The following is a 57,671-nucleotide window of genomic DNA, read 5'->3' as shown; positions in this document are numbered from 1 at the left end:
GAAAAGACTGGAGCAGCTAACCCATTCACTTGAACAAGTACTCCAACGCATGCCGACAATGGAAGAGATAGCTGAAAAGGCTGGACTGGGAGTGAAGGAAGTGGAAACCATCTTAAATGATTCATTATTTGCGAATGTCCTATCCATCGAAGAAAAACCAAAAGATGGAAGAAGTGAATTAAAAGAAGGAATCGGCTATGCTGTGCCTGATGAAACAACGGTTTTACCTGAGGTCAATGTTCTTTCAAATGAATTAAAAAAAGAACTAGCAGAAGGTATTAGCAGTTTAAATGAAAATGAACAAATGGTGATCAGTTTGTTTTATCAAGATGAGTTGTCTTTAACGGAAATTGGCCAGGTACTCGGCCTGACTACTTCCCGTATCTCACAGATTCATAAAAAGTCTATCGTCAAATTAAGAAGTACGCTCAAAAAAATCCAGGCTGTCAACTAACAAACCATTCTTCTTACATCTAGATGCCTGAGTCGAAGTTTAACACTTATGCTTTAAAAACAGGATAAGGAGAAGAAGTGATGGAACAGTTAAGAGAATGCTTTCAAGTCGTTTTAGAGAAGGATGGCTTATCTGCTGAATTGGATTGTCTTGATAGAGAGATGTACAGGCAATTAAAGGTGGATGAAGAAATTTTAACCACCTTTATGAAAGAGAAGCAAATTCACTATGGACTTAACCAAACTTATTTTCAAAAACTTATAGCTAAAGAGGATCTTTCTTTTCCTATTACGATTGCAAAAGGTAAGCCAGCAATAAATGGAATAGACGGTGAAATTGTCTATCATTCTAACTTTACTACGGAAATAGATCGCGATTCCAACGCGAATTTCCGCGATATTATGCGGATTCCTGCCGCTAAGGCTGGACAGAAGCTTGCTACATTAAGACCACCTACAAATGAGGAAGACGGAATTAACATTTCCAACAAGAAAATAAGAGCCAAGCCAGGTAAGACGGCTCTATTAAATCCAGGTAAAAACGTAATATTTCATCAGGAAGACCAATCTTTCTATGCAGAAGCGGAAGGGCAACTGAGCATAATGGGTAATACGTTACATGTATATCCAGTCTATGAAGTGCATGAGACACTTTCTATGAAATACGGCAACCTTGACTTTGTTGGCACCATTATTATTCATGGAGATGTTCCCTCTGGGTTTTCGGTTAAGGCTACAGCAGACATCAAAATTTATGGTCTAGTGGAAGCAGCCACCATCATTGCAGGTGGGACAGTTTATATTGCAGAAGGACTTGCAGGTCAAAAGGAAGGTTCCGTAGTAGCAGGAGAAACAGTCAGAGTTGGGTATATTAATCAGGGTAGCGTGGTGGCGGAAAAGGATATTTTTGTAGAAAACTCCATCCTCCACAGTACTTGTGCAGCAGGTGAAAAGGTCTATTGCCAAAAAGGTAATATTATTGGTGGCAGTGTATCTGCGGGTAAATCTGTGGAAGCGATGGATGTTGGCAACAGACTACATATAAAGACAGAGGTTTCCCTTGGTATCAACAAGCTAGCTTTGGAAAAGGAGCAAGTATTAGTTACAAAAAAGAAGGAATTAGAAGATGAGATAGCGAAACTCTCTATACTGGGTAAAAGGATGGAAAACATCTCTCTTACAACGAGCGAGACAAAATTACGCATTACAAAACTTAGACAGCGCAATCTGTATGAAAAAGCTTGTAATGAACTTGCCATTGTTACGAAAAAACTTAAAATGGTTAATGTCACACTAGGAAACGAACAAACGGCCTCCATTACTATTAGGCAAAATCTTTATCGTAACGTCAGGGTAGCTTTTGGGAAATATAAAAAAGCAATCAAGTCAGATTCGCATTATGTAAGATTAGAGATGAACAAGAACGAAATCGCAACACATCCATTATTCAGCTAATTCAGGGATTGTTCCCAAAAAGGGAAGTGTGGTTATGAGTTGGCGTTCTATAGAAATGCAGGTAGCCTTGCCAAGAACACAGGATGCAGGTAAAATGCAAGAACAACAAATGAAACAGAACCAGCATTTTCAAGAGTCCTTAGCTGGAGTGCAGTTAAAACAACAACTGGAAAAGCGAAAACAGGTGAATAGGTCGGAAAACACGGAGAAAATAAAAAAGGAAGAAAAACATACTAACAGCTCTGAACAGAATGAGAAAAAGCAGGAACAGCAGGTACAGCAATCTATAAACAAAAATGATCACCCTTTTTTAGGAAAGAGGATAGATTTCAACGGATAGTAGGGAGAATTATAATTATATGGAATCTTTTTTACTGATTATTAGTTTTTTATTACACATCGTGACACTCACCATTATATTCCAGCTATTTAGGCAAAGATCCCAGCCAAAGTCTGATACACAAACAGAAGAGTTAGTCACATTATTGGAAACATACCTTCAAGAAGTAAAAGAGGAAAATGATCGATTACAGGAAGCAATAAGTAGCGAAGAGGATAAGGTAACTTCTGTACCTAAGGGAGTTGCTTATGAATCCGTTCGTTCTCAAGCAAACTATGATTACAGTGAACAAGAGAATTCATCGTATACTCCACCAGCGCCAATTGAGGAAGATCAAGTGGAAGCATCCTTGCAAAGTAGGATACTCCAATTGCACCATAGGGGAAAAAGCAATACCGAAATTGCAAAGCAATTGGACTGCGGCAAGACAGAAGTTGAGCTTATTGTAAAATTGTATGCAAAAAATGGTGAATAATACTTGCTTAGAGGCGAACGGTATGATATATTAACTTTTGGTGTAAATACTATGTTCATATATTAATGAACGAGGTACGAAAACACGCACGTTCCGTGATTTGTATAGTGGGTGCTGTATAACAGTCTCTATATAAAAATGACCTGAACGGAGGAATAAAACCTTAGGAGGAAGATATTATGTCAGCAATTTCTATGAAGCAACTACTTGAAGCTGGTGTACATTTCGGACATCAGACTCGCCGTTGGAATCCAAAGATGAAAAAATACATCTTTACAGAGCGTAACGGCATCTACATCATTGACCTGCAAAAAACTGTTAAAAAGGTTGATGAAGCGTACAATTACGTGAAGGAAATCGCGTCAAATGGCGGGACAGTACTTTTCGTTGGTACAAAAAAACAAGCACAGGACTCTGTCCGTGACGAAGCAACTCGTTCTGGTATGTTTTATGTAAACCAGCGCTGGTTGGGTGGAACGCTTACTAACTTCCAAACAATCCGTAAACGTATCAACCGTCTTAAAGACATTGAGCGCATGGAAGAAGATGGTACTTTTGAAGTACTACCTAAAAAAGAAGTAGTAAACCTTTTAAAAGAAAAAGAACGTCTAGTAAAATTCCTTGGTGGAATTAAAGAAATGACTAAATTGCCAGATGCATTGTTCGTTATCGACCCACGTAAAGAGCGCATCGCTATCGCAGAAGCTCACAAGTTAAACATTCCGATTATCGGAATCGTTGATACTAACTGTGATCCAGACGAAATCGATTATGTAATTCCTGCAAACGATGATGCTATTCGTGCAGTAAAACTTTTGACATCTAAAATGGCAGATGCTATTTTGGAAGTGAAACAAGGCGAAGAAACAGAAGAAGTGCAGGTTGAAGAAGAAGCAGTGACTGCTGCTGAATCAAATCAAGAGTAAATTCAAGTAAAAGGTGAGGGTGATAAGAGGATAAGAGCCTTTTATCACCCTTTTTTAAAGCAAAAAACCTAGAAAATGACTTAAACCAAGGAGGAATTATAATGGCAATTACTGCAAAAATGGTTAAAGAACTACGCGAAAAAACAGGTGCAGGAATGATGGATTGTAAAAAAGCACTTCAAGAGACTGAAGGCGATATTGATAAAGCGGTTGACTATCTTCGTGAGAAAGGTATTTCTAAAGCTGCTAAAAAAGCAGATCGTATTGCTGCAGAAGGATCTACTTACATCGAAGTTGTAGACAATAGTGCTGTACTACTTGAAGTAAACTGTGAAACAGATTTCGTTACAAAAAATGATCAATTCAAAAACTTGTTAGCAGAGCTTGGTAAACATATTGTTAACCAGAAGCCAGAAACTGTTGAAGAAGCACTTCAACAAGAACTTCATGGAAATGGCGATACAGTAGAAACATATATCAACTCTACTGTTGCTACAATTGGAGAAAAAATCTCTCTACGTCGTTTTACAGTTCTAACCAAAACAGATAATGATGCATTTGGTTCATACCTACACATGGGGGGACGTATTGGTGTACTTGCTTTACTTGAAGGTACAACAGACGAAGATCTTGCAAAAGATGTTGCTATGCACGTAGCTGCAGTTAACCCTCGCTATGTATCTCGTGATGCAGTATCTGAAGAAGAAGTAAATCATGAGCGCGAAGTATTAAAAACACAAGCGTTAAACGAAGGAAAACCTGCTAATATCGTTGAAAAAATGGTAGAAGGTCGTCTTGGTAAATTCTTTGAAGAAATTTGTCTTCTAGAACAAAGCTTTGTTAAAGATCCAGACCAAAAAGTGAAAAAAATTGTAGCTGATAAAGGCGCTACTGTTCAAACTTTCATCCGTTATGAAGTTGGAGAAGGAATGGAAAAACGCGAAGAAAACTTTGCTGATGAAGTAATGAGCCAAATTAAAAAATAATAAACCACATAGGGAGCACTCGTTGTTCCCTATTTCTCCAAATTACTTTACTCTTCTTTTGCTTCTGTTGTTTATATGTGCAACAAAAAAGCAAACAAAGACCTATTAGTGGTAGAAACCCTATAAAATCTTATTTATTCATGGAGGTTATTATGACAACAGCTCGTTACCGAAGAATTGTACTAAAGTTAAGCGGAGAAGCTTTAAGTGGAGAACAGGGTTATGGCCTTGAACCAAAGATAATAAAATCCGTCGCCGAGCAAGTTAAAGAAATTTCAGCACTAGATGTAGAAATAGCGATCGTTGTTGGCGGTGGAAACATCTGGCGAGGAAAAGTCGGCAGTGAAATGGGAATGGATCGAGCAACAGCAGATTACATGGGAATGCTTGCTACCATCATGAACTCATTAGCATTACAAGACGGCTTGGAAAACATTGGTATTCCAACAAGAGTACAGACTTCCATTGAAATGCGTCAAGTTGCAGAGCCGTACATAAGAAGAAAAGCTATTCGCCATTTAGAGAAAAAGCGAGTTGTAATCTTTGCGGCCGGTACTGGTAACCCGTATTTCTCTACAGACACAACAGCCGCGTTACGAGCTGCAGAAATCGAAGCAGAAGTAATTCTAATGGCCAAAAATAATGTTGACGGTGTCTACACGGATGATCCAAAAATAAATAAAAATGCTAAGAAGTATGAGCAACTATCCTATATGGAAATGTTAAATGAAGGTTTAGGTGTAATGGATTCAACAGCTTCAACTCTTTGTATGGATAATGATATTCCACTAATTGTCTTCTCAATCACAGAAGAAGGCAACATAAAACGCGTTGTCCAAGGTGAAAACATTGGTACAACAATAAGGGGGAAATAAAAATGTCAGAGTCAATTATGAAAGATATGAAGGATAAAATGTCACAGGCAGTACAGGCTTTTTCAAAAAGTTTGGCAACTGTCCGTGCAGGTAGAGCTAATCCAGGTATTTTGGATAACGTTTATGTCGATTACTATGGTGCTTCCACTCCATTAAATCAACTCGCTTCAGTTAATGCACCAGAAGCTAGGTTACTTGTTATTACACCATATGATAAATCAGCGATTCAAGAAGTAGAAAGAGCAATCCAAAAAGCAGATTTAGGATTATCCCCATCTAATGATGGAAATGTTATTCGTATTAATATTCCTGCTTTGACGGAAGAACGACGTAAAGACTTAATAAAAGTTGTTGGAAAATATGCGGAAGAGTCTCGCGTTCAAATTCGCAATATCCGCAGAGATGCTAATGATCAGCTGAAAAAGTCAGATGATCTGACAGAAGATGATGTGCGAGCTGCGCAGGACGATGTACAAAAAGAAACAGACCAGCACATTGCTCGTATTGATCAACTTGCAAAGGATAAAGAGAAAGAAATTACGGAAGTTTAACTCATACCCTTTTCTGTTCAATAAGTTGTAATAGCCCTCTTCTTATAAGGGGGCTTTTCTTTTCTTCCAACGGTTATGCTGGATCACATCTAGAAGTATCCCCCCCGTATCATATCTATCAAAATCATGATATAGTGAAGGGGAGGGAGGTTTACTGATAGGTAAATGAATACCAGTAAACGAATAGAAAAGAAATATAAATAAAACTAAAAAGATGTATGAGATGAATTAGAATGAAGGAATCAATAAAAAAATTACATAACGTATTCCTTTATTCCGATATAATTCTCTTGGCTTTTAATGATATAATGATAATTCATACCACCTATACTGAATAGAATGTATTGATTCACGCATACACATATATTAGGTGCGTGAGGGTATGGATAATCAATTGCATTCGGAGGACATAAGATGTCAATGAAACTTCCTTTTTTTAAAACGAAACAAATAGATGATCATAAAGAACATAAGGATATAGAAAATATTCCAAACCATGTTGCCATCATTATGGACGGGAATGGCAGGTGGGCCAAAAAACGGTCACTCCCACGGATAGCGGGACATAAGGAAGGCGTAAATGCAGTAATGAAAGTTGTACGTGCTGCGAGTAACTATAACGTTAAAGTTCTCACATTATATGCGTTTTCAACAGAAAACTGGAAAAGACCGAAATCAGAAATAGATTTTTTAATGAAACTACCAAAGGAATTCTTACATATTTACCTTCCAGAATTAATGGAGAAAAATGTACGAATTGAAACAATTGGAGATTTCGATGCACTCCCAGCCCATACAAAGAAAGCAGTACAGTATGCAAAGGATAAAACAAAGAATAATGATGGATTATTATTAAATTTTGCATTAAACTATGGTAGTAGGTATGAAATCATGCAGGCTATTAAGCAAATTATGACAGATATCGATTGCTCGAAAATCACGCTTGACTCGTTGGATGAAAAAGCCTTCTCCAGTTATTTGTATACAGAAGGATTAAGCGACCCGGATTTATTAATCCGTACAAGTGGAGAGCAAAGGTTGAGTAACTTTTTGCTTTGGCAATTGGCCTATACAGAATTTTGGTTTACTGACGTGCTTTGGCCTGACTTTAGCGAGGATGTTTTCGTTGAAGCACTGCATGAATATCAGCAGCGTAAGCGCCGCTACGGAGGAATTTAGGTGATTATAGCGTTATGAAACAAAGAATACTGACAGCAATTGTCGCACTTATTATCTTTGTCCCATTTGTAATCTTTGGTGGATTACCATTCGAATTACTTGTATATATTATGGCTACAATAGGCTTAATAGAGCTTATGCGAATGAGGGAAATTGGGAAGTATTCTGTATCTTCAGCGTTGGGAATTCTATTACTTTGGATGCTTATGCTTCCTTCCGCTGGATTTGATTTTCTTTCAATACCCGAAGCGTTTTTCCATAAATCTGATGTGATTATGTTAGTTGTATTGCTTTTATTATCCTACACAGTGCTTGTAAAGAATAGATTTTCTTTCGACCATGCAGGATTTATTTTACTTTCGACGATTTATGTAGGAATGGGGTTTTCGTTCCTAATTGAAACAAGAAATTATATAGATGATGGGCTTGCTACGATTGTCTATGTATTCCTTGTTATTTGGGCAACAGATACAGGAGCCTATTTTTTCGGACGAGCATTTGGAAAGAAAAAACTTTGGCCAAAGATCAGTCCCAATAAGACAGTCGAAGGGGCTATTGGTGGTGTAATACTCGCATGTATTGTGGCTATCATATTCCATGTGTTTAGTCCAATTCAACATCATTCTATGTTAGTAGTTGTACTGGTGACAGTACTAGCCTCTATTTTTGGCCAAATTGGAGACCTTGTAGAATCTGCATTTAAGCGGCATTATGGAGTAAAAGACTCTGGTGACATTCTACCTGGTCATGGTGGTATTTTGGATCGTTTTGACAGTATGTTATTTGTTTTACCTGTTTTGCATTTTATAGGCTTTGTATAATTTTAGAAATATTTATGACTCGGCCATCGTATACTAAAAAAGTCATCCAATGCTAAATAATGGCAATCTCCTGAACATCATCTTTAGATGTCGGGTTAAAGGAAGGTGTTTTTATTGAACACAGTTATCGCATTTATCTTCATGTTTGGATTACTCGTATTTATACATGAATGGGGCCACCTCATTTTTGCAAAACGTGCTGGCATGTTGGCACGTGAATTTGCTATTGGTTTTGGTCCAAAGATCTTTGCCTTCACCCGCAATGAGACAGTATATACAATACGTCTATTGCCGGTTGGTGGTTATGTACGTGTAGCAGGAGAAGATCCGGAGATAATTGATTTAAAACCAGGCTACCATGTTGGTCTTGAATTTAACGAGCAAGGAAAAGTAAACCGGATTATCGTGGATAATAAGTCTAAGCATCCCAATGCGAGGATTGTCGAGATAGAATATGCAGACTTGGATCACCGTTTGGTTATTGAAGGGTACGAGCCAGATGAGCATGAAGAGAAACTACACTTCGAAGTAGACCGTAAAGCATTCTTTGTTATGGATGAGAAAGAGACACAAATTGCACCATACGACCGTCAATTTGCTTCTAAGAGTATTGGAAAACGGGCAATGCAATTGTTTGCTGGCCCTATGATGAACTTTATTTTAGCAATGGTAATTTTCTTCATTCTTGGTCTAATCCAAGGGGCACCTGTTGATGAAGCTAAAATGGGTAAAATTCTCGAAGATAGCCCAGCTGAAACAGCAGGACTACAAGAGAATGATGAAGTGGTCCAAATAGGAGATACGTCGGTATCCTCTTGGGACGAGTTTACGACAATTGTTAGAGAAAATCCGGGACAGGAACTGGATATTGTTATAGAACGTAATGGTGAACAGCTACCGCTAACTGTAACGCCAAATGCAGTAGAAGTTGAGGGAGTAGATGGTCAAGAAACGATTGGCCAATTAGGTGTAAACCTGGCATATGAAAAATCAGTACTCGGTACACTAAAATATGGTTTCACCCAAACCTATGACACAACAAAATTAATCTTAACGAATCTAGCTATGCTCGTCACCGGGCAGGTATCCATTGACATGCTATCTGGGCCAGTAGGAATTTATGACGCAACAGACCAGGTAGTTCAAACTGGGTTTATGAATTTCCTTCTATGGACAGCAATCTTAAGTATTAATCTTGGTATTGTTAACCTCGTTCCACTTCCAGCACTTGATGGTGGTAGACTATTATTTGTAGGAATTGAAGCGATCCGTGGCAAACCAATTGCTCCCGAAAAAGAGGGTATCTTTCACTTCGTCGGTTTCGCATTACTCATGCTACTAATGATCGTCGTAACATGGAACGATATCCAACGACTATTTTTATAAATGTAAATTTACTATTATAATCGTAGGTGACTCCCTGCAGTGTTTCGTGCAATGAAGCTCACCAACTGCTCACGGAAAGTATGCTATTCTACTTTCGAAGGTTATATGATTACTAAGTGGAGTTTACGTTGAACGTAGTAAAATACATTCTAATTTTTTTATGAAGCAAATACTAATGTAACAAAAGGAGAGAACCTTTGTCTTTAAATTGACAAAGGTTCTCGCTGATTTTACCACGTTTTTTTGGTAAAATATGTTCAGGAGTAAAAATGAAGCACAGCTGTAACAGGGGGATATACGATGGACTTAACAAAAAGAGAAAAATTGCGTTTACTCTTAAAACAGCTGCAAATAGCTGGAGAAGATGTAGAAGCCTTTTTTAATGAAAGTTATCTAGAAAAACTTGAAATATATAAAAAAACGAAAAAATGGCATTTTCATATTTTTGTTGAACGTGTTCTGCCGTTGCAGGTTTATCAACTCTTGGTTGGTAAATTAAACGATACTTTTGAACATGTTGCTACAACAGAATTAACCATTCTAACGGGAGACAACAACTGTGATGAAGAGACGATTACAGGATACTGGAAACAGTTTGTTGGCAGCAAAATAGACATATCTCCTGCTTATAAGGATCTAATCCATGAGCAAATACCACAAGTTAACAATAATAAGATTATGTTAACTGTGAGAAATGAAGCAGAAGGTTCTGCGCTAAAAAAACGCCTTGACCAAGATTTTAAAGAGTTTTGCTTAAAGGCTGGTATACGTTATTTTCCCATTGAAACGGAAGTCAAAGCCGAAGAAGCTGCATTGAAGAAATTTAAAGAGCAGAAAGCCTTAGAGGATCAGAAGCTTGTTCTTAAGACTGTCCAGGAAAAAGAAAAAAGAGATACCCAGAAAATACAGCAGGACAACCGTCCACTAACTTTAGGTTATAAGATACAGGATGAACCTCTTCAAATGCAGGAAATCCAGGATGAAGAACGACGTGTAACCATCCAGGGCTATATTTTTGATGTTGATATACGCAAGCTTCGCTCTGGTAGAAGTCTACTCATTATTAAAGCAACAGATTACACTGATTCCTTACAAATTAAAATGTTCTCAAAAGGTGATGAGGATGCTGATAAATTTGATACAGTAAAAAAAGGAATGTGGGTCAAGGCGCGTGGTAGCATTCAAACGGATATGTACACCAACGAGCTTGCTATGATGGCAAATGACATTCAAGAGATAAAAGTAGCGACTCGTATGGATGAGGCACCCGAAGATAGTAGAAGGGTAGAACTGCACGCACATAGCACGATGAGTCAAATGGATGCTGTTGTTTCACCAGGTAACTTAATTGCCCAAGCTGCAAAGTGGGGACATAAAGCAGTGGCCATTACCGATCATGCTGGTGTTCAAGGCTTCCCTGATGCACATGCTGCTGGTCAGAAACATGGTATAAAAGTTTTGTATGGTGTTGAAGCAAATCTCGTAGATGACGGGGTTCCAATCGCCTATAATGAACAAGATATTGACCTTGCAAGTGCTAATTATATTGTATTTGACGTGGAGACGACAGGTTTGTCTGCAGTATATGACTCCATCATCGAACTCGCTGCAGTAAAGGTGCACAATGGGGAAATTATCGACAGATTTGAATCCTTTGCAAATCCTCACCATCCCTTGTCTCAAACAACCACAGACTTGACTGGGATTACGGATGACATGGTAAAGGATGCCCCAGAAATATCCACTGTTCTTCAAGATTTCCATAAGTGGATGGGAAATGATATATTGGTTGCTCATAATGCAAGCTTTGATATGGGCTTTTTAAATCAAGGCTTTCAAAAAATAGATTATCCAAAAGCTCAGAATGCTGTAATGGACACTTTAGAACTTGCAAGATTTTTATTTCCAGAACTAAAAAACCATCGTCTGAATACCTTGTGTAAGCATTTAGATATTGAATTGACCCAACACCATAGAGCAATTTACGATGCTGAAGCCACAGGCTATTTGTTATGGAAGTTAGTGCAAAGACTTTTGGAAAAAGAAATTGCAAATCATCTTCATCTGAATAACCATATGGGAGAAGGAAATGCTTACCAGCGCTCGCGACCTTTTCACTGCACCATAATGGCAAAAAACGAAGTAGGTTTAAAGAATATCTACAAACTCGTCTCCCATGCTCATATTGACTATTTTTACCGGGTTCCTCGTATACCGAGATCTCTTTTGAAAAAATATCGAGAGGGATTACTCCTAGGATCTGCATGTGATAAAGGGGAAGTTTTTGAAACGATGATGCAGAAATCTGCTGAAGAAGCGGAGAGTGTGGCAGAATTTTATGATTACATTGAAGTACAGCCACCTGCAAACTATGCACACTTAATAGAAAAAGATCTTGTTCAAAATGAAGCCCAGATTCTAGATATAATTAAGAAACTTGTTGAGATGGGAGATCGTTTGGGTAAAACAGTAGTGGCTACAGGGAATGTCCATTATTTGGATGATCATGATAAAGTCTATCGACAAATTTTGATAGCTGCTCAAGCAGGAAATCCGCTAAACCGACAAACACTCCCTGAAACACCTTTCCGAACTACAACTGAAATGATGAAGGCATTTCACTTTCTTGGGGAGGAAAAGGCAAACGAAATAGTCGTTGACAACACAAATAAAATAGCAGATGAGATAGAAGAAATCTCGCCAGTTAAAGATGGTCTCTTCACTCCTACAATCGAGGGTGCTGACCAAGAGATGCGGGACCTTTGCTATAATAGGGCAAAGAAAATATATGGCGAGCCAGTACCCCAAATTGTTACGGATCGACTTGAGAAAGAGTTGGAAAGTATTATTGGGCATGGTTTTGCGGTTATTTACCTCATTTCCCACAAGCTTGTGAAAAAGTCTCTCGATGACGGCTATCTTGTTGGTTCTCGTGGTTCAGTAGGCTCCTCTTTTGTTGCGACAATGACGGAAATTACGGAAGTAAATCCACTCCCACCTCATTATGTATGTTTAGAATGCCATCATAATGAGTTCATTACAGATGGGTCTGTGGGGAGCGGGTTTGATCTTGCAGACAAAAATTGTCCGCATTGTAATATACCTCTTACGAAAGATGGACAGGATATACCGTTTGAAACGTTCTTAGGTTTCAAAGGGGATAAGGTTCCTGATATTGACTTGAATTTCTCAGGTGCATATCAGCCTCAAGCGCACAACTATACAAAAGAATTATTCGGTGTTGATAATGTTTACCGAGCAGGTACTATTGGCACCATAGCCGAAAAAACTGCCTATGGGTATGTAAAAGGATATGCTTCGGATAAACAACTTGTTTATAAGAATGCTGAGGTAGATAGGCTAGTACAGGGAACAACTGGTGTTAAACGGACGACTGGTCAGCATCCTGGTGGCATTATTGTTGTGCCAGATGATAAAGAAATCTTTGACTTTACACCGATACAATTCCCTGCAGATGATCGTAAAAGTGAGTGGAGAACAACACATTTTGATTTCCATTCTATTCATGATAATTTGCTTAAGCTTGATATTTTAGGGCATGATGATCCGACGGTAATACGGATGCTCCAGGATTTAAGTGGAATTGACCCGAAAACAATTCCGACAGATGATCCTGATGTCATGAAAATATTCTCAGGTACGGAATCGTTAGGTGTTACTCCGGAACAAATCTATTGTAAAACAGGTACGTTAGGAGTTCCTGAATTTGGGACAAAATTTGTTAGACAGATGCTTGAGGATACAAAACCGAGCACATTTGCTGAACTTGTTATTATTTCTGGTCTTTCACACGGCACAGACGTTTGGTTGGGGAATGCGCAAGAACTGATTAATGATGGAATATGTGAGCTCCCAGATGTAATTGGTTGTCGTGACGATATCATGGTTTATTTAATGCATAAAGGCTTGGAAGCTTCTTTGGCATTTAAAATTATGGAATTTGTCCGAAAAGGAAAAGGGCTTCAAGATGAATGGATTACAGAAATGAAAAAGCATGGTGTGCCAGATTGGTATATTGACTCATGTAAAAAAATTAAATACATGTTCCCTAAGGCTCACGCAGCAGCCTACGTGTTAATGGCTGTCCGAATTGCTTACTTTAAAGTACATCACCCAATCTTCTTTTATGCAGCTTACTTTACTGTAAGAGCTGACGACTTTGAATTAGATACAATGATCAAAGGACCTGCTGCGATCAAACAGCGTATTGATTCTATTACTGCAAAAGGAAATGATGCACCGCCAAAAGAAAAAAGTCTCCTAACCGTGTTGGAGATATCATTGGAAATGTGTGAACGCGGTTTTCATTTGAATAAAGTTGACCTGTATAAGTCCAGTGCAACAGAGTTTATTGTCGATGGCGATTCCTTATTACCGCCATTTAACGCGGTAGATGGTTTAGGTACAAACGCTGCTCTTAATATAGTAAAAGCTAGGGAAGAAGGGGAATTCCTTTCAAAAGAAGATTTACGTGAAAGAAGTAAAATTTCTAAAACAGTACTAGAATACTTGGATAACCATGGTTGTCTTGAGGGTATGGCAGAAAAAAATCAATTATCATTGTTTTAATAACTAAAAAATGGGGAAATTACAGATAGGTAATCTGTGTGTTTTCCACAAAAAGGAAGTAGGCCTGCCTATTTCTTTTTTGTGGTTGTTAGATATTGTGGTATAATCGGTACAGAATATTCAATGAATTTACACATTACTTATACTATACAAGACTTGAAGGAGATGCAGTTGTATGAGTTATATTTTCAATGATAAAAATGAGGTAGAAAGTTTTATTATAGAAAAAAGAAAAGAACTTGAAGCCCTACTACTTAGTGAAGCATCAATTGATATAGAAAAATTAGAGGAGATAAAGATTGTTGGGGGCATTCATTTAGTGGATAATGCCTATAATCTGATTCTCATGATTGTGAATAATAAGGAGCAAGATGTGATAAATTTCGCCAAAAAAGAGGGGGTTGCCTGGGCAAAAACCTCTCTTACACTCTCGTTTAAACTTGAATGGGTTAAAGCTATACGAAAAGCTTTTTGGAGCTTCTTGTATGAATATGAGCAAGCCCATAATATGAGGAGAATTACGGAGAATTCATATGAAATGGTCATTAAAATTAATAAGTTGATTGACGAGTTCTTTCAAGGCTTCTTTATCTCTTATTCTGATTACAAGGATGAATTACTCGAAAAGGAACGGAAACTCGTCGAAAACTTATCCGTACCAATTATCCCAATCTCTAATAACATAAGCATATTACCTTTAATTGGCACCATTGATACTTATCGAGCAGGAATTATTGAAGAAAAAGTTCTAGTAGAAATTGGCAAGAACCATGTAGGGAAATTGCTTTTAGACCTTTCAGGAATTGCAGAAATGGACAAAGAAGCGATTCATCATTTTCTAAAACTACTTGATGGTGTATCCATGATGGGATGCCAAACAATTATTACTGGCTTGCGACCTGATATAGTTAGAGAAATTGTAGCGTTTGATGTTTCTTTTGGAAATAAAGTAAGAACAACAGGGAATTTACAACAGGCCCTTGAGCTATTTTCCGATAAAGATAATGACGAAAGAATTTTCGTTTAAGAGGAAGCAAATTCGGTTATATTGCTAACGTACCCACTATCTTGCAATAGGTTTCCCTTTATGATATACTATTTTTTGGTAAGTATTGATACGAACGGTTAAAAGAGTGGGTAAACGCCCACTCTTTCTTCATACTTCTTTTCAACTTCGCGTAAACTTCCCCTTGCCACAGAATTCGGCAGGGGTTTTCTATTGATTTACAGTATGATCAAATGAAAAGTAGTATGATGGTTCATACTATCAGAAAGACAGCTATTAGCTGACAGGCAGCAAAACAACTGAATAAAGGAGGATGAATGTTGAGTTCTCAAGTAATCAAAACAACAGAGGAATTATTGCGGCCGATTTTGGAACCTAAAAACCTGGAACTTGTTGATGTTGAATACGTTAAAGAAGGAAAGAATTGGTTTCTACGTGTGTATATTGATAAACCAGGCGGTGTAGATATCACGGAATGTGGTGAGGTTTCCGAAGAATTAAGTGAGAAATTGGATAATACGGATCCAATAAAGGAAGCGTATTTTCTAGAAGTATCTTCCCCTGGGGTGGAGCGGCCATTAAAGACACAAGAAGACTTTAAAAATAATGTTAACAACAATATCTTTGTGAAACTTTACGAGCCGATTGAAGGCGAGAAGGAATATGAAGGTATTCTAAAAAGGTTTGATAACGATCTCTTAACAATAGAGTACAAGGTGAAAACAAGAAAAAAACAAGTAGAACTACCATACGATAAAATAGCAAAAGCACGTCTTGCTGTAATGTTTTAGAAGGGGGAAAAGAACGTGAGCAATCAGTTGTTTGACGCGATTGATTATTTGGCAAAAGATAAAGGGATCGATAAGGATATTCTTCTAGAGGCATTGGAGGCAGCCTTGATCTCAGCATATAAAAAGAATTTCAAATCTGCGACGAATGTCCGTGTGGAACTAAATGAAGCAACAGGTAAAATGGGTGTATTCTCGAGGAAAATAGTTGTCGAGGAAGTAGAAGACAATCAAGAAGAGATTTCACTTGAAGAAGCAAAAAAGATTGACCCTAATTACGTACTCGAAGACGTAGTGGAAGTTGAGGTAACACCAAAAGACTTTGGTCGAATCGCAGCACAAGCAGCAAAACAAGTCGTAACACAACGTGTTAGAGAAGCTGAACGCGGAGTTATTTTTTCCGAATATGCTGACCGTGAAGAAGATGTTATGACAGGGATCATTCAACGTAAAGATCCACGCTTTGTGTATGTAAATCTTGGTAAAATAGAGGCGAAATTAGCTGAAGCAGAGCAAATGCCAACAGAAGAATACTATGTTCATGACCGTTTGAAAGTATTTGTAACCAAAGTAGAAAATACGAGCAAGGGACCGCAAATATATATTTCAAGATCTCACCCAGGCCTTCTAAAGCGTTTGTTTGAAATGGAAGTGCCAGAAATATATGAAGGCATCGTAGAAATTAAGTCCGTAGCCCGCGAAGCAGGTGATCGCTCTAAAATCTCTGTTCATGCACCAGACCCAGAAATTGACCCAGTAGGATCGTGTGTTGGGCAAAAGGGACAGCGTGTTCAAGCGATTGTTAATGAGCTCAAAGGCGAAAAAATTGACGTGGTAGAGTGGTCAGAAGATCCGGTAGTATACGTATCCAATGCGCTAAGCCCTTCAAAAGTAGTAGATGTGCTTGTTAATGAGGAAGAAAAAGCTACCACAGTAATTGTACCGGACTACCAGTTATCCTTAGCTATTGGAAAACGTGGTCAAAATGCTCGTCTAGCTGCTAAGCTTACTGGCTGGAAGATTGATATTAAGAGTGAATCGGAAGCGAAAGAAGAGGGCTTATTAATAGAGCAGGAAGAGGTTCTACCAGACACTGAGGAAGACTTGTTCGAGTAGGAGGCTGTCCAATGGTGCAAAAAAGAAAAGTACCTGAGCGAAAATGTGTTGTAACCAATGAAATGAAACCGAAGAAACAGCTTATCCGCGTTGTTCGAAATAAGGATGGCGAGGTATTTGTGGATGAAACAGGAAAGAAGAATGGGCGCGGAGCTTATTTAACTAGAGATCTTGAAATCATCCGTCAAGCTGAAAAAACCAGTGTTTTAAATCGCCAGTTGAATACAGAAGTAGACTCCTCAATTTACGAGGACTTAATAAAACTGGTTGAAGGTAAAAAACATGACTAATAATAACAATAATTCTTACTTAAATATGATTGGGCTTGCCTACCGTGCTAGAAAGATTTCACTGGGAGAAGAGGCAATTGTGAAGGATATTCGGCAAAATAGAGCAAAGCTTATTCTGTTGGCTAGCGATATAGGACCGCAAACGAAGAAAAAGCTCACAGATAAGTGCAAATCATATAATGTACCATATGAAATAGTGGATGATAGAGAGACACTATCACAAGCTATTGGAAAATCCCAAAGAGTAGCTGTTGCTATTTTAGATGCAGGATTTGCTACTAAAATCCAGTCGTTACTCGGGTAATTAAATTCGGGGGTGAACGTATGAGTAAAATGCGTGTATATGAATATGCAAAAAAAATAAATAAACCTAGTAAAGATGTAATCAATTATTTAGAAGAAATTAAGGTAGAAGTGTCTAACCACATGTCTACTATTTCAGCTGATACCGTTAGTAAGCTGGATGAAAAGTTTAACTCCAAACCTAAGACTTCTGATAAACCAAATCAGACATCTGCCAATGCTGGAGCTCAAAACACGAATTCGAATACATCAGGAGCAAAAATGAATCATAATCAAGGGAATAAAGGGAAAAATAAACCGAATTCCAATCAACAGCGAAACACAGGAAATTCAAATTCGTATAACAAAAAGCAAAAAGGGAATAAAAGAGGGAATCAGCAAGCCCCTAAACAACCTGTGGTCAAAGAAACACCAAAACATATTACTTATAGTGAAACACTTACTGTGAGTGACCTTGCTGCTAAACTAAACAAAGATGCTTCAGAGATTATTAAGAAATTAATGTTCCTAGGTGTTATGGCAACAAAAAACCAGGATTTAGATGACGATGCAATTGAATTAATTTGTGCCGAGTTTGATGTGCAAGTTGAAAAAGAAATCATCTTAGAAGATACTGACTTTGATAAATACCTGGAAGAAGATTCTGAAGCAGATCTTGTAGAACGTCCTGCTGTTGTTACGATCATGGGACACGTAGACCACGGGAAAACTACTTTACTTGACGCGATCCGTCATACAAAAGTTACAGCTGGTGAAGCAGGTGGAATTACACAGCACATCGGCGCGTACCAAGTAGAAAATGATGGGAAGAAAATCACATTCCTTGATACACCTGGTCACGCTGCCTTTACAAGTATGCGTTCAAGAGGGGCTCAAGTTACGGATATTGCTATTTTAGTGGTGGCTGCCGACGACGGCGTAATGCCACAAACTGTGGAAGCAATCAATCACGCAAAAGCTGCTGAAGTACCAATCATCATTGCAGTTAACAAAATGGACAAAGAAGGCGCTAATCCGGATCGTGTTATGCAAGAATTAACCGAATATGAACTAATCCCGGAAGATTGGGGTGGCAGCACGATCTTTGTAAACCTTTCTGCAATAAAAAATGAAGGTATCGACGACTTGTTAGAAATGATTGTTCTTGTTTCCGAAATAGAAGAATTAAAAGCTAATCCTAAAGCAAATGCATTTGGTACTGTTATTGATGCACAGCTTGATAAAGGTCGTGGCTCTGTTGCTACATTACTCGTACAAAATGGTATGCTACATGTAGGGGATTCCCTCGTAGTTGGAAATACTCATGGACGTGTTCGTGCAATGGTAAATGATCTTGGACAACGAGTAAATGAAGCAGGGCCATCAACTCCTGTGGAAATTACAGGTTTAAATGAAGTACCACAAGCTGGAGATCAGTTCCTTGTATTTACCGATGAGAAAAAAGCACGACAAATTGGTGAGGCTCGTCAACAAAAACAAATCCAGGAAAACAGAAGTGAACAAACCAAAGTTAGTCTGGATGACTTGTTTGAACAAATCAAGCAAGGGGAAATGAAAGAAATTAATATTATTATTAAGGCAGATGTACAAGGTTCTGCTGGTGCATTAGCTTCTTCCTTACAAAAAATTGAGGTTGAAGGCGTAAATATTAAGATCATTCATACCGGTGTTGGTGCAATCACAGAATCTGACATTATTTTAGCTTCAGCCTCAAATGCTATTGTTATTGGGTTTAACGTAAGACCTGATGCGAATGCTAAAAAGGCTGCAGAATCCGAAAAAGTGGATGTACGTCTACATCGTGTGATTTATAAAGCTATTGAAGAGGTAGAAGCTGCTATGAAGGGAATGCTCGATCCAGAATATGAAGAAAAAGTAACGGGTCAAGCAGAAGTTCGTGAAACCTTTAAAGTATCAAAAATTGGTACGATTGCTGGTAGCTACGTAACAGAAGGCAAAATTACAAGAGATGCCGGTATTAGGTTAATTCGCGATGGTGTTGTTCATTTCGAAGGAGAAATTGACGCATTAAAACGTTTTAAAGACGATGTGAAAGAAGTAGCACAAAACTACGAATGTGGTATTACAATAAAGAACTTCAATGATATTAAAGAAGGCGATATTATTGAAGCATATGTAATGGAAGAAATAGAACGCAAATGATCGTTTATGCTGAAGTAGAGTGTATGTTGTACGACGGGCATTCGCTTAAGCAAAAAAGGTCTGTGCTAAAAAGGTTGCTCGCAAAGCTCCAGAACACCTTTAATGTAGCTGTAACAGAGCTTGATTACCACGATCTATGGCAACGAACAAAGCTTGGCATTGTAACCATTTCTAATGATTACGTTCATTCGGAAAAGGTCATGCAAGAAGTGATGAAAGTTATTGATGCGTTCGTTGAACTTGAAAGAACACAAACAACGGTTGAACGGATGTAAGGTCCATTGTAAGATGTTTCGTTGATCGGGATTGTAAAATATGTATGATAAGACGAGTGAATGTAGTTTTCTAATTGAAGCACGAAGCTTTTCTTAAAGAGGTGAATAAGTTGGCAGAATTAAGAGCAAACCGCATTGCTGAACAAATGAAAAAAGAGCTTGGAGAAATCTTAACCCGAAAAATAAAAGATCCTAGAGTTGGATTTGTTACGGTTACAGACGTTGAAGTCACAGGAGATTTACAACAAGCAAAAGTGTTTATCTCTGTATTAGGTGATGAACATCAAAAACAAGACACACTATTGGGACTTGCTAAAGCGAAAGGATTTATTCGTTCCGAAATAGGACAGCGAATTCGCCTTCGCAAAACACCTGAGCTCTTGTTTGAATTTGATGAAGCACTTGAATATGGAAATAGAATTGAAACAATACTACGTGATTTAAACAAATAAGCTTGGTGGATAATCTGACTCCTTTTTTGCGAGTCAGATTTTTTCCATGTGCGTAGAAAACTTAAAATCAAGCTTTAAAATTTAATGCAATCAAGATTTAATGCCTAAAATAGAGCAATGAAACCTTTCTGTATGTTGAATGTATATATTGGAGGTGAGAAAATGAATGGAATTTTACCATTGTGGAAACCAACGGGAATGACTTCTCATGATTGTGTATTTAAGCTTCGGAAATTATTACAAACCAAAAAAGTAGGCCACACTGGTACGTTAGACCCTGAGGTAGAAGGTGTTTTACCAATATGTGTTGGGCAGGCAACGAAAATCGTCCCCTTTCTAACTGATACAAGAAAGACGTATGTTGCAGAGCTCAAACTTGGTGTCTCTACAGAAACTGAAGATGCGCATGGCAGTGTAATAGAAGAGAAACCTGTTACTGTATTTCCAACTGAAGAACAGATTGATGAAGTGCTAAAAGCGTTTACTGGTATCATCACCCAAGTTCCACCAATGTACTCTGCAGTAAAAGTTAAAGGAAAAAAACTGTATGAATATGCAAGGGAAAATCAAGTGGTGGAAAGACCAACACGCCAGGTTGAAATTTTCTCCATTTCAAAGATCTCTTCATGTGAGGAGAGGGAAAGTATTTCCTTTGAAGTTGTATGCTCAAAAGGAACCTATATTCGTACGCTTAGTGTGGATATTGGAAAGAAATTAGGTTATCCAGCTCATATGGCCCATCTTACAAGGACACAGGTTGCTTCTTTCCCTAAGGAAGAAACCGTGACATTTGAACAAATTGAAGAAAAGCTAAAGTTCTCGCATCCAGAATCCCTATTATTTCCTGCCCAGAGAGGGTTAGAGCATCTGGACTGTTTTCATGTTGATGAACAAACAGCGGTCAAAGTACGAAACGGGCAAAAACTCTCAAAACCTGATAAAATAATGAAAGAGCCATTTGTAATGATGTTTAACCAAGAATTATTGGCAATATATCAAACCCATCCGGATAAACCAATGGAAATAAAACCCGTTCGTGTTTTTAACGGATAAAGTGCAGGTGAGGAATATGAGAACATTTGAATTAACATATCCACATTCTATGGTGTTTAACGAACTACCTGAAACGGTTACGGCCATCGGCTTTTTTGATGGAATACATAAAGGGCATCAGAAAGTCATTCAAACAGCTGTAAGAGAAGCAAAGGAAAGAGGGATGGAAAGCGCAGTAATTACCTTTCATCCACATCCCTCTGTTGTTTTAAAAAAAGATGTACAGCACGTGAAATATCTTACTCCAATTCGAGAAAAACAGGAAATTCTGCAAAAACTTGAGGTAGATCGACTTTACATTATTCAGTTTAATCAAGAGCTTGCATCCTTGTCTCCTCAAGAATTCGTGGATCATTTCCTAAAAGGACTTCATATCAAGCATATGGTAGCAGGCTTTGACTTTTCTTATGGACACAAAGGAAAAGGAAACATGCAAACCATACAAGAGCATGCGGCCGGAACGTTTACCGTAACGCAAATTGATAAAGTGGTAATAGATGGAGAAAAGATTAGCTCAACTAAAATTCGCAATCTATTAAAGTCTGGGAATATGGACGAGGCCGCAAAACTACTTGGAAGACCGTTATCTGTAACAGGACTTGTAGTTAAAGGGGAGCAACGTGGCAGAACCATTGGCTATCCAACAGCAAATATTGCAGTGAGCGATGAAACGCTATTACCCAAGGTCGGTGTCTATGCAGTAAAAGTTCTCTATAAAAATGAAGTTTATGAGGGAATGGCTAGTTTAGGTTTCAAACCAACCTTTACGGACCAATTGGAAGAACCTATTCTGGAAGTAAACATTTTTGATTATAACAATGATTTATATGAAGAAGAGTTGAGAGTACAATGGTATACCTTTATTCGGGAAGAAAAAAAATTTTCCGGGGTAGAAGAATTAGTGAGCGAAATTGCGGAGGATGAAAAGAAGGTCAGAAATTACTTCAATTCATAAGCGACCTTACTTCTAACTATCTTTTACTTGCATTTTTTTAAAAAAACATGTAGTATTAACAACGTAAAACCATCGCTTGGCAATTCGTAACTCCGACGACTGCTAGGGGAATGGGGATTCAATATAATTACAGGAGGTGCGCCATATGGCAATCACACAGGAACGTAAGAATGAAATTATTAATGAATACAAGGTTCATGAAAGTGACACTGGTTCTCCAGAAGTACAAATCGCTGTACTAACGGAAGAAATCACAACTCTAAATGAACATCTTCGTGTTCACAAAAAAGATCACCACTCACGTAGAGGTCTTTTGAAAATGGTTGGTAAACGTCGTAATTTACTTAACTACTTACGTAATAAAGATGTTACCCGCTATCGTGAATTAATTAAACAACTTGGCTTACGCCGATAATTATTCAAAAAGCAGGAGAAATCCTGCTTTTTTTATAAGTAAAAATTTTTCATTTAACCCTTAGATACTGGTGGTAAATGAGTGGTTTTTGCATGAAGGAATAAAGCAACTACTATATTATGACAAGATTTTTCTACATAAAATTTACATTCCGGCTTATAAACTATAATATAATAATTGGAGTGTTTTTTATAACGGCTAGCATTTAGTTTGCAATAAGCGCCGTGATGAATATTAATTAAGCTGCAAAAGCTCATATGGAGCTCGATTTTATTGAAAGGAGTACTACAAATGCCAGAAGAGAAGCAAATATTTTCTACAGAAATTGCAGGTAAAAAATTCACCGTTGAAATCGGAGAATTAGCAAAGCAAGCGAACGGTGCTGCCATGATGCATTATGGCGATACATCTGTTCTGTCTGTTGCGACAGCTTCAAAGGAACCGAAAGATCTGCCATTTTTCCCATTAACCGTAAACTACGAAGAACGTCTTTATGCAGTTGGGAAAATACCAGGAGGGTTTATAAAAAGAGAGGGCCGTCCGAGTGAAAAAGCAATCCTTTCCTCACGTCTTATTGACCGTCCGATTCGACCTTTATTTCCTGACGGTTTCCGAAACGAAGTTCAGGTTATTAGTACAGTTATGAGTGTTGACCAGGACTGTCCTTCAGAAATTGCTGCTATGATCGGTTCTTCCATTGCGTTAAGCATTTCTGATATTCCGTTTGCAGAGCCGATTGCCGGCGTAAACGTTGGTCGCGTTGATGGCGAATTTATTATCAATCCAACCATCGAACAAGAAGAAAAAAGTGATATTGAACTAACGGTCGCTGGAACAAAAGATGCAATCAACATGGTGGAAGCAGGAGCAGATGAAGTACCTGAAGAAGTTATGCTTGAAGCTATCATGTTTGGCCATAAAGAAATTATTCGTCTAGTTGAATTCCAAGAAGAGATCGTAAAAGCGGTAGGACAAGAAAAGTCTGAAGTAAAGCTTTTTGAATTAGATGAAGAACTTTCTAAGAAGATTGAAGCAGAAGCTTCGGAAAATCTTATAGCAGCTATTCAGGTAAAAGAAAAGCATGCTAGAGAAGACGCTATTAGTAAGGTGAAAGAGGATGTTCTTGCGTCCTATGAAGATGAAGAAGATGCTAATATTTTGAAGCAGGTTAAATCTGTGCTGGATAAAATGGTTAAAGCGGAAGTCCGCAGATTAATCACGAAGGAAAAAGTACGCCCAGATGGCCGAAAGATAGATGAAATCCGACCATTGTCTTCAAGGATTAATGTATTACCAAGAACACATGGCTCAGGGTTATTTACACGTGGGCAAACACAAGCACTAAGTGTATGTACATTGGGAGCGCTTGGTGATGTGCAAATCTTGGACGGGCTTGATTTAGAAGAGTCTAAACGCTTTATGCATCATTACAATTTCCCTCAATATAGTGTGGGAGAAACAGGTCCTATAAGAGGGCCAGGCCGAAGAGAGATTGGTCATGGCGCATTAGGAGAACGTGCTTTAGAAAAGGTTATCCCATCTGATAAGGACTTCCCATATACCATCCGCCTTGTTTCAGAAGTATTGGAATCAAACGGTTCTACTTCACAGGCAAGTATTTGTGCAAGCACACTTGCAATGATGGCAGCTGGTGTACCAATTAAGGCACCTGTAGCCGGAATCGCAATGGGGCTAGTTAAATCTGGTGAGGATTATTCGATCCTAACAGATATTCAAGGTATGGAAGATGCACTTGGGGATATGGACTTTAAAGTAGCCGGTACTTCTAAAGGCGTAACGGCCTTACAAATGGATATTAAAATTGATGGTCTATCAAGAGAGATTCTTGAAGAAGCACTTAACCAGGCTAAAAAAGGAAGAATGCAAATTCTTGATTCTATGCTTGCTACGATTAAGGAGCCTAAAGAAGAATTATCTGAGTATGCACCGAAAATCCTTACGATGTCCATCAATCCAGATAAGATCCGTGATGTTATTGGGCCAAGCGGTAAGCAAATAAATCAGATCATTGATGAAACTGGTGTGAAAATCGATATAGAACAAGACGGAAGTGTGTTTATTTCATCAACAGATGCCAAGATGAATGAAAGAGCTAAAAAGATCATCGAAGACCTTGTAAGAGAAGTAGAGGTTGGGCAAATGTACCTTGGAACAGTTAAACGTATTGAAAAGTTCGGTGCGTTTGTTGAATTGTTTAAAGGAAAAGATGGACTAGTCCATATTTCTGAATTGGCTGAAGAACGTACCAATAAAGTGGAAGACGTTGTATCAATTGGGGATGAGATCATGGTCAAGGTCAAGGAAGTTGATAACCAAGGCAGAGTAAATCTTTCCCGAAAAGCAGTATTAAAAGAGGAAAAAGAAAGACAGGAAAAAGCCAATTCTTAATTGAATAGTGCCTGTTTTAGATGGCTGTTCTGACAGCTGTTTTAAAGTAACAAAGAGGAGCAATTGCCATTGCTTCTCTTTTTTTGTTAGAAAAGAAAAAATTGACTGCTCCATACTAGTCTACATAGTTTAAGCATACCTTGTCCCGTTTCAACATAAGTTTGAAATAGGAGGGGGTAAGTATGTTTCAGTTACGACAAATCATACATGTAATTGTTTTTATAATTATAGTTACGATTTCATTCAATACTACTTATAATCCATTCTCAATGGAAAGTAGTACAACCTTTATGCAAACTGCAAAACCAAATGATGCTTTATACAAGGAAATAGAAAAGCAGGCAAACGCATATGAGGAAGAACCTGTTGATCCATATATTGATGAGGTATGGAAGAAAACACCGGGGCGTAATGGCCTCGAGGTAAATGTTACTAAATCGTATGAACGAATGAGGGAAAAGGGTGAATTTGATGACGATTTACTCGTTTATAAGCAGATAGCACCAAATGTTTCTTTAAAGGATTTACCATCATCTCCTATATACCGTGGTAACCCGGAAAAAGAGATGGTTTCTTTATTAATCAATGTCTCTTGGGGAACAGAATATGTCCCCAAAATATTAGCCATAATGAAAGATAAGAACATCAAAGCTACCTTCTTTATTGAGGGGAAATGGGCAAAGGAAAATGTTGACTTAGTGAAGATGATAAAGAACCAGAACCATTTAATTGGAAATCATGCCTATAATCATCCTAATATGGCAAATTTGACTACACAACAAATGGTTGAACAGATAAGTCAGACAAATGATATCTTAAAAGCAATAACTGGAATTACACCTGCTTGGTTCGCTCCACCTAGTGGTAGTTATAATCAATATGTTGTGGATGCTGCACATAGCCAGAAGATGGAAACGGTGCTTTGGACGGTAGACACGATTGATTGGAAGAATCCAACAGTATCTGTTATGATTAACCGAGTGAATAGTAAGCTGCATCCGGGAGCAACTATTCTAATGCACCCTACTGCTGCAACGGCTACGGGCCTTGATGAATTGATAGATTCTGTAAAGGATAAAGGATATAAACTAGGTACAATGGAACAATTAGTCAGCCCGGAAAGATAATCAATTTGGCGCTCATCTTACATATCTAGCATAGGAGGAAGTACATTGATTGAAAAACACAAAAGTAAGAACGGCTTGCGGGTTGTACTCGAAAAAGTACCTGCTGTAAGGTCTGTTACGATAGGTATTTGGGTATTAACTGGTTCTAGAAACGAAACAGAGAAAAATAACGGTGTTTCTCACTTTTTGGAGCACATGTTTTTCAAAGGAACAAAAACCCGCTCAGCTCAAGATATAGCCGAAGCATTTGATTCGATAGGTGGGCAGGTCAATGCCTTTACCTCAAAAGAATACACATGCTATTATGCCAAGGTTATTGATACACATAAAGACTTTGCGTTGGAAATTTTAGCTGATATGTTCTTTAACTCTGCATTTGATGAAGAAGAAATGGAAAGAGAAAAGAAAGTGGTTTATGAAGAAATAAAAATGTATGAAGATACACCTGATGATATAGTGCATGATTTGCTTGCAACAGCTTCTTATGGAACGCATCCGCTAGGCTATCCTATTTTAGGTACAGAGGAACACTTGCGTTCATTTAAGCCCCAATCTTTAAGAGACTATATGCGGGAAGCTTATAATCCAGAGAACGTTGTGGTTTCTGTCGCAGGTAATGTAGATAGTGCATTTATTGATAAGGTAGATGGATATTTTGGTTCCTATGAATCAAATCACCAGCCTAGTTCTTTAATTAAACCACAATTCCTTACCAATAAGCTTGAGCGTCATAAAGATACGGAACAAGCGCATCTTTGCCTTGGCTATGACGGACTTCAAACAGGCCATGAGCAAATTTACAGCCTTATTATTATGAATAATGTTCTGGGTGGTAGTATGAGCTCTCGACTGTTTCAAGATATTAGAGAAAAGCAAGGACTTGCCTATTCGGTATTTTCGTATCATTCTTCTTTCTTGGATAATGGTATGCTTACTATCTATGCTGGAACTGGTAAAGATCAATTACCGCAGTTAAGGAAAACAATTGATAGCACAGTGGAAAAGCTAATTCAAGACGGTATTACCGATAAAGAACTAAAAAACAATAAAGAGCAATTAAAAGGAAATCTTTTACTGAGTTTAGAAAGCACAAATAGCCGAATGAGTAGAAACGGTAAAAACGAGTTGCTTCTAGGACGCCACAGAACGATGGACCACATGATACAAGAAATCGACGCTGTGGATCATGAATCGATTAGAAATGTAATAGACATCGTTTTTGAAAAACCGTCTTCAAGTGCTCTCATTGCTCCATCAGGAGAACCTATGTAATCCATAGGTTCTTTTTTTTATGTCGGTAACTATAATAATAAGGATAAGCTTTTTCCTAACGTGTTTTTTAATTAAGCCGTAATTTCTAGCATGCTACATAAACGTATTAAGGCTGTAGTATAGCTTTGTGTAAGAACAATAACGATAAGTTGAGAGGATGACAAGGATGCGCTATAAGGATATGAGTGGAAAAGAAATTGTGGATGTGAATGAGGGCTCACGATTGGGAGTACTTGGACAAACAGATCTCGAGATAAATGAGCATACTGGTCAAATTGAATCCTTTATCATACCAAACTATAAATGGTTTGGTTTGAAAAAGGAGGGGGAGGAAACGAAAATTAAGTGGGATGCAATAAAAAAGATTGGGGAAGACATGATTATTATTGACACAAATAGGCTCGGTTAAGGTATTAAATAAGCATTAAAATTTATCCCGGTGCAACCGTCCGTAAGACTCCCACTTCAAAACATGAGGTGAAACAGTGAGTTTTTAGTGGGAGTAAACGGACGCTAACACCCCGATTCGTTCAACTAACAATCAGTGGGGGAAGAATGAAAACCCCCACTGATTGAAGTTTCACTTTATTAAAAAGGCTGGCCCGAAGAGGAGGGTATCAGCCTTTTTCCTGTTTTTTAAAAATAACCAATCACTAACATTCTCCCGTTTCATAAGCTATATAGAAATAATTTAAGGAACTCGATGTTTGGAGGGTGTTCATTATAATGAGTCATACAATTGCAGTAATAGGAGGCGACGCCCGTTATCTGGAGTTGATTCGTCAATTACAGGCTATTCCAGGTGCGAACATAAATCTTGTCGGCTTTGATAAATTGGAACAAGGATTTACCGGATTAAAACAGTTGGAGTTTAGTGAGCTAAAACCAGAAGAGCTTGATGTCCTCATTTTACCAATTACAGGGACAGATAATACAGGAAACGTAGAAACAGTTTTTTCTCATGAGACGATTCACATATCGCCAGAATGGTTCGGGCAATTAAAAGATACGGCTATCATTTTTACTGGTATTTCAAGTGATTATTTGAAAAAAGTAACCACAGAAGAAGATATTTCATTAATCCCTTTATTAAACAGAGACGATGTTGCGATTTACAACTCCATACCAACAGCAGAAGGATCCATTATGATGGCGATAGAACATACTGACTATACCATCCATGGTTCTCGTGTCATGGTTGCTGGATTTGGTCGAGTGGGTAAAACGATTGCTAACAAGTTTGCTGCGTTGGGTGCGAAGGTTTCTGTAGCAACCAAAAGTAGCGCAGAACTTGCTAGGATTTCAGAAATGGCACTAACAGCTATTCACCTTGATAAAATGGCAGACTATGCTAATGAATACGATGTAGTTATCAATACGATTCCAGCAGCTGTTATAGATCGAAAAACCATTCAACGTCTGCCGACACATGCAATAATTATCGACTTAGCATCCAAACCAGGTGGAACAGATTTTGATTATGCAAAGCAACGAGGCATTAAAGCAATTTTGGCAAGAAGTTTACCAGGTATTGTGGCACCAAAAACATCGGGTAGGATATTAGCGGACGTCATAAAGCAATTTCTTCAAAAAAACATGCAAGAATAGGAAATTAGTAGAAAAGGGGTATTATTTATGAGTTTAGAAGGAAAACGTATTGGCTTTGGAGTTACGGGTTCTCATTGCACATATGACCAAGTTTTTCCACAGTTGGAAAAGTTAATGGAACAAAAGGCAGAAGTTGTGCCGATTGTAACGTATACGGTGCGAAACACTAGTACAAAGTTTGGAAAAGCAGAAGATCATATTGAAAAAATTGAATCCATAACAGGAAAACGAGTTATTTCCACTATGCAGGAGGCAGAACCACTTGGCCCAACTGCTCCACTTGATTGTATGGTGATTGCCCCGCTAACGGGAAATTCTTTAAGTAAGATGGCAAATGCTCTAACGGATTCACCCGTGTTAATGGCCGCTAAAGCGACAATGCGTAATAGAAGTCCTGTGGTCCTTGGAATCTCTACTAATGACGCACTTGGTCTAAACGGAGTTAACCTTATGCGGCTTATGGCCAGCAAATACATTTACTTTATACCATATGGACAGGATGACCCATACCAAAAACCTAACTCACTAGTTGCCAAAATGGATCTTTTAAGTGGAACAGTAGAGGCTGCCTTGGAACATAGACAACTACAGCCTGTTATTGTTCCGCATATCGATTAGATTGTGGTAGAATAAAAAGCTAGAAGAGAAATATTTTTTATGAGTGAAGGGAGAAATGGGGATGTCGCATAAAGCAGCATACAACGTGGCCGTCGTAGGAGCAACAGGTGCAGTAGGTCAAAAAATTATAAAACTACTAGAAGATAAGAAATTTCCAATAGATCAAGTAAAGCTTTTATCCTCAAGCAGATCCGCAGGTAAAAAAATATCATTTAATGGTGAAGAAGTCACAGTGGAAGAAGCATTACCTGAGAGCTTCGCAGGTGTAGACATAGCGTTATTTTCTGCAGGTGGTTCTATATCAAAGAAACTAGCTCCAGAAGCGGTTAAACATGGTGCGGTTGTGGTTGATAATACGAGCGCATACAGAATGGATAAAGATGTGCCACTTGTTGTGCCAGAAGTAAATAAAGAAGACCTATTAAATCATAAAGGGATTATTGCTAATCCAAACTGCTCTACTATTCAAATGGTGGCAGCATTAAAACCGTTACAAGAAGCATTTGGCCTCAGTCGTGTAATTGTATCTACGTACCAGGCCGTATCTGGTGCTGGGATGACTGCCAATAAGGAATTGGAAAATCAGACAGCAAGCCATTTAAACAAGGAAGAAATGCACGCTGAGATCTTACCAGTAAAAGGGGATAAAAAACATTATCCAATCGCGTTTAACGCCTTGCCTCAAATTGATGTTTTTCAAGAAAATGGCTATACTTTTGAAGAAATGAAAATGATAAATGAAACGAAAAAGATCATGCATGCACCCGAATTATCGGTAGCAGCAACGTGCGTTCGTTTACCGATTTTTACTTCGCATGCCGAGAGTGTCTATGTAGAATTAAATAGTGATGACTTAACTGCAGCAGATATTCAAAAAGTATTAAACGAAGCAGAGGGTGTTATTCTAGAAGATAACCCAGAGACACAAACATATCCAACCCCATTAAGTGCAGCGAATAGAGAAGAAGTCTTTGTCGGACGTGTTAGAAAGGATCCGGACTTAGCGAATGGATTCCACATGTGGATCGTATCCGACAACCTTATGAAGGGTGCTGCCTGGAATACTGTGCAAATTGCGGAAACATTAGTTGAAAATAAATGGCTATAGTACTTGAGGTGTTACAATGCAAATAGTTGTTCAGAAATTCGGTGGAACATCTGTCCAATCCGAAGAAAATAGAAAACATGTAGTAAAACATATAAAAAATGCATTAATGCAGGAATATAAACTTGTGGTGGTTGTTTCAGCTCTAGGTAGAAAGCCAGACCCTTATGCAACAGATACATTGTTGGGTCTGGTCAATTATCCTGCTGGGAAAAGTTCTGCTAGAGAAATTGATATGCTCCTTTCATGTGGAGAGGTCATTTCCTCGGTCGTATTATCTAATGAACTGAAAAAACAACATATTTCATCTACAGCCCTAACGGGTGCGCAGGCAGGTTTTATTACAAATGATGATTTTAACCAGGCAAGAATTAAAGCAGTACATCCAGAAAGAATTATTAAGGAACTGGAAAAGCATGATGTAGTAGTTGTGGCTGGATTTCAGGGCAAGACTGAAGATGGTGAAATAACGACAATTGGTCGTGGTGGCAGTGACACAACAGCCGCCGCGCTGGGAGCAGCACTTGCAGCAGAGCGTATTGAAATCTTCACAGATGTGAATGGTATCATGACCGCAGATCCGAGAGTGGTGGAAACTGCTCGACCGCTAGATGTGGTAACCTACACGGAAATCTGTAACTTGGCATATCAGGGGGCGAAGGTTGTTCACCCACGGGCAGTTGAGATAGCAATGCAATCCAAAATACCGATGCGTGTTAGATCAACATATTCACAGGAAGAAGGAACGCTTGTTACCTCTTCAAGGGTGCAGGAAGCAGGCATGGATGTTACAGAACGGCTTATCACGGGTATTGCACACATATCCTCGATAACGCAGATAAGAGTGCAAGCTAAGGAAGAAGCGTACCGCTTGCAGTCAGAAGTATTTAAAGCTATGGCGGAATCCGGAATCTCTGTAGATTTTATTAATATTTCTCCAACAGGAGTAGCCTATACAGTTCCCGATAGACATACTGAGAAGGCTGTGCATATTCTTAAAACACTTGGTTTTTACCCGGAAATTACGGAAAACTGTGCTAAGGTTTCTGCAGTCGGTGCAGGTATGACAGGGGTGCCTGGTGTTGCTTCCATGATTGTGCAGGCACTCACTGACGCCGGAGTACAGATCCTGCAATCCGCAGACAGTCACACAACGATTTGGGTACTTGTTAACAATAAGGACTTAAAAGCTGCAGTAAATGCGCTGCATGAGGTATTTGAGCTTAGTGGTTTACAGAAACAATCCTAGATAAGACAAGAAAGAGAAAGGTGATAGAAATGAAATTTGGTCGTGTGTTAACAGCAATGGTGACCCCTTTTGATCATACTGGAGAGATTGATTATGATCAGACTGACATACTAATTGAATACTTACTTGAGAACGGCACTGACGGTTTAGTTATTGCTGGAACGACGGGAGAATCACCAACTTTATCAGTGGATGAAAAAGTAAATCTTTTTAAGCATGTAGTTAAAGTTGTAAATAAGCGAGTCCCGGTAATTGCTGGTACAGGTAGTAACAGTACTGCAGCCTCTATTCAATTAACCGAAGAAGCAGAAAAATGTGGTGTAGACGCTGTTATGCTTGTAGCTCCTTACTACAATAAGCCGAATCAAAGAGGCATGTATGAGCATTTTAAAACGATAGCAAATGCCACAACACTCCCGGTGATGCTCTATAATATTCCTGGTCGATCTGTTGTAAAACTGACTTCTGATACGATTATTGAACTAAGTAAAATCCCTAATATTGTTTCAGTTAAAGAATCAACAGGTGACCTTGATCAAGCAGCCGAAATTATTGAGAACACAAGTGACGATTTTAGTCTATATAGCGGAGATGACAGCATGACACTACCAATGCTTTCAATAGGTGCAGATGGAATTATTTCCGTGGCCTCTCATATTGTCGGCAATGAAATGCAGGAAATGGTGAATCTTTATTTAAACGGCGACGTAAAACAAGCTGCAGCCAAACATAGGAAATTGGTTCCTGTTATGAATGCATTGTTTACGTCACCATCCCCAACACCTGTAAAAGCTGCACTACAAATGAAAGGAATTGAAACAGGTAGTGTGAGGCTTCCTCTTCTTCCTTTAACAGATGAAGAACAAAACCTTTTAAAAGAAAAAATTGATATGTAGTGCTAAATACCAGCTCCTAGCTGGTATTTTGTTTTTTGCATGGAGTTATTCATTTACGTTCATACTAGGAATAGTTACTAGTGATAAGGAGTGTTCGTAAATGAATAAAGAAGGTAGAAAAGAAGATCAAAATCAGGATGGTCAACAAAACTCTTCTGCTTTGGTGCAAAAGATTCAGCAGCTGGGACAATCAAGTGTTCCGCAAGCCCCTGATTCTAATATACACGTGCTGTCCATCATTGGTCAGGTAGAAGGACATATACAGCTACCACCTCAAAACAAAACAACGAAGTACGAGCATTTATTGCCACAGCTGATTGCAATTGAACAAAACCCTAAAATAGAAGGATTAATTATATTGCTAAACACCGTAGGCGGGGACGTAGAGGCAGGACTTGCCCTTTCTGAAATGATTGCATCTATTTCTAAGCCGACTGTTTCCATTGTACTTGGTGGTGGTCACTCCATCGGTGTACCAATAGCCGTTGCCACAGATTACTCTTTCATTGTACCGACAGCGACGATGACCATACATCCTGTAAGGCTTACCGGGTTAGTTATTGGTGTACCACAAACGTTTGAATACCTAGACAAGATGCAAGAAAGAGTTATTAATTTTGTTGTCAGCCATTCGAATATTAAGGAAGAGAAATTTAAGGACCTCATGTTCGACAAAGGAAATTTAACAAGGGATATTGGTACGAATGTAGTGGGAACAGATGCTGTAGAGTATGGCTTGATTGATCGCGTTGGAGGGGTAAAAGAGGCTATGCAGAAGATTAACGAAATGATAGGACCGAAACCAGAAGAAAATCAGGTGATTCAATGATCCTGTATACACCATTGTCTCAAGAAGAAATTTTCCCACAACAGGATGAAGCCATTGCAAATCGACATTGTGTTGTTTTTCAGGGGAAGAGCATGTATGTAGAGCAAAAAGAAGATGGATCGTATCAATTGTTACAATTGCTTTCCACTGATCCACAGGATTTTATGAATGACTCATTTAGTCCTGGAACGATTTTATCTTAGAAAGATTTTTTATGGTATAATAGAGGAAATAAAGTAATAACCCTTGTCGGTAAACGGCAGGGGTTTAATCGTCATAATGCGTGGTAGAACAGAGGTGAAAAAATGGCAAAAAAAAGAAAAAAAAGAAACAGTAAGTTAAAAAAACAACTTAAATATGAACTTTTAGGTCTACTATTTATCTTTCTAGCAATACTTGGTAGTGGAGCAGGTGCAATTAGTGACGGTGCAATTCCTGGTGGGTTAGAACATGTATTTCGATTCTTTTTTGGAATCTGGTATTTTGTTGCTTCTCTTCTATTACTCATAACTGGTGTATTGCTGGTTGTTAAAAGAAGATATCCGGATTTGACTAACAAGAGATTGGTAGGCTTCTATATTGTATTTGGTGGCGTTTTATTGCTAACGCATATACAAGCATATGAGCAAGTTGTGCAAAATGGTAATGTCTCCATTATGGCTGCTTCATGGGATAATTTTATTTCCAGTTTAAATGGGCAGACGAGTAACGCTATGTTTGGGGGAGGTATGGTTGCAGCATTACTATTCACCTTTTGCTATTATTTATTTTCCTTAGTCGGTGCAAAAATAGTTTCCGTTTTTTCTATTTTAATCGGAATTATCTTTATGACAGAATACTCCATTGGAGACTTATTTTCCAAGTTTGGAAAAAAATTAGCACAAATGATAAGTAACTATAAAGATAAAGCAGCAAATAATAAGGAAGCAAAACGTAAACGTAAACAGGATAAAGAGATCGAAGAACTTGATACGACTGAAGTAGCAGAAGTTCCGTTAGAGGCATATGAAAATGAGCCGGTAATCCAAGACTTTACTGATGTTACATACGCTGCTTCAGAACTATCAAAACAGGATGCTCCTCAGGAAAAGAATGATGATACTGAAAAAGAAGATACTAGTGTAGACGATATTATGGAAAATATGCCAATGACTGAGCCTGAGAATCATGAGTATGTACTCCCATCCCCTAAATTATTAGCAGAGCCTGCTAATAACTCACAGCAGCAGGAAAAGTCTCAGATTCAGGCAACTGTTAGAAAACTAGAAAAGACATTTCATAGTTTTGGAGTTAAAGCAAGAGTCACAAAGGTCCATGTAGGGCCAGCGGTAACGAAATATGAAGTGTATCCTGAAGCTGGTGTAAAGGTAAGTAAAATTGTAGGGTTACATGACGATTTGGCTCTTGCCCTTGCAGCAAAGGATATAAGAATTGAAGCTCCTATTCCAGGTAAATCAGCAGTCGGTATAGAGGTGCCTAATCAAGAAGTTGCGATGGTAAGCCTCCGTGAAGTGGTAGATAAAACGTTACAGAACCCATCTGCAAAATTGTTGTTTGCACTTGGACGGGATATCTCGGGTGAAGCCGTAGTAGCAGAGCTTAATAAAATGCCGCATATGCTTATAGCAGGCGCAACCGGTAGCGGGAAAAGTGTCTGTGTTAATGGCATTATTACAACCATTCTTATGCGGACAAAGCCCCATGAGGTTAAAATGATGATGATTGACCCGAAGAAAGTGGAATTAAATGTTTATAACGGGATTCCTCACCTATTGGCACCAGTCGTGACAGATCCGAAAAAAGCATCAAGAGCTTTACAAAAAGTAGTTTCCGAGATGGAAAGAAGATATGAACTGTTTTCGGATACTGGCACACGTAATATTGAAGGATATAACGAATATATAAGAAAGTCTAATCAAACCACTGAGGAGACACAGCCAAATCTTCCGTACATTGTAGTATTGGTCGATGAGCTGGCAGATTTAATGATGGTTGCTTCAAATGACGTAGAGGATGCGATCACCCGGTTGGCACAAATGGCTCGTGCGGCCGGCATTCATTTGATTATTGCAACACAGCGTCCTTCTGTCGATGTTATAACAGGAGTGATAAAAGCTAATATTCCTTCTAGGATTGCATTTAGTGTTTCTTCACAAACAGATTCTAGAACAATTTTAGACTCTGGTGGTGCTGAGAAATTACTTGGTCGAGGTGATATGTTATTTCTCCCAGTTGGTGCTTCCAAGCCGACCCGTGTACAAGGTGCTTTTCTTTCAGATGAAGAAGTAGAAAGAGTAGTCGATCATTGTATTGATCAACAAAAGGCTTCGTATCAGGAGGAAATGATTCCAGATGATACGAACGAGGTTCGTGAAGAAGTAAGTGATGAACTATTTGACGATGCTGTCCAATTAATTACTGAAATGCAAAGCGCTAGTGTTTCCATGCTACAACGAAGGTTCAGAATAGGCTACACAAGGGCTGCAAGGTTAATAGATGCGATGGAAGACAGAGGGATAGTTGGCCCATATGAGGGAAGTAAACCACGTACAGTACTCGTAACACATTCAGAAGAAAAATCTTCTTAGTAGAATCTATTTATATATTAAAAAACACAGCAGGCACTATCCATAGTGACCTGCTGTGTTTTTAGCTGCAGATATACTTCGGTAGTTGTCACGCCCAAACAGATCTTATTACATAAGGTAGTATAAAAGGAATCAAATTATAATCATTTAGGTAATAGAAGTGTTAATGTGAATTAAACAAAGAAAGCGTTTGCGGTATGAAAACTGGTTTTTGTGTGATCTATAAAGGCTTATTGTAGAAAAACGTCGAATTATTAGCAAATTATTTAAGGAATTTGTCCTATAACTATTTATTTATTCTTCTATTAATGGTATGATTTATCTCGAATAAATGAGAGATATGTCAAACGTCAGAGGTCTGAACTCTCTAGACTTTACATACCGGAGAGAATGGGGGAAGCTCTTCATGTCTATTAAAATCGATGCTAGGCATTTATACCTTCAAGTAATAGATGAAATTAAACGGGATATTGAAAGCGGTAAATATAAAGAAAAGCAAAAGCTTCCTTCTGAATTTCAATTATCCAAGCTTTTAGGAGTATCTAGAGCTACATTAAGGGAAGCATTACGCATACTAGAAGAAGATAATATTGTTACAAGAAGACATGGTGTGGGAACATTCGTTAATCAAAAGCCGATATTTTCCTCTGGCATTGAACAGTTAAATAGTGTTACAGATATGATTGAACAATCAGGTAAAAAGGCAGCCTCTCAGTATTTGACAACAGAATTTTTAGAACCAACAGATGAAGAACGAAACAGATTCGCACCTGAGCAAATTGATATTCTTGCAAAAATTGAGCGAGTAAGAACTGCCGATAATATACCAGTAGTTTTCTGTATTGATAAAATACCTTCACATTTAATTCCATTGGAGAGAGTGCATGAAGAAGATTCACTGTTTCAATTACTTGAGGAGTATACAGATAAGCGTGTCGCTTATGCTGTAACCTATATCGAACCAGTTAGTTATCATGAAAGGATTTACAGTATTCTTAACTGTGAACCAGAGCAATCTCTATTACTGTTAAAGCAGATGCACTATACGGAAACAGACGAACCAGTCCTCTATTCTGCAAACTATTTTCGTTCAGATGTATTTAGTTTCCACGTGTTACGTAAAAGAATGTAGCCAATCGTAATAGAAAGCATTTGGGGAGGTGATAGTTAACGAGATAACTGGGCGCTAAATTTTCACAATATTAAAGAAAACAGGGGGTAACAATGTTGAAGAATCGTAAATTTATTTTATTGTTTGCATTATTGCTAAGTCTTGGTCTTGTATTAGCTGCATGTGGTGGCGGTGATGAAAAATCGAGTGGTAATAGCGAAGGTGAAGGGTCGTCTGAGGGATCTTCTGAAGAGGGTTCTGCAGATTATACTGTCGGAATGGTAACAGATGAAGGTGGCGTTGATGATAAATCATTTAACCAATCTGCATGGGAAGGGTTACAAGCATGGGGAGAAGAACATGATCTATCAAAAGCAGATGGATTCGACTATGCACAATCAGAAGATGAGTCTGATTATCTTCCAAACATGACTCGTCTTGTTCGTAATGACTATGATCTAGTATTCGGAATTGGTTTTCTACTTGAAGATGCAATTGCTGAAATTGCAAAACAAAACCCAGATAATGACTTTGCGATCGTTGATACAGTAGTAGATGCACCGAATGTAGCGAGTATTACTTTTGCGGAGCATGAAGGTTCATTCCTTACAGGTGTAGCTGCAGCAATGAAAACAAACACAGATAAGCTAGGTTTCATTGGTGGCGTAGATTCTGCATTAATTAATAAATTTGAATCAGGATTTGTAGCAGGTGCTAAATCTGTAAACCCTGACATTGAAGTAGATATTCAATATGTAGGTAACTTCAGTTCTGCTGCAGATGGTAAATTAATTGCAACACGTATGTACAATGATGGAGCAGATGTGATCTATCATTCAGCAGGAGCTGCTGGGAATGGTGTATTTGCACAGGCAAAAGATTTAAAACAAAAAGATCCAGAGAGAGAAATCTATGTAATTGGGGTTGACCGTGACCAATATGAAGAAGGTGCAATTGGTGACCACAACGTAACATTAACTTCTATGGTGAAACGTGTAGATACTTCCGTTATCGAAGTAAGTAACCAAGGTCTTAACGGAGAGTTCCCTGGAGGGGAAGTACTCGTATTTGGACTAGAAGATGAAGGAATCGGGATTGCTGAAACAAATGAAGAAGCATACACAGAAGAAATTGCAACAGCAGTTAATGAGTGGAAAGAAAAGATCATTAATGGGGATGTTGAGGTTCCTCAAACTCGAGACGAACTAAAAGCATTCGAAGAAGAATTATAAGGTAATAGAAAACGTGAAAAAGGCTGATAGACAGCCTTTTTCACTATAAATCAAGATTGTAAATTTAACCTATGCCATGATGTCATGTTCTATTAAGAAGATCTTCAACTGAAGGGTAGTATCCCGCTCCTTCAGTTGGCGATCTTCATTTTAAGTATAACGATTTTATTCAGATAATTCTGCTCATAAGGAGGTTGATTTTTGGTGGACTATGTTGTTGAAATGTTAAATATACGTAAAGAATTCCCAGGAATTGTAGCCAATGATGATATTACCATACAGCTAAAAAAAGGGGAAATTCATGCATTGCTAGGAGAAAATGGTGCAGGGAAATCAACATTAATGAATGTACTCTTTGGATTATATCACCCTGAAAATGGGGAAATCCGAGTTAAAGGGAAACCAGTGAACATGACCGATCCAAATGTCGCGAATGACCATGGAATTGGTATGGTGCATCAACATTTTATGCTTGTAGAGCCTTTTACCGTCACGCAAAATATTATCTTAGGTGCTGAACCGACTTCCATGGGGAAAATCGATTTACGAAAGGCAGAAAAAGAAGTACAAGCGTTATCCAATAAATATGGTTTAAAGGTGGATGCAAGAGCGAAAATCCAAGATATTTCGGTTGGAATGCAACAGCGGGTAGAAATCTTGAAGACCTTATACCGTGGAGCAGATGTACTTATCTTTGATGAACCTACTGCTGTATTAACACCACAGGAGATAATTGAACTTATGCAGATTATGAAGTCTCTAATTGCAGAAGGTAAATCTATCATCCTAATAACACATAAATTAAAAGAAATTATGCAAATATGTGACCGATGTACTGTAATAAGAAAAGGAAAAGGTATTGGTACAGTCAATGTAGCCGATACGTCTGTTGATGAACTGGCTTCCTTAATGGTCGGTAGGGATGTTTCGTTTAAGACACAAAAAACACCTGCACAGCCTAAAGAGACCATATTAAAGGTGAATAACTTACACGTGAAGGATTCACGAAAAGTTGATATGGTAAAAGGATTAAACCTAGAAGTCCGTGCTGGTGAAATTGTTGGAATTGCGGGAGTAGATGGTAATGGACAGAGTGAATTAATCGAAGCCATTACGGGATTAAAAAAAGCTCAAAAAGGCTCCATCGAGTTAAATGGAAAAGCGATTACAAATTTATCTCCTCGTAAAGTGACGGAAAGTGGAGTCGGGCATATTCCACAAGATAGACATAAGTTTGGATTAGTCCTAGATTTTCCAATAGGCGAAAACATTGTGCTCCAAACCTATTATAAAAAACCATATTCTAAATACAAAGTATTAAACTACAAAGAAATTTACGATAAAGCAGAAAAATTGATTAAAGAATACGACGTTCGAACGCCTAGTGTTTATACAAAAGCTCGTGCACTATCGGGGGGAAACCAGCAAAAAGCGATTATCAGTCGTGAGGTTGACCGTTCACCAGATCTATTAATTGCCGCACAGCCTACTCGAGGTCTTGATGTAGGAGCAATTGAATTTATTCATCAAAAGTTGATTGAAGAAAGAGATAAAGGACGGGCAATTTTACTAGTCTCCTTTGAACTGGATGAAATCCTTGATGTTAGTGACCGGATTGCAGTTGTTTTTGATGGTGAAATTGTAGCAAATGTGAAACCTGAAGAAACAAACGAACAAAAATTGGGACTACTGATGGCCGGAAGTTCAGAAGAAAAGGTGGGTGTTGTAAATGACCTCGAATAAAATGTTTAACATCTTGGTTCCGGTTATTTCAGTATTAATTGGTCTTCTATCAGGTGCCGTTATTATGCTCGGGTTTGGATATAACCCTATTGAGGGCTATGCTGCCTTATGGGAAGGCGCCTTTGGAGATATGTATTTTGTAGGTGAAACAGTCAGACAAGTAACGCCATATATCCTTACCGGACTGGCTGTAGCATTTGCTTTTCGAACTGGATTATTTAATATCGGTGCAGAAGGCCAGGTTATTGTGGGCTGGCTTGCAGCAATTTGGGTAGGAATTACATTTGATTTACCAATGTATATTCATCTCCCATTTGCGGTGATCGTTGCTGCTTTGGCTGGCGCAATTTGGGGCTTTATACCAGGTCTTCTGAAAGCACGACTTGGAGTACATGAAGTTATTGTTACGATCATGCTTAACTATGTAGCTTTATACAGTTCAAATGCCTTAATTCGTTCTGTCCTATCCGATAATCAGGATAAAACAGATAAAATTGCTGCAACTGCTTCTCTTTCATCAGAATGGTTGCAGAACCTAACTTTTTTCTCAAGAATGCATTATGGAATTTTAATTGCATTATTCGCAGCTATCATTATGTGGTTTTTAATTGAACGAACTTCTATTGGCTATGAATTAAAGTCTGTTGGTTATAACCAGCATGCATCGAAATATGCAGGTATGAATGTTCAACGCAATATTATCCTTGCAATGGTTATATCTGGAGCATTTGCAGGTCTTGCTGGAGCAATGGAGGGGCTTGGGACCTATGGTAACATGTCTGTAAGTTCAGGCTTTACAAACCTTGGATTTGATGGAATAGCTGTTGCTCTATTGGGTGCTAATACAGCGATTGGAGTCATTTTAGCCGCGTTTCTTTTTGGTGCATTAAAGGTAGGAGCGTTGAACATGCCGACAGAAGCTGGCGTGCCAAACGAGTTAGTTGATATTATCATTGCACTCATTATCTTTTTTGTTGCATCAAGCTATATTATTCGCTGGGTATTGCTTCGTTTAAAAAAGGGGGAGAAATAGATGGGGGTTATTGAGTTATTAGCACAGGTTATTCCACCAGCACTCTTCTTCTCTGCGCCACTTATTTTTACAGCGCTAGGCGGAGTGTTCAGTGAAAGATCAGGTGTCGTTAATATTGGCCTTGAAGGGCTAATGGTAATGGGAGCGTTTGTTGGGATTGTGTTTAATTTAACTTTCGCAGATGTTTTAGGTCCATGGACACCATGGGTTTCCATCCTAGTTGCCATGGTTGTTTCCGCAATTTTTTCCGTGATACATGCTGTAGCAGCTGTGTCGTTTAGAGCAGATCAGGTTGTAAGTGGTGTAGCTATTAATTTCTTGGCATTAGGACTTGGTATATTTTTAACCAAACAGTTTTATGGTAAAGGACAGACCGACATGGTCACACAACCTTTTTACACGACAGATGTTTGGCTTTTATCAGACATACCAGTTTTAGGGCCAATCTTCTTTGAAGGGATCTATGTTATCTCCTATATATCGATTATATTAGCGCTAGTTTGCTGGTATATTATGTATAAAACTCCATTTGGTTTAAGATTGCGTGCGGTGGGAGAACATCCGATGGCTGCAGATACCAATGGAATTAGCGTTACGAAGATGCGTTACGTAGCAGTCATTATTTCTGGAGCATTTGGTGGATTGGGTGGTTCTGTTTTTGCCTTAACTATTGCACTAAATTTCTCACACGCTACTATCGTTGGACAAGGGTTTATGGCTTTAGCAGCAGTAATTTTCGGTAAGTGGCATCCCCTTGGCGCGATGGGCGCAGCATTGTTTTTTGGATTTGCCCAAAGTCTAAGTGTAATTGGGGCGGGAATTCCATTGCTTGCTGATGTTCCACAGGTATTTTTATTAATCGCACCATATGTACTGACAATTCTAGCTTTGGCTGGGTTTATCGGTCGCTCTGAAGCTCCACGAGCTAATGGAGAGCCATATATTAAAGGAAGCAGATAAAATCTGTGCAGAAATCTGACTTGCATTTAGTAGCAAGTCAGATTTTTTTATTTTATAATGGATTACAATTGGTAAAATTGAACAGAATAATCAACGTACTCTAGAATGCCACGTATAAAAAGAACAGGAGGAAACAGGATGGAAGCTGTTGAAGAAAACGTCGTCCATACAGATGGGTTAAACCTACATTTTATCCATAATAAGAAATACAAAACAATTAATATTGTTGTAAAGCTGAAAGCTTCGCTAGAAAGAGACACGATCACGAAAAGAGCATTACTACCATATATTTTGCAACAAGGAACGCTTAACTATCCAGGAAAAAAGGAACTACAAAGAAAATTGGATGACTTATATGGCGCCGTACTCTCGGTCGATGGTTCAAAAAAAGGAGAGCAACATATTATAAGCTTTCGTTTGGAAGTACCAAATGAGAAGTTTATACCGGATGAATCAAAAATTGTAGAGGAAAGCATATCCTTACTAAGTGAACTTCTTTTTAAACCAAATGCAGAGAATGATGCATTTAACCAAAAAGTAGTTAAACGTGAGAAGGATACACTAAATCAGAAGATTCATGCCATTAAAGATGACAAAATGAGTTATGCAAATATGCGCTTAATAGATGAAATGTGTAAAGGAGAAGCATATGCCCTCCATGTACATGGTTACCAAGAAGATCTGGAGGGAATAACACCTAAAAACTTATTCGCCTATTATAAGAAAGCCATTTCAGAAGACCAGTTGGATGTGTATGTACAGGGAGATTTTGATGAAAAAGCATTAAAGCAGCAACTTGTCGCAAGGCTAAAGCGTGAGCAAGTGAATACTCAGGCTACGGAAGTAAGCCCCCCTAATGAAAATAATTCAGGGGAATTAACGGAGGTAGTGGAAAAGGAAAATATCCAGCAGGCCAAGCTACACATTGGGTACCGTACAAATTGTACGTATCATGATGAGGCATATTTTGCCTTACAGGTGTTTAATGGGATGTTTGGAGGCTTTCCGAGCTCTAAATTATTTATTAACGTTAGAGAAAAAAATAGTTTGGCCTATTATGCTTCCTCGCGTCTGGAGAGTCAAAAAGGTCTCTTAATCGTATTTAGTGGTATTGCGCCAAAGGACTATGAACAGGCAAGAGATATCATGAATGAGCAGCTTGAAGCCATGAAAAAAGGCGATTTTACCGATGAGGAATTGGAAGAGACAAAAGATCTTATTGTTAATCAATTACGAGAAACAATGGACCATCCGCAAGGCTTAGTTGAATTGCTTTACCAGCAGGTCCTTGCTGAGAAGGAAAGAACGCCTGAGCAGTTAATCAACGGAATAAAAGCAGTAAACCGTGAACAAGTCATCTCAGCAGCTGAGAAAGTGGAAGCTGATACCCTTTATCTGTTAACAAGCAAGGATGGTGAAGCAAATGAATAAGCAAGTTTATGAGGAGATATCCGAAACGCTATATACGAAAAAAATGGATAATGGTCTGACCGTTTTGCTATTGCCAAGGCCAGAGATGGCAAAAACATATGGTCTCTTTACCACAAATTATGGATCCATTGACCAAACCTTTACTCCCATAGGTTCAGATGAGGCAGTGACCGTACCTGAAGGGGTTGCACACTTTTTAGAACACAAGCTTTTTGAAAAGAAAGATAGAGATGTATTTGCAGACTTTGGTAAGCAAGGCGCTTCGCCAAATGCTTATACTTCTTTTACAAAAACTGCTTATTTGTTTTCGGCAACGAACCATATTGAAAAAAACGTGGAGACACTTTTAGATTTTGTCCAGGATCCCTATTTTTCGGAGGGATCAGTCGAGAAGGAAAAGGGCATCATTGCACAGGAAATTAAGATGTATGATGACCAGCCTGATTGGCAATCGTTTATGGGCACGATTAAAAGCATGTTTAAGGAACACCCTGTAAACATTGACATAGCAGGGACAGTAGATTCGATTTATACCATCACCAAAGATGATTTATACACATGCTACAATACATTTTATCACCCGGAAAATATGATCTTCTTTTTGGCTGGTAATTTTGATCCTAGTTCAATGATGGAACTAATTGAAGCTAATCAGAACGCAAAAACATTTCAAAAAATGGATGAAATTAAACGACAATTTCCAGAAGAAAAGATGGAAGTGGCAAAGCGAGAAGCAAAGCAAACGATGTCCGTGTCCGTACCTAAATGTACGATTGGGATTAAAGACTCTGTTTCTACATTGACGAAGGAAGAATTTTTAAAGCGGGAACTTCTGCAGAGCATGGTTATGGATCATTATTTCTCTAAAGGGGGGGACTTTTATCAAGAGTTGTATCAATCAGAGTTAATTGATGATAGTTTCTTTTATGAAACCAACCTTGAAAGAAATTTTGGTTATACCCTTATTGGAAGTAATGCACAAAAACCTGAAGCTTTTTCAAGTAAAGTGAAAGAAATGTTGCTTTCTACGAGAAATAATGATCTGTTAGAAGAAGATTTTAGCCGTATGAAAAAGAAAAAGATTGGACAATTATTAAGAGCAATGAACTCTCTTGAATTTATTGCAAGTAAATACACGCATTATCACATGCTGGGAATTGATTTCTTTAATATCATCCCGGAAATACAGGCGCTTACATTAGAAGATGCCAACGGATTCTTAAAAGAATGGATTTCAGAACAACAATTAGCTGTACATGTGATTACAGGAGAATAAGGAGATACAATGGGGAAGAATGTATTAATTATCGGGGCAAGCGGAGATATTGGAATGGCAATTGCTGAAAAACTTGTGCTAAGCGGCTATGCCCTCCTTTTACATGGTTACCAGAACAAAGCAAGATTGCACCAATTTAGAAGGAAGCATAATTCAGAAGCTGTTTTAGATATAATTGAGGCAAATTTAGCAGAACCACAAGGTATACAGAATTTTATAAACCAACTCGCTTATTCTGTGGATAGTGTCATTTATGCTGGAGGCCATGCCTATTATGGGGTTTTCCAGCAAACACCGGATAAGGTAATGGATGAGATGTTATCGTTGCACGTCAAAGCTCCTTGGTTGCTTACTAAGCATCTACTCCCCTCTATGATTCAAAAAAACGAGGGTAATATCATCTTTATCACTTCCATTTGGGGGAGAGAAGGTGCTAGCAATGAAGTGGTTTACTCTTCCGTAAAAGGGGCACAAAACAGCTTTGTTAAGGCACTTGCGAAAGAGGTAGGACCAACAGGGATATCAGTTAATGGGATAAGTCCAGGTTTTATTGAGACAAAAATGAATGCGCAACTAGACCAGGGCGAGATAGAAGCCATATTGGATGAGATCCCATTACGACGAGCTGGTAAACCTGAAGAAATTGCGAATTTAGTCGCATTTTTACTTGGTAAGCACTCTCCTTATATTCATGGTGAAATTATTAATATGACTGGTGGTTGGTGATGTAACATATTCCATGTATAAAGCCTGCTTTTCATCAAATACTATAGGTGTATAACATGGAAGGAGGCATCTGTATGTCAGTATTGGATAATTTTGATTCCTGGAAGGGTTTCTTATCGGATAAATTACAGCAAGCCCAGCAACAGGGTATGAGTGAAAAGACAATCCAAAGTGTAGCACAAGAAGTAGGCGATTACCTTTCACAAAGCGTAGAAGCTAAGAATGAAGAAGAGGCTGTGTTACGTGAACTATGGAACGCTGCTTCTGAAGAGGAACAACAAGCAATTGCAAACACAATGATTAAGCTTGTTCAAAAGTAATGAGCAAATAAAATTAATGAAGAAAAAGGAATTGTAGAGAAATAGTACAATTCCTTTTTTTCTATTGTGAGTATATTTTCCATGTTAACTCCACTCCAGTCGCTAGTTTTCTTAGCGGCGTTTTACACTTTTCTAACTTTATTTACACATATGGATGATAATCTCTTTTCACTTACGTCAAAATCATTTATTATATAGAGAGGGATTGACATGATAGATTTTAGGAAGTTATTTACTAAGGAGTAATCTTATGGAGAGAACAGAATGGTATCTTGAATATGAAATCCAAATAAATCGCCCTGGGTTACTTGGTGATATTTCCTCATTGCTAGGAATGTTGTCAATCAACATTATCACAATAAATGGAGTAGAGAATTCCAGGAGAGGGATGCTTCTGCTCTCTAAATATGATGAAAATATTACAAGACTAAAGACAATTTTGCAAACAATGGATACAATAAATGTGACAAAGATCAGGAAGCCAAAACTGCGTGATAAATTAGCCGTGCGACACGGGAAGTACATTCATAGAGATGTTGATGACCGTAAGACAATTCGGTTTGTGAGAGATGAACTTGGTTTATTAGTCGATTTTATGGCGGAATTATATAAACAAGAAGGTCATAAACTAATTGGTATTCGAGGAATGCCTCGTGTTGGCAAAACGGAATCAGTGGTGGCAGCAAGTGTCTGTGCGAATAAGCGATGGTTGTTTGTGTCAAGTACATTACTAAAGCAGACGGTGCGCAGTAAACTGATTGAAGGTGAATATAACCCCGATAATATATATATTATTGATGGCGTGGTTTCAAAGAACAGAGCGAATGAGAAACATTGGCAGTTAATACGAGAGGTGATGCAGCTTCCATCTATCAAGGTGGTTGAGCATCCAGATATCTTTGTACAGGCGACGGAGTATAAAATAGATGATTTTGATTATATCATTGAACTTCGAAGCCATGAAGATGAAGTAATTACATATGAGCCGATTGAAAGGCAGGATTTTAGCCAGGACAATGGCTTTACAATGTTTGATTTTTAAAATGGATGGTGTTTATATATGGAAATTGGTGTACGGTTAAAGGAAGCGAGAGAAGCGAAGAATATCTCTTTAGAAAGTCTTCAAGAATCTACCAAAATACAGAAACGTTACCTTATGGCGATTGAAGAAGGGAATATGAAAATCCTTCCTGGTAAGTTTTATGCACGGGCATTTATTAAGGAATATGCCAACGCGGTAGGTCTTGACCCCGATGAATTGTTAGAGGAGTACAAAGAAGAAGTACCAAAAACAGAAGAACAGGAAGAAGTACAATATACTCGTATGCAACGGACAAGAAAATCTGGAAATGCTGAGAAAAGCAGTTCTCATTCTTCCATTTTGCCAACAATTATTACAGTCATACTCGTTATAGGTATCCTATTTGCTGCATGGTATTTTATTAAGCAATCCATGGGGAATGATGAAAGCAATGCGCCAGGTGAGGAAGAAGACATTATTATAACCAACCCAGAAAATTCACAAGAGAATGCATCTGGTAATGAAGATAATGAAAGCAATGAAGATGAGTCTACTGCTGACGATGCGGATCAGGAAGAGACAAATGAACAAGAACAGGAAGAAAATCAGCCGGAGCCATCTTTCTCTGTAGTGGAAGAAGGGACTGGATCTACACCTGTCTCAACTGTCGCACTAGATAACGCTGGGGATGAAATAACAGCAACATTGGAAGCAGAAAGCGATACATGGCTACTTGTGGAGTCTGAAGATGGGGAGACATTTTTTGAAGAAGGAATGTTTACCAGTGAAAAATCCCCATTAGAGATTGACTTAAGTGGAAAAGAACGCATATTCTTTAAGATCGGAAATGCCTCAATTTTAACCATCACGATAAATGGAGTGGAGATGGAATATCCGGTTGATGCGAATGCAAAAGTGCGTCAGGATATTTGGCTGGAAATTAACCAGGAAACAGAATAATTGTAGAGAAGCCCTTCCCTTTTATACAGACGGAAGGGTTTTATCACTTATCTTACACATAATAGTAAACATAATAGGAGGATTTACGAATGAATGTACCTAATAAAATTACGCTATCTCGAATTTTTCTAATCCCTATCTTTATTCTATTGTTAAGTATTCCATTTAATTGGGGCACTTGGGATATTGGGGAAACGTCTCTACCTGTATCAGATTTCATAGCGGCTTTGCTTTTCATTTTAGCAGCTGCTACAGATTGGGTTGACGGTCATTATGCACGTAAGCATAACCTCGTAACAAATCTAGGTAAGTTTTTAGATCCACTTGCTGATAAGCTTCTTGTCTCAGCAGCGTTAATACTGTTAGTGGAGATGGGAATGGCACCAGCTTGGCTTGTTATTGTCATTATAAGTAGAGAGTTTGCAGTTACAGGGTTACGACTTGTCGCAGCCGGTGAAGGTATAGTACTTGCTGCTGGTAGCATGGGGAAGCTTAAAACAGCAACACAAATGGTCGCAATTGCAATTTTACTTCTACATCAGTTCCCGTTTTCCTACATAGGCTTCCCGTTCGGTACGGTAATGCTTTATGCTGCACTATTCTTCACCATAGTTTCGGGTGTTGACTACTTCATGAAAAACTGGCATGTTATGAGGGATTCGAAGTGATGAAACAATTAAAAACAGAGATTGTTGCAGTAGGCACGGAATTATTGCTCGGACAAATTTCGAACACAAATGCACAATGGTTATCTCAACAACTCGCTTTATTCGGGGTTAATGTGTACCATCACACTGTTGTAGGAGACAATTTGCAGCGTGTCAAAACAATATTCAACCAAGCCCATGCTCGTTCAGATGTGATTATAGTGACGGGGGGATTGGGCCCGACAGATGATGATTTAACAAGAGAGGCGTTTCAAGCAATGAGTGATATGGACATCGTAGAACATGAGCCTTCCATGGATAAAATAACAGCTTTTTTCAGTAAACGCGGAACGAATATGACGCCGAATAATCGGAAGCAGGCGCGAGTTTTTGCAGGAGCTAGCGTATTGGAAAACCATGCTGGGATGGCACCTGGTATGATTGTCACCCATGAAGAGAGAACATGGGTTTTTCTTCCTGGTGTCCCAAGAGAGATGAAGCATTTAGCTAGTACATCTGTTTTCCCATATTTGCAGAAGCTGACAGGTGAAAAACAAGTTATCAAGTCAATGATATTAAAGTTTATCGGAATCGGAGAATCCCAGCTTGAGCATGAATTATATGATTTAATTCAAAATCAAAGCAACCCTACTCTTGCGCCTCTAGCGCAAGAAAGTGGTGTTGTAATTAGGCTTACTGCCAGACATAATTCCGAAACAGAAGCCGATTCTTTACTAGAACAAACAAAAGCACAAGTAGAGGATCGACTCGGGGACTATCTTTTTGGTATTGATGAGCAAACGATCGAGCAACAAATAATAGATTTACTCAAATCTCATGGTAGGACGATAGCCGCAGCGGAAAGCCTAACGGGTGGAATGTTTACCGATAAGCTCGTCTCTATTTCTGGTGCTTCAGCTGCCTGTAAAGGTTCAATTGTATGCTATGATACGGATGTAAAAAGGAATGTACTTGGAATATCAGAGGAGGTCCTCGTAGAAAACGGGACCGTTTCTGAAGCTTGTGCAGAACAGATGGCTGAGAAGGTAAGTGGTTTGCTGGGTAGTTCATATGGAATTTCATTTACTGGAGTTGCGGGTCCTATGTCAATGGAGGACCACCAACCAGGTACTGTCTTTGTTTCCATATACGACCACATGAATAAACGCTCTGAAACCAAATGTTATCATTTTCATGGTGATCGCAATTCAGTAAGACATCGGGCGACAATAAAGGGATTAGAATTTCTTTTTAATTATTTAAAATCCACTATTGAGTAGGTTGTATGAGGAGTTAATCTAATTCTAGCTTGGCCTTCATACTGGAAAATGCTATTTTTTCCAATAGAACCATATTAAAAAAAGGGAACATTTATTCGTTTTTTTCTTGGCAAAAGGTAAAAAACAATGTATGATGTAAATAGAAGAACTGAAGGAGGAGTACGTTGTGAGCGATAGAAAACAAGCGTTAGATATGGCGTTGAGACAAATAGAGAAGCAATTTGGTAAAGGATCAATAATGAAACTTGGGGAGCAGGAACAAAGGAAGATAGCAACCATTCCAAGTGGATCACTTGCTTTAGATGTTGCATTAGGAATAGGTGGATACCCGCGCGGACGTGTTATTGAAATATATGGCCCGGAGTCTTCAGGTAAAACGACTGTTGCTTTACATGCCATTGCAGAGGCTCAGCAAAAAGGTGGACAGGCTGCTTTTATTGATGCAGAGCATGCGCTTGATCCAATTTATGCAAGAGCACTTGGTGTTAACATTGATGAATTGCTGTTATCCCAACCAGATACTGGGGAACAAGCACTGGAAATAGCTGAGGCGCTTGTAAGAAGTGGTGCAGTAGATATCGTCGTAGTAGACTCCGTCGCTGCCCTTGTACCGAAAGCGGAAATAGAAGGTGAAATGGGTGACGCCCATGTTGGGCTTCAAGCTCGTCTTATGTCACAGGCACTTAGAAAGCTATCTGGAGCAATTAACAAGTCAAAAACCACTGCTATCTTTATTAACCAGATCCGTGAAAAAGTAGGTGTTATGTTCGGTAACCCTGAAACTACACCAGGTGGTCGTGCACTAAAATTCTATTCATCTGTAAGACTAGAAGTTCGTCGTGCAGAGACTTTGAAGCAAGGCAACGACATCATGGGAAATAAAGCTAGAATTAAAGTAGTGAAAAATAAAGTAGCTCCACCTTTCAAGCAGGCGGAAGTAGATATTATGTACGGTGAAGGTATATCCAGAGAAGGTGAGATTCTTGATATTGGATCAGATCTGGACATTGTACTGAAAAGCGGTGCTTGGTATTCCTATAATGAAGAAAGGTTAGGCCAAGGTCGCGAAAATGCGAAGCAATTTCTGAAGGAAAACACAGACATAACGGCTGAAATCCACGAAGCAATCCGTCAACATTATAAGTTGGATGAAGAGCCCGAAGAAGAAGCAGAAGAGGTTAGCCAGGAAAGTTTTGATGTGTAAGTAGGAAGTGAAAATTTTAGTAGTATTCTATTAAACTAATGCCGGACGATATTTCGAAGCTAAATTCGAATATGTCCGGTTTTCTTTATATGGTTTAAGTTTGAGTGTTAAAGTTTAGCATTTTTCCCTTTATGGCTATATTGTAGTTATGAGTGTGGTAAAAAGAGGTTCTATTGAGCTAATTACTTCCTATTAAGTATGAGAAATAAAAGCGTTTCTTCTATTTCCTATTAGGGTAAGGAAATAGTTTGTGACGTTTCCTTGACATTCCTTATATAGACAATTAAAATTAAATATGTATAAATTTATAATTTATATTATATGAATTATTGTTCTTTTGCATTTGAAAACGGTACATGCCGACAATAATGATTTGTAAAACTTAATAGCAATAGGAGGTGAAATTATGGACAATCCTATCTTTATAATCATCTCCATTTTGCTCCTAATCGTCGGTATTGTTGTTGGTTATCTGATTCGTAAATCTATTGCTGAAGCTAAGATCTCTAGTGCAGAAACCTTAGCTAAACAAATAGTGGATGAGGCACATCGAAATGCAGATGCCGCTAAAAAAGAGGCACTTCTTGAAGCGAAGGATGAAAATCACAAGCTTCGTCAGCAGACAGAAGACGAGTTAAGAGAACGTCGTTTAGATGTACAAAAGCAAGAAAATCGTCTGATGCAAAAAGAAGAAAATCTGGACAGAAAAAGTGATACAGTAGACAAGCGTGAGCTCATGTTAGAGAAAAGAGAACAGTCACTAACAGAAAAACAACAACAAATTGAAGAAATGGAAAGCAAAGTGGAAGCTATGAAGCAGGAGCAGCAAACAGAGCTTGAGCGCATTTCAGGATACACGACCGACCAGGCAAGACAGGTTATCTTAGAGCGTATTGAAAAAGATGTTGCGCATGAATCCGCACTAATGATCAAGGAAGCTGAGAATCGTGCGAAGGAAGAAGCAGACAAAAAGGCGAAGAACATTCTTTCCCTTGCCCTGCAACGCTGTGCAGCAGACCACGTTGCGGAAACAACCGTTTCTGTAGTGAATCTTCCAAACGATGAAATGAAGGGGCGTATAATTGGTAGAGAAGGACGTAATATACGTACACTGGAAACATTAACTGGAATTGATCTTATTATAGATGACACCCCAGAGGCGGTAATTCTATCTGGATTTGATCCAATTCGTCGTGAGACTGCCCGTTTGGCACTTGAAAAACTTGTACAGGATGGTAGAATTCACCCTGCAAGAATTGAGGAAATGGTTGATAAATCCAGACGTGAAGTGGACGAATATATAAGAGAGATCGGTGAGGAAACAACATTTGAAGTTGGTGTGCATGGTCTTCACCCGGATCTGGTTAAAATACTTGGTCGACTGAAATACCGGACAAGTTATGGACAAAATGTCCTTAAGCATTCAACTGAAGTTGCTTACTTATCTGGATTGCTTGCAGCTGAATTAGGAGAAGATGAAACATTGGCTAGAAGAGCCGGATTACTTCATGATATCGGAAAGGCAATTGACCATGAAGTAGAAGGTAGCCATGTTGAAATTGGAAAAGAATTAGCGATGAAATACAAAGAGCACGAAGTTGTCATTAACTCAATTGCCTCCCACCATGGTGACGAGGAACCTACATCCATCATTTCTGTCCTGGTTGCTGCTGCGGATGCACTATCTGCTGCTAGGCCGGGCGCAAGAAGTGAAACACTTGAGAATTACATTAAGAGGCTGGAGAAACTGGAAGAGATATCTGAATCCTTTACCGGAGTAGAAAAATCTTTTGCTATCCAGGCAGGAAGAGAAATAAGAATCATGGTTAAACCTGACGAAATTGATGACATCGAATCGGTTCGTATTGCTAGAGACATTCGAAAACGAATTGAAGGTGAACTTGATTATCCTGGCCACATAAAAGTTACGGTAATCAGAGAAACCAGGGCAGTTGAATATGCAAAATAATGCATAGTCTATCAAAAAAAGCGGTCAATGACCGCTTTTTTTTTTTGGTAAAAAGATATTCTGGTTGGGTTGTGGCCAATTTGAGTTGCCTTTCATACCTAAAGGTTTAGAAAATGGCTACGTTTTGACAATAGAAAGTTTATATGAAAAACTAAATATAATTAATAGAGATGGGATGAACTAATTATGAAGATATTATTTATTGGTGATGTAGTAGGTTCACCGGGAAGAGACATGGTACAGGAATATTTACCAAAATTAAAAGAGAAATATCGCCCGACCGTGACAATTATCAATGGTGAAAATGCTGCGTCTGGAAAGGGCATCACAGAAAAAATTTACAAGCAGTTTTTAGAATGGGGCGCACAAGTCGTTACCATGGGTAACCATACATGGGATAAAAAAGAAATCTTTGAGTTTATTGATGATGCAAAATACATGATACGTCCAGCGAATTTTCCTGAAAATAACCCAGGGAAGGGTATTGTTTATTTGAATGTAAATGGTACGGAAATAGCGGTTATTAATATGCAGGGCCGCACTTTTCTACCTGTTATAGATGACCCATTTCAAAAGATGGACCTTTTAATTGAAGAGGCAAAGCAACGTACGAATATTATTTTTGTTGATTTTCACGGTGAAGCTACAAGTGAAAAGCAAGCGATGGGATGGTATGTGGACGGAAGGGTGAGTGCTATAGTTGGTACGCATACACATACACAAACAGCAGATGAACGCATTTTACCAGGGGGAACAGCATATATTTCAGATGTTGGGATGACAGGGCCGTATGATGGAATCCTTGGAGTAAATAGAGAGGCTGTAATGAAAAGATTTCTTACATCTATGCCGGTACGTTTTGAAATCACGAAAGAGGGAAGAACACAATTAAATGGATTCGTTGTTTCAATTGATAAGAATAGTGGGAAAGCAACTAAAGTAGAGCGGATTATGATTAATGAGGATCACCCATTTTTTGGCTAGTCTTTGAATCTGTGAATTATTTGTCCATACTGTAATAAGCTAACATCTCCAAGAATATAGTAGCAATAGAACTACAATAGCAAATAAAGGAGGTACTAGTAATGGAAGTATTAAAAGTTTCAGCTAAATCAAGTCCAAATTCAGTAGCGGGCGCACTCGCGAATGTCCTAAGAGAACGTGGCACAGCGGAAATCCAGGCAATTGGTGCTGGTGCACTAAACCAATCGGTAAAAGCTGTAGCTATTGCAAGAGGGTTCGTAGCTCCAAGTGGAGTGGATTTAATCTGTATACCAGCGTTTACGGATATTATGATTGATAATGAAGAAAGAACAGCCATTAAACTTATTGTAGAACCGAGATAAATAGAATAAACGATATTACCTCCCGCAATTTAGGGAGGTTTTTATTATAATAGAAATAAATACAAAAGCCATAGTTTAAAGAAGAAAGTATGTTATGGGACAATTTGAATACAAACACCCTGAAATTATGATAAAAAGGTACTCCACGCTTTTGAGTTATAATATTGTGTATTTTGCTTGTAGCATTTATACTGTAATATTGTATAGGTATAGTTTGGTGTGGGAACACATGAAAGGGGTCTTTTAAATGAACGAACAGCAACGAAAAGAACAGTCGCAAATAGTTAATCAGGTAGATGCCGCGGACAGAAAATCCGGACTGGAAAAACCTTTACATGAAAAAACAAGCGCTGATTTTGCGAAATACTTTGAAACTACTTATGAACCACCTAATTTGAATAAAGCTCGAAAACGGGGCCGGGATAAAGTAAATGTTCACTATGATTTTGCTATTCCTGAAGACATGGAGCGAATTGGTGAAGGAAAGAAATTTTTAATACGTACATATGGATGTCAGATGAATGAACACGATACAGAAGTAATGGCCGGTATCTTAACCGAGATGGGATATGAGTCAACTTCTGATACAAATGAAGCAGACATCATTTTACTTAACACTTGTGCCATCAGAGAAAATGCTGAAAACAAAGTGTTTGGTGAGATTGGCCACTTAAAACCTTTAAAATTAGAAAAGCCTGATCTTATCCTAGGTGTTTGCGGTTGCATGTCACAAGAAGAATCTGTTGTAAACCGAATACTGAAGAAGCATCAGCATGTGGATCTCATCTTTGGAACGCACAATATTCATCGCTTGCCGCATTTAGTGAAAGAAGCTATGTTTGGCAAAGAAAAGATTGTAGAAGTGTGGTCAAAAGAAGGCGATGTTATAGAGAATCTTCCTAAAGCAAGGAAAGGAAAAATCAAGGCCTGGGTAAATATCATGTATGGTTGCGATAAATTCTGTACCTATTGTATCGTTCCTATGACGCGAGGAAAAGAAAGAAGTCGAAGACCTGAGGATATTATACAGGAGGTACGTCACCTTGCTGCCCAAGGCTATCAGGAGGTAACATTGCTGGGGCAAAATGTTAACGCCTACGGTAAAGATTTTGAAGATTTAACCTATGGTCTTGGTGACTTAATGGATGACATGCACAAAATTAATATTCCGCGGGTTCGCTTTACGACTTCCCATCCACGCGATTTTGACGACCGTCTAATTGAAGTATTGGCCAAAGGCGGTAATTTACTAGATCATATTCACTTGCCAGTACAATCAGGAAGCAGTGAGATCTTAAAGAAAATGAACCGCAAGTATACGAGAGAGGAATACCTGGAACTTGTAAGGAAAATTCGTGAAGCAATGCCAAATGCGACATTAACAACTGACATAATCGTTGGATTCCCAAATGAAACAGATGAACAATTTGAGGAAACGATGACGTTAGTTGAAGAGGTTGGATTTGAGGCGGCTTATACGTTTATCTACTCACCTCGTGAAGGTACACCTGCTGCAAGAAAAAAAGACGATGTACCAGAAGAAGTGAAAAAACAGCGCCTATATCGTTTAAACGATCTTGTTAATAAGCAGTCGGCAGAGTCAATGAAAACCTATACAAATAATAAAGTTAAAGTGCTTGTAGAAGGGGAAAGTAAGAAAGACCCTGACGTATTAGCAGGATATACAGAAAAAAATAAATTAGTAAATTTTAAAGGACCGAAGTCTGCGATTGGCAGTATTGTAGAAGTTGAAATTACAGAAGCAAAAACATGGTCTTTAAATGGTGTGATGGTAGAAAATACAGTTGAGGTGAACTAATATGGCAGAATATACACGTACACAAGTATTAGAAGAAGCAAAAAGACTTGCGTCAATGCTTGCAAATACAGAAGAAATTGATCGCTTTAAGCAAGTAGAAGCAAAAATAAATGAAAATCAAAAAGTACAAAAATTAATTACAAAGATTAAAGCATTGCAGAAACAAGCAGTAAACTTTCAGGCTTATGAGAAAAGAGAAGCGTTAAAACGTATTGAGGAAGAAATTGATCGCCTGCAAAATGAAATTGACGAAATTCCAGTAGTTCAGGAATTTAAAGAAACACAAATTGTTGTAAATGATGTATTACAGCTCGTTTCAGGAACGATAGCCAGAGAAGTTACCAATAATGTCATTGAATCAACAGGCGGTGATCTTTTAGCAGGAGAAACTGGCTCAAAAGCAAAAAAGAACCATGGTTGCAGTAACTAATTATGATGAAAGAGACGAAGCAGTCTCTTTCTTTTTTTATTTCCAAACCGCTTCATGACACTTCTCACCCACCTTAAAATTGGTTTCTTTTCTTTTTTCACAAATCGCTATGCACTTTAGGTATTTGTCTTGCATAAAATGAGAATGAAAAAAGAGGAGGTAAAAGTAATTATGACTTTTCTTGAAAAAGACTATAGAGAAATCATTACAAAAGCCGTTTGTGGAAAAGGAAAAAAATTCACGCAAGCTTCTCATTCCATTACGCCATCTCATAGACCATCAAGCATCCTGGGGTGCTGGGTGATCAATCATTTATACAATGCTAAGAAGAAGTCCGAAGACACTGTTGAAATTAATGGGAGCTATGACATCAATGTATGGTATTCCTATAATGATAATACTAAAACAGAGGTCGTAACGGAGAGGGTTACCTATACGGACATAATCCCGCTTTCTGTTAAAGATGATAAATGTATCAATGATGAGTTTGACGTAATCGCAAAAGTTACACAGCAACCAAACTGCCTGGAATGTAAAATTGCAAGTAAGGGACACAAAATTGTTGTCGAGATTGAAAGAGAATTTGTTGTTCAAATTATCGGTGAAACA

55 protein-coding genes (2 of these 55 only partly in view) are annotated in these 57,671 nt (G+C 38.4%); all 55 read left to right on the top strand.

Annotation, left to right across the window (positions count from 1 at the left end; genetic code table 11):
- Window positions 1–454, top strand: partial view of a FliA/WhiG family RNA polymerase sigma factor gene (locus AC6CHS_RS03655; RefSeq protein ID WP_498234163.1) — the 3' portion only. It extends 326 nt beyond the left edge of the window; only the last 454 of its 780 coding nucleotides appear in the window; its start codon lies off the left edge, out of view; it ends in the stop codon at window positions 452–454.
- Between the two features lie 80 nt (window positions 455–534).
- Window positions 535–1,908, top strand: coding sequence for a flagellar assembly protein A (locus AC6CHS_RS03650; protein ID WP_498234161.1), 1,374 nt, complete (start codon window positions 535–537; stop codon window positions 1,906–1,908).
- A gap of 34 nt (window positions 1,909–1,942) precedes the next feature.
- A complete protein-coding gene (locus tag AC6CHS_RS03645) occupies window positions 1,943–2,248 on the top strand; it encodes a hypothetical protein (RefSeq protein WP_498234159.1) in 306 nt (101 codons plus the stop codon).
- Between the two features lie 19 nt (window positions 2,249–2,267).
- The gene (locus AC6CHS_RS03640; protein WP_498234157.1) at window positions 2,268–2,723 is read left to right on the top strand and encodes a DUF6115 domain-containing protein; all 456 of its coding nucleotides are present in this window, start codon (window positions 2,268–2,270) and stop codon (window positions 2,721–2,723) included.
- Between the two features lie 179 nt (window positions 2,724–2,902).
- Entirely contained in the window at window positions 2,903–3,649 is a 747-nt protein-coding gene (rpsB, locus tag AC6CHS_RS03635; protein WP_498234155.1) for a 30S ribosomal protein S2, read from the top strand.
- A 101-nt stretch (window positions 3,650–3,750) separates the two neighbouring features.
- The gene (gene tsf, locus AC6CHS_RS03630) at window positions 3,751–4,635 is read left to right on the top strand and encodes a translation elongation factor Ts (RefSeq protein WP_036573040.1); all 885 of its coding nucleotides are present in this window, start codon (window positions 3,751–3,753) and stop codon (window positions 4,633–4,635) included.
- A 152-nt stretch (window positions 4,636–4,787) separates the two neighbouring features.
- Window positions 4,788–5,510, top strand: coding sequence for a UMP kinase (pyrH, locus tag AC6CHS_RS03625; protein ID WP_106896677.1), 723 nt, complete (start codon window positions 4,788–4,790; stop codon window positions 5,508–5,510).
- Window positions 5,511–5,512: 2 nt separating this feature from the next.
- A complete protein-coding gene (gene frr / locus AC6CHS_RS03620; protein ID WP_036573038.1) occupies window positions 5,513–6,061 on the top strand; it encodes a ribosome recycling factor in 549 nt (182 codons plus the stop codon).
- A gap of 414 nt (window positions 6,062–6,475) precedes the next feature.
- Window positions 6,476–7,240 carry an undecaprenyl pyrophosphate synthase gene (gene uppS / locus AC6CHS_RS03615; RefSeq protein WP_498234152.1) on the top strand — a complete coding sequence of 255 codons (765 nt, stop codon included), beginning with the start codon at window positions 6,476–6,478 and terminating at the stop codon, window positions 7,238–7,240.
- Between the two features lie 14 nt (window positions 7,241–7,254).
- Window positions 7,255–8,061, top strand: a complete 807-nt coding sequence (locus AC6CHS_RS03610; protein ID WP_498234151.1) for a phosphatidate cytidylyltransferase — start codon at window positions 7,255–7,257, stop codon at window positions 8,059–8,061.
- 114 nt (window positions 8,062–8,175) lie between these two features.
- Complete coding sequence (gene rseP / locus AC6CHS_RS03605) at window positions 8,176–9,447, top strand: RIP metalloprotease RseP (RefSeq protein ID WP_498234149.1); 1,272 nt, start codon at window positions 8,176–8,178, stop codon at window positions 9,445–9,447.
- Between the two features lie 300 nt (window positions 9,448–9,747).
- Window positions 9,748–14,037: a PolC-type DNA polymerase III gene (locus AC6CHS_RS03600; protein WP_498234147.1), complete on the top strand. Its 4,290-nt coding sequence runs from the start codon at window positions 9,748–9,750 to the stop codon at window positions 14,035–14,037.
- Window positions 14,038–14,212: 175 nt separating this feature from the next.
- Entirely contained in the window at window positions 14,213–15,064 is an 852-nt protein-coding gene (locus tag AC6CHS_RS03595) for an STAS domain-containing protein (RefSeq protein ID WP_498234146.1), read from the top strand.
- A 299-nt stretch (window positions 15,065–15,363) separates the two neighbouring features.
- Window positions 15,364–15,834 (top strand): ribosome maturation factor RimP, encoded by a 471-nt coding sequence (rimP, locus tag AC6CHS_RS03590; protein ID WP_498234144.1) that lies wholly within the window; start codon window positions 15,364–15,366, stop codon window positions 15,832–15,834.
- 15 nt (window positions 15,835–15,849) lie between these two features.
- Window positions 15,850–16,947 carry a transcription termination factor NusA gene (nusA, locus tag AC6CHS_RS03585; protein ID WP_498234142.1) on the top strand — a complete coding sequence of 366 codons (1,098 nt, stop codon included), beginning with the start codon at window positions 15,850–15,852 and terminating at the stop codon, window positions 16,945–16,947.
- A gap of 11 nt (window positions 16,948–16,958) precedes the next feature.
- Window positions 16,959–17,237, top strand: coding sequence for an RNase P modulator RnpM (rnpM, locus tag AC6CHS_RS03580; protein WP_498234141.1), 279 nt, complete (start codon window positions 16,959–16,961; stop codon window positions 17,235–17,237).
- Complete coding sequence (locus AC6CHS_RS03575) at window positions 17,230–17,541, top strand: YlxQ family RNA-binding protein (RefSeq protein ID WP_036573023.1); 312 nt, start codon at window positions 17,230–17,232, stop codon at window positions 17,539–17,541. The genes rnpM and AC6CHS_RS03575 overlap by 8 nt, the downstream gene beginning before the upstream one ends.
- Window positions 17,542–17,561: 20 nt before the next feature.
- A complete protein-coding gene (gene infB, locus AC6CHS_RS03570) occupies window positions 17,562–19,703 on the top strand; it encodes a translation initiation factor IF-2 (RefSeq protein ID WP_498234140.1) in 2,142 nt (713 codons plus the stop codon).
- Complete coding sequence (locus AC6CHS_RS03565) at window positions 19,700–19,978, top strand: DUF503 domain-containing protein (RefSeq protein ID WP_036573019.1); 279 nt, start codon at window positions 19,700–19,702, stop codon at window positions 19,976–19,978. Before infB ends, AC6CHS_RS03565 begins: the two co-directional genes overlap by 4 nt.
- A gap of 110 nt (window positions 19,979–20,088) precedes the next feature.
- A complete protein-coding gene (rbfA, locus tag AC6CHS_RS03560) occupies window positions 20,089–20,430 on the top strand; it encodes a 30S ribosome-binding factor RbfA (RefSeq protein WP_036573017.1) in 342 nt (113 codons plus the stop codon).
- A 162-nt stretch (window positions 20,431–20,592) separates the two neighbouring features.
- Window positions 20,593–21,483: a tRNA pseudouridine(55) synthase TruB gene (gene truB / locus AC6CHS_RS03555; RefSeq protein ID WP_498234138.1), complete on the top strand. Its 891-nt coding sequence runs from the start codon at window positions 20,593–20,595 to the stop codon at window positions 21,481–21,483.
- A gap of 16 nt (window positions 21,484–21,499) precedes the next feature.
- Window positions 21,500–22,438 (top strand): bifunctional riboflavin kinase/FAD synthetase, encoded by a 939-nt coding sequence (locus AC6CHS_RS03550; RefSeq protein ID WP_498234137.1) that lies wholly within the window; start codon window positions 21,500–21,502, stop codon window positions 22,436–22,438.
- Between the two features lie 145 nt (window positions 22,439–22,583).
- Window positions 22,584–22,853 (top strand): 30S ribosomal protein S15, encoded by a 270-nt coding sequence (gene rpsO, locus AC6CHS_RS03545; RefSeq protein ID WP_379550281.1) that lies wholly within the window; start codon window positions 22,584–22,586, stop codon window positions 22,851–22,853.
- Window positions 22,854–23,144: 291 nt separating this feature from the next.
- Complete coding sequence (pnp, locus tag AC6CHS_RS03540; protein ID WP_498234136.1) at window positions 23,145–25,262, top strand: polyribonucleotide nucleotidyltransferase; 2,118 nt, start codon at window positions 23,145–23,147, stop codon at window positions 25,260–25,262.
- Window positions 25,263–25,444: 182 nt separating this feature from the next.
- Entirely contained in the window at window positions 25,445–26,389 is a 945-nt protein-coding gene (locus AC6CHS_RS03535; protein ID WP_498234135.1) for a polysaccharide deacetylase family protein, read from the top strand.
- A gap of 45 nt (window positions 26,390–26,434) precedes the next feature.
- Window positions 26,435–27,661, top strand: coding sequence for a M16 family metallopeptidase (locus tag AC6CHS_RS03530; RefSeq protein ID WP_498234133.1), 1,227 nt, complete (start codon window positions 26,435–26,437; stop codon window positions 27,659–27,661).
- 166 nt (window positions 27,662–27,827) lie between these two features.
- The gene (locus AC6CHS_RS03525; RefSeq protein ID WP_036573009.1) at window positions 27,828–28,070 is read left to right on the top strand and encodes a YlmC/YmxH family sporulation protein; all 243 of its coding nucleotides are present in this window, start codon (window positions 27,828–27,830) and stop codon (window positions 28,068–28,070) included.
- A gap of 317 nt (window positions 28,071–28,387) precedes the next feature.
- Window positions 28,388–29,269 carry a dipicolinic acid synthetase subunit A gene (dpaA, locus tag AC6CHS_RS03520; protein WP_498234131.1) on the top strand — a complete coding sequence of 294 codons (882 nt, stop codon included), beginning with the start codon at window positions 28,388–28,390 and terminating at the stop codon, window positions 29,267–29,269.
- Window positions 29,270–29,296: 27 nt separating this feature from the next.
- On the top strand, window positions 29,297–29,887 hold the full coding sequence (gene dpaB, locus AC6CHS_RS03515) for a dipicolinate synthase subunit B (RefSeq protein WP_498234129.1): 591 nt from the start codon (window positions 29,297–29,299) through the stop codon (window positions 29,885–29,887).
- Window positions 29,888–29,948: 61 nt separating this feature from the next.
- Window positions 29,949–30,995 carry an aspartate-semialdehyde dehydrogenase gene (asd, locus tag AC6CHS_RS03510; protein ID WP_498234127.1) on the top strand — a complete coding sequence of 349 codons (1,047 nt, stop codon included), beginning with the start codon at window positions 29,949–29,951 and terminating at the stop codon, window positions 30,993–30,995.
- A 16-nt stretch (window positions 30,996–31,011) separates the two neighbouring features.
- The gene (dapG, locus tag AC6CHS_RS03505) at window positions 31,012–32,241 is read left to right on the top strand and encodes an aspartate kinase (protein ID WP_498234125.1); all 1,230 of its coding nucleotides are present in this window, start codon (window positions 31,012–31,014) and stop codon (window positions 32,239–32,241) included.
- 29 nt (window positions 32,242–32,270) lie between these two features.
- Entirely contained in the window at window positions 32,271–33,137 is an 867-nt protein-coding gene (gene dapA, locus AC6CHS_RS03500; RefSeq protein ID WP_498234123.1) for a 4-hydroxy-tetrahydrodipicolinate synthase, read from the top strand.
- A 100-nt stretch (window positions 33,138–33,237) separates the two neighbouring features.
- Window positions 33,238–33,966, top strand: a complete 729-nt coding sequence (locus AC6CHS_RS03495; protein ID WP_036573000.1) for a ClpP family protease — start codon at window positions 33,238–33,240, stop codon at window positions 33,964–33,966.
- Between the two features lie 14 nt (window positions 33,967–33,980).
- Window positions 33,981–34,169, top strand: coding sequence for a YlzJ-like family protein (locus AC6CHS_RS03490; protein WP_498234121.1), 189 nt, complete (start codon window positions 33,981–33,983; stop codon window positions 34,167–34,169).
- A 102-nt stretch (window positions 34,170–34,271) separates the two neighbouring features.
- Window positions 34,272–36,554: a DNA translocase FtsK gene (locus tag AC6CHS_RS03485; RefSeq protein WP_498234120.1), complete on the top strand. Its 2,283-nt coding sequence runs from the start codon at window positions 34,272–34,274 to the stop codon at window positions 36,552–36,554.
- Window positions 36,555–36,960: 406 nt separating this feature from the next.
- On the top strand, window positions 36,961–37,686 hold the full coding sequence (locus AC6CHS_RS03480) for a GntR family transcriptional regulator (RefSeq protein WP_106896701.1): 726 nt from the start codon (window positions 36,961–36,963) through the stop codon (window positions 37,684–37,686).
- Window positions 37,687–37,781: 95 nt separating this feature from the next.
- Window positions 37,782–38,897, top strand: a complete 1,116-nt coding sequence (locus AC6CHS_RS03475; protein WP_498234118.1) for a BMP family lipoprotein — start codon at window positions 37,782–37,784, stop codon at window positions 38,895–38,897.
- A 204-nt stretch (window positions 38,898–39,101) separates the two neighbouring features.
- On the top strand, window positions 39,102–40,640 hold the full coding sequence (locus AC6CHS_RS03470) for an ABC transporter ATP-binding protein (protein WP_498234117.1): 1,539 nt from the start codon (window positions 39,102–39,104) through the stop codon (window positions 40,638–40,640).
- Window positions 40,627–41,673: an ABC transporter permease gene (locus AC6CHS_RS03465; RefSeq protein ID WP_498234115.1), complete on the top strand. Its 1,047-nt coding sequence runs from the start codon at window positions 40,627–40,629 to the stop codon at window positions 41,671–41,673. Before AC6CHS_RS03470 ends, AC6CHS_RS03465 begins: the two co-directional genes overlap by 14 nt.
- Window positions 41,674–42,633, top strand: coding sequence for an ABC transporter permease (locus tag AC6CHS_RS03460; RefSeq protein WP_379550257.1), 960 nt, complete (start codon window positions 41,674–41,676; stop codon window positions 42,631–42,633).
- A 138-nt stretch (window positions 42,634–42,771) separates the two neighbouring features.
- Window positions 42,772–44,064 (top strand): EF-P 5-aminopentanol modification-associated protein YfmF, encoded by a 1,293-nt coding sequence (gene yfmF, locus AC6CHS_RS03455; RefSeq protein WP_498234113.1) that lies wholly within the window; start codon window positions 42,772–42,774, stop codon window positions 44,062–44,064.
- Window positions 44,057–45,340 (top strand): EF-P 5-aminopentanol modification-associated protein YfmH, encoded by a 1,284-nt coding sequence (yfmH, locus tag AC6CHS_RS03450; protein ID WP_498234111.1) that lies wholly within the window; start codon window positions 44,057–44,059, stop codon window positions 45,338–45,340. Before yfmF ends, yfmH begins: the two co-directional genes overlap by 8 nt.
- Before the next feature lie 9 nt (window positions 45,341–45,349).
- Window positions 45,350–46,066, top strand: a complete 717-nt coding sequence (gene ymfI, locus AC6CHS_RS03445) for an elongation factor P 5-aminopentanone reductase (RefSeq protein WP_498234110.1) — start codon at window positions 45,350–45,352, stop codon at window positions 46,064–46,066.
- A gap of 74 nt (window positions 46,067–46,140) precedes the next feature.
- Complete coding sequence (locus tag AC6CHS_RS03440) at window positions 46,141–46,386, top strand: DUF3243 domain-containing protein (RefSeq protein ID WP_498234108.1); 246 nt, start codon at window positions 46,141–46,143, stop codon at window positions 46,384–46,386.
- A 250-nt stretch (window positions 46,387–46,636) separates the two neighbouring features.
- The gene (locus tag AC6CHS_RS03435; RefSeq protein ID WP_036572989.1) at window positions 46,637–47,428 is read left to right on the top strand and encodes a DUF3388 domain-containing protein; all 792 of its coding nucleotides are present in this window, start codon (window positions 46,637–46,639) and stop codon (window positions 47,426–47,428) included.
- An 18-nt stretch (window positions 47,429–47,446) separates the two neighbouring features.
- On the top strand, window positions 47,447–48,367 hold the full coding sequence (locus AC6CHS_RS03430) for a helix-turn-helix domain-containing protein (protein WP_498234106.1): 921 nt from the start codon (window positions 47,447–47,449) through the stop codon (window positions 48,365–48,367).
- Window positions 48,368–48,456: 89 nt separating this feature from the next.
- The gene (gene pgsA / locus AC6CHS_RS03425; protein WP_036572987.1) at window positions 48,457–49,035 is read left to right on the top strand and encodes a CDP-diacylglycerol--glycerol-3-phosphate 3-phosphatidyltransferase; all 579 of its coding nucleotides are present in this window, start codon (window positions 48,457–48,459) and stop codon (window positions 49,033–49,035) included.
- On the top strand, window positions 49,035–50,294 hold the full coding sequence (locus AC6CHS_RS03420) for a competence/damage-inducible protein A (RefSeq protein ID WP_498234104.1): 1,260 nt from the start codon (window positions 49,035–49,037) through the stop codon (window positions 50,292–50,294). Before pgsA ends, AC6CHS_RS03420 begins: the two co-directional genes overlap by 1 nt.
- 166 nt (window positions 50,295–50,460) lie before the next feature.
- Window positions 50,461–51,498 carry a recombinase RecA gene (gene recA, locus AC6CHS_RS03415; protein WP_036572983.1) on the top strand — a complete coding sequence of 346 codons (1,038 nt, stop codon included), beginning with the start codon at window positions 50,461–50,463 and terminating at the stop codon, window positions 51,496–51,498.
- 406 nt (window positions 51,499–51,904) lie between these two features.
- Entirely contained in the window at window positions 51,905–53,467 is a 1,563-nt protein-coding gene (gene rny / locus AC6CHS_RS03410) for a ribonuclease Y (protein WP_036572982.1), read from the top strand.
- A gap of 186 nt (window positions 53,468–53,653) precedes the next feature.
- Window positions 53,654–54,451 (top strand): TIGR00282 family metallophosphoesterase, encoded by a 798-nt coding sequence (locus AC6CHS_RS03405; protein WP_119574406.1) that lies wholly within the window; start codon window positions 53,654–53,656, stop codon window positions 54,449–54,451.
- Between the two features lie 101 nt (window positions 54,452–54,552).
- Window positions 54,553–54,813, top strand: coding sequence for a stage V sporulation protein S (locus AC6CHS_RS03400; RefSeq protein ID WP_036572979.1), 261 nt, complete (start codon window positions 54,553–54,555; stop codon window positions 54,811–54,813).
- 247 nt (window positions 54,814–55,060) lie between these two features.
- Complete coding sequence (gene miaB / locus AC6CHS_RS03395; protein ID WP_498234101.1) at window positions 55,061–56,632, top strand: tRNA (N6-isopentenyl adenosine(37)-C2)-methylthiotransferase MiaB; 1,572 nt, start codon at window positions 55,061–55,063, stop codon at window positions 56,630–56,632.
- Between the two features lies 1 nt (window position 56,633).
- Window positions 56,634–57,062: a YlbF/YmcA family competence regulator gene (locus AC6CHS_RS03390; RefSeq protein WP_036572976.1), complete on the top strand. Its 429-nt coding sequence runs from the start codon at window positions 56,634–56,636 to the stop codon at window positions 57,060–57,062.
- Between the two features lie 171 nt (window positions 57,063–57,233).
- Window positions 57,234–57,671: the 5' portion of an outer spore coat protein CotE gene (locus tag AC6CHS_RS03385; RefSeq protein ID WP_036572975.1), read on the top strand. Its footprint extends 126 nt past the window's final position; 438 of the gene's 564 nt are visible here — the first part of the coding sequence; the start codon lies at window positions 57,234–57,236; its stop codon lies off the right edge, out of view.

Source organism: Oceanobacillus sp. GQ8 (assembly GCF_059758495.1).
The sequence above is the reverse complement of the archived record's forward strand: the minus strand, read 5'-3'. Positions and strand labels throughout refer to the sequence as shown.

Excerpts from the sequence above, each read along its gene's own strand:
- tsf (WP_036573040.1), top strand. The coding sequence starts at position 3,751 with ATGGCAATTACTGCAAAAATGGTTAAAGAACTACGCGAAAAAACAGGT.
- AC6CHS_RS03390 (WP_036572976.1), top strand. The coding sequence starts at position 56,634 with ATGGCAGAATATACACGTACACAAGTATTAGAAGAAGCAAAAAGACTT.
- pyrH (WP_106896677.1), top strand. The coding sequence starts at position 4,788 with ATGACAACAGCTCGTTACCGAAGAATTGTACTAAAGTTAAGCGGAGAA.
- yfmF (WP_498234113.1), top strand. The coding sequence starts at position 42,772 with ATGGAAGCTGTTGAAGAAAACGTCGTCCATACAGATGGGTTAAACCTA.
- rpsB (WP_498234155.1), top strand. The coding sequence starts at position 2,903 with ATGTCAGCAATTTCTATGAAGCAACTACTTGAAGCTGGTGTACATTTC.
- AC6CHS_RS03440 (WP_498234108.1), top strand. The coding sequence starts at position 46,141 with ATGTCAGTATTGGATAATTTTGATTCCTGGAAGGGTTTCTTATCGGAT.
- AC6CHS_RS03420 (WP_498234104.1), top strand. The coding sequence starts at position 49,035 with ATGAAACAATTAAAAACAGAGATTGTTGCAGTAGGCACGGAATTATTG.
- AC6CHS_RS03495 (WP_036573000.1), top strand. The coding sequence starts at position 33,238 with ATGAATAAAGAAGGTAGAAAAGAAGATCAAAATCAGGATGGTCAACAA.
- AC6CHS_RS03575 (WP_036573023.1), top strand. The coding sequence starts at position 17,230 with ATGACTAATAATAACAATAATTCTTACTTAAATATGATTGGGCTTGCC.
- AC6CHS_RS03435 (WP_036572989.1), top strand. The coding sequence starts at position 46,637 with ATGGAGAGAACAGAATGGTATCTTGAATATGAAATCCAAATAAATCGC.
- rny (WP_036572982.1), top strand. The coding sequence starts at position 51,905 with ATGGACAATCCTATCTTTATAATCATCTCCATTTTGCTCCTAATCGTC.
- AC6CHS_RS03465 (WP_498234115.1), top strand. The coding sequence starts at position 40,627 with ATGACCTCGAATAAAATGTTTAACATCTTGGTTCCGGTTATTTCAGTA.
- uppS (WP_498234152.1), top strand. The coding sequence starts at position 6,476 with ATGTCAATGAAACTTCCTTTTTTTAAAACGAAACAAATAGATGATCAT.
- AC6CHS_RS03460 (WP_379550257.1), top strand. The coding sequence starts at position 41,674 with ATGGGGGTTATTGAGTTATTAGCACAGGTTATTCCACCAGCACTCTTC.
- AC6CHS_RS03565 (WP_036573019.1), top strand. The coding sequence starts at position 19,700 with ATGATCGTTTATGCTGAAGTAGAGTGTATGTTGTACGACGGGCATTCG.
- AC6CHS_RS03485 (WP_498234120.1), top strand. The coding sequence starts at position 34,272 with ATGGCAAAAAAAAGAAAAAAAAGAAACAGTAAGTTAAAAAAACAACTT.
- AC6CHS_RS03535 (WP_498234135.1), top strand. The coding sequence starts at position 25,445 with ATGTTTCAGTTACGACAAATCATACATGTAATTGTTTTTATAATTATA.
- rpsO (WP_379550281.1), top strand. The coding sequence starts at position 22,584 with ATGGCAATCACACAGGAACGTAAGAATGAAATTATTAATGAATACAAG.
- AC6CHS_RS03600 (WP_498234147.1), top strand. The coding sequence starts at position 9,748 with ATGGACTTAACAAAAAGAGAAAAATTGCGTTTACTCTTAAAACAGCTG.
- AC6CHS_RS03610 (WP_498234151.1), top strand. The coding sequence starts at position 7,255 with ATGAAACAAAGAATACTGACAGCAATTGTCGCACTTATTATCTTTGTC.
- frr (WP_036573038.1), top strand. The coding sequence starts at position 5,513 with ATGTCAGAGTCAATTATGAAAGATATGAAGGATAAAATGTCACAGGCA.
- AC6CHS_RS03405 (WP_119574406.1), top strand. The coding sequence starts at position 53,654 with ATGAAGATATTATTTATTGGTGATGTAGTAGGTTCACCGGGAAGAGAC.
- infB (WP_498234140.1), top strand. The coding sequence starts at position 17,562 with ATGAGTAAAATGCGTGTATATGAATATGCAAAAAAAATAAATAAACCT.
- ymfI (WP_498234110.1), top strand. The coding sequence starts at position 45,350 with ATGGGGAAGAATGTATTAATTATCGGGGCAAGCGGAGATATTGGAATG.
- truB (WP_498234138.1), top strand. The coding sequence starts at position 20,593 with ATGAATGGAATTTTACCATTGTGGAAACCAACGGGAATGACTTCTCAT.
- AC6CHS_RS03550 (WP_498234137.1), top strand. The coding sequence starts at position 21,500 with ATGAGAACATTTGAATTAACATATCCACATTCTATGGTGTTTAACGAA.
- miaB (WP_498234101.1), top strand. The coding sequence starts at position 55,061 with ATGAACGAACAGCAACGAAAAGAACAGTCGCAAATAGTTAATCAGGTA.
- AC6CHS_RS03640 (WP_498234157.1), top strand. The coding sequence starts at position 2,268 with ATGGAATCTTTTTTACTGATTATTAGTTTTTTATTACACATCGTGACA.
- dpaB (WP_498234129.1), top strand. The coding sequence starts at position 29,297 with ATGAGTTTAGAAGGAAAACGTATTGGCTTTGGAGTTACGGGTTCTCAT.
- AC6CHS_RS03430 (WP_498234106.1), top strand. The coding sequence starts at position 47,447 with ATGGAAATTGGTGTACGGTTAAAGGAAGCGAGAGAAGCGAAGAATATC.
- AC6CHS_RS03645 (WP_498234159.1), top strand. The coding sequence starts at position 1,943 with ATGAGTTGGCGTTCTATAGAAATGCAGGTAGCCTTGCCAAGAACACAG.
- pgsA (WP_036572987.1), top strand. The coding sequence starts at position 48,457 with ATGAATGTACCTAATAAAATTACGCTATCTCGAATTTTTCTAATCCCT.
- pnp (WP_498234136.1), top strand. The coding sequence starts at position 23,145 with ATGCCAGAAGAGAAGCAAATATTTTCTACAGAAATTGCAGGTAAAAAA.
- rnpM (WP_498234141.1), top strand. The coding sequence starts at position 16,959 with ATGGTGCAAAAAAGAAAAGTACCTGAGCGAAAATGTGTTGTAACCAAT.
- AC6CHS_RS03400 (WP_036572979.1), top strand. The coding sequence starts at position 54,553 with ATGGAAGTATTAAAAGTTTCAGCTAAATCAAGTCCAAATTCAGTAGCG.
- AC6CHS_RS03595 (WP_498234146.1), top strand. The coding sequence starts at position 14,213 with ATGAGTTATATTTTCAATGATAAAAATGAGGTAGAAAGTTTTATTATA.
- AC6CHS_RS03480 (WP_106896701.1), top strand. The coding sequence starts at position 36,961 with ATGTCTATTAAAATCGATGCTAGGCATTTATACCTTCAAGTAATAGAT.
- dapA (WP_498234123.1), top strand. The coding sequence starts at position 32,271 with ATGAAATTTGGTCGTGTGTTAACAGCAATGGTGACCCCTTTTGATCAT.
- AC6CHS_RS03650 (WP_498234161.1), top strand. The coding sequence starts at position 535 with ATGGAACAGTTAAGAGAATGCTTTCAAGTCGTTTTAGAGAAGGATGGC.
- yfmH (WP_498234111.1), top strand. The coding sequence starts at position 44,057 with ATGAATAAGCAAGTTTATGAGGAGATATCCGAAACGCTATATACGAAA.
- asd (WP_498234127.1), top strand. The coding sequence starts at position 29,949 with ATGTCGCATAAAGCAGCATACAACGTGGCCGTCGTAGGAGCAACAGGT.
- dpaA (WP_498234131.1), top strand. The coding sequence starts at position 28,388 with ATGAGTCATACAATTGCAGTAATAGGAGGCGACGCCCGTTATCTGGAG.
- AC6CHS_RS03525 (WP_036573009.1), top strand. The coding sequence starts at position 27,828 with ATGCGCTATAAGGATATGAGTGGAAAAGAAATTGTGGATGTGAATGAG.
- dapG (WP_498234125.1), top strand. The coding sequence starts at position 31,012 with ATGCAAATAGTTGTTCAGAAATTCGGTGGAACATCTGTCCAATCCGAA.